Origin of the sequence: Pseudomonas sp. BF-B-15 (assembly GCF_019946675.1) — a bacterium.
GTDB classification, from domain to species: domain Bacteria; phylum Pseudomonadota; class Gammaproteobacteria; order Pseudomonadales; family Pseudomonadaceae; genus Aquipseudomonas; species Aquipseudomonas migulae.
The window spans coordinates 1-56,577 of record NZ_JAGYFZ010000029.1 but is presented as its reverse complement, the minus strand read 5'-3'; the positions used below and the strand labels follow the sequence as shown (position 1 = coordinate 56,577).

General features: G+C 59.8%; 52 protein-coding genes and 1 pseudogene (1 of these 53 only partly in view). 26 read left to right on the top strand and 27 right to left on the bottom strand.

Going from position 1 to position 56,577, the window contains the following annotated elements:
• On the bottom strand, positions 1 to 95 hold the 5' portion of the coding sequence (locus tag KGA97_RS12150) for a PaaI family thioesterase (RefSeq protein ID WP_008038201.1). 307 nt of this gene lie to the left of the window's left edge; 95 of the gene's 402 nt are visible here — the first part of the coding sequence; its start codon is at positions 93 to 95; its stop codon lies off the left edge, out of view.
• Positions 96 to 353: 258 nt separating this feature from the next.
• Here KGA97_RS12150 and KGA97_RS12145 point away from each other — a divergent pair, with 258 nt between their 5' ends.
• From KGA97_RS12145 to KGA97_RS12135, 3 genes are all read left to right on the top strand, one after another.
• The gene (locus KGA97_RS12145) at positions 354 to 1,238 is read left to right on the top strand and encodes a LysR substrate-binding domain-containing protein (RefSeq protein ID WP_008038204.1); all 885 of its coding nucleotides are present in this window, start codon (positions 354 to 356) and stop codon (positions 1,236 to 1,238) included.
• Positions 1,239 to 1,338: 100 nt separating this feature from the next.
• Complete coding sequence (aguA, locus tag KGA97_RS12140) at positions 1,339 to 2,448, top strand: agmatine deiminase (protein WP_008038209.1); 1,110 nt, start codon at positions 1,339 to 1,341, stop codon at positions 2,446 to 2,448.
• A gap of 2 nt (positions 2,449 to 2,450) precedes the next feature.
• A complete protein-coding gene (locus KGA97_RS12135) occupies positions 2,451 to 3,548 on the top strand; it encodes an extracellular solute-binding protein (protein WP_223480839.1) in 1,098 nt (365 codons plus the stop codon).
• 130 nt (positions 3,549 to 3,678) lie between these two features.
• Here the strand turns inward: KGA97_RS12135 and KGA97_RS12130 are convergent, their stop codons facing one another.
• From KGA97_RS12130 to KGA97_RS12100, 7 genes are all read right to left on the bottom strand, one after another.
• Positions 3,679 to 4,296, bottom strand: coding sequence for a DNA-3-methyladenine glycosylase family protein (locus KGA97_RS12130; protein ID WP_223480838.1), 618 nt, complete (start codon positions 4,294 to 4,296; stop codon positions 3,679 to 3,681).
• 5 nt (positions 4,297 to 4,301) lie between these two features.
• Positions 4,302 to 5,114: an isocitrate lyase/phosphoenolpyruvate mutase family protein gene (locus KGA97_RS12125; RefSeq protein WP_223480837.1), complete on the bottom strand. Its 813-nt coding sequence runs from the start codon at positions 5,112 to 5,114 to the stop codon at positions 4,302 to 4,304.
• A gap of 31 nt (positions 5,115 to 5,145) precedes the next feature.
• Positions 5,146 to 6,228 (bottom strand): bifunctional transcriptional activator/DNA repair enzyme AdaA, encoded by a 1,083-nt coding sequence (locus KGA97_RS12120; RefSeq protein ID WP_032832426.1) that lies wholly within the window; start codon positions 6,226 to 6,228, stop codon positions 5,146 to 5,148.
• 74 nt (positions 6,229 to 6,302) lie between these two features.
• Positions 6,303 to 7,946 carry an O-antigen ligase family protein gene (locus tag KGA97_RS12115; RefSeq protein ID WP_223480836.1) on the bottom strand — a complete coding sequence of 548 codons (1,644 nt, stop codon included), beginning with the start codon at positions 7,944 to 7,946 and terminating at the stop codon, positions 6,303 to 6,305.
• A gap of 550 nt (positions 7,947 to 8,496) precedes the next feature.
• Positions 8,497 to 9,999, bottom strand: a complete 1,503-nt coding sequence (locus tag KGA97_RS12110; protein WP_207285662.1) for an O-antigen ligase family protein — start codon at positions 9,997 to 9,999, stop codon at positions 8,497 to 8,499.
• Positions 10,000 to 10,502: 503 nt separating this feature from the next.
• The gene (locus KGA97_RS12105) at positions 10,503 to 11,123 is read right to left on the bottom strand and encodes a LysE family translocator (protein WP_192227379.1); all 621 of its coding nucleotides are present in this window, start codon (positions 11,121 to 11,123) and stop codon (positions 10,503 to 10,505) included.
• A 91-nt stretch (positions 11,124 to 11,214) separates the two neighbouring features.
• Positions 11,215 to 12,111, bottom strand: coding sequence for a DMT family transporter (locus tag KGA97_RS12100; RefSeq protein ID WP_008038222.1), 897 nt, complete (start codon positions 12,109 to 12,111; stop codon positions 11,215 to 11,217).
• A gap of 101 nt (positions 12,112 to 12,212) precedes the next feature.
• Here KGA97_RS12100 and KGA97_RS12095 point away from each other — a divergent pair, with 101 nt between their 5' ends.
• Together KGA97_RS12095 and KGA97_RS12090 are read left to right on the top strand one after the other, a co-directional pair.
• Entirely contained in the window at positions 12,213 to 13,544 is a 1,332-nt protein-coding gene (locus tag KGA97_RS12095; RefSeq protein WP_223480842.1) for a PLP-dependent aminotransferase family protein, read from the top strand.
• An 85-nt stretch (positions 13,545 to 13,629) separates the two neighbouring features.
• The gene (locus KGA97_RS12090) at positions 13,630 to 14,217 is read left to right on the top strand and encodes a LysE family translocator (protein WP_223480835.1); all 588 of its coding nucleotides are present in this window, start codon (positions 13,630 to 13,632) and stop codon (positions 14,215 to 14,217) included.
• 8 nt (positions 14,218 to 14,225) lie between these two features.
• Here KGA97_RS12090 and KGA97_RS12085 read toward each other — a convergent pair whose 3' ends face one another.
• The 5 genes and pseudogenes from KGA97_RS12085 to KGA97_RS12065 form a co-directional block, all read right to left on the bottom strand.
• Positions 14,226 to 15,059 carry an AraC family transcriptional regulator gene (locus KGA97_RS12085; RefSeq protein ID WP_223480834.1) on the bottom strand — a complete coding sequence of 278 codons (834 nt, stop codon included), beginning with the start codon at positions 15,057 to 15,059 and terminating at the stop codon, positions 14,226 to 14,228.
• 35 nt (positions 15,060 to 15,094) lie between these two features.
• The gene (locus KGA97_RS12080; protein ID WP_223480833.1) at positions 15,095 to 15,598 is read right to left on the bottom strand and encodes a VOC family protein; all 504 of its coding nucleotides are present in this window, start codon (positions 15,596 to 15,598) and stop codon (positions 15,095 to 15,097) included.
• A gap of 93 nt (positions 15,599 to 15,691) precedes the next feature.
• On the bottom strand, positions 15,692 to 18,178 hold the full coding sequence (locus KGA97_RS12075; protein ID WP_223480832.1) for a TonB-dependent siderophore receptor: 2,487 nt from the start codon (positions 18,176 to 18,178) through the stop codon (positions 15,692 to 15,694).
• A 103-nt stretch (positions 18,179 to 18,281) separates the two neighbouring features.
• A pseudogene (locus tag KGA97_RS12070) lies at positions 18,282 to 19,265 on the bottom strand (FecR domain-containing protein).
• 4 nt (positions 19,266 to 19,269) lie between these two features.
• Complete coding sequence (locus KGA97_RS12065) at positions 19,270 to 19,794, bottom strand: sigma-70 family RNA polymerase sigma factor (protein WP_192227371.1); 525 nt, start codon at positions 19,792 to 19,794, stop codon at positions 19,270 to 19,272.
• Between the two features lie 293 nt (positions 19,795 to 20,087).
• On the opposite strand from KGA97_RS12065, the gene KGA97_RS12060 reads away from it, so the two are divergent.
• On the top strand, positions 20,088 to 20,336 hold the full coding sequence (locus KGA97_RS12060; RefSeq protein WP_192227370.1) for a transmembrane sensor/regulator PpyR: 249 nt from the start codon (positions 20,088 to 20,090) through the stop codon (positions 20,334 to 20,336).
• A gap of 34 nt (positions 20,337 to 20,370) precedes the next feature.
• Here KGA97_RS12060 and KGA97_RS12055 read toward each other — a convergent pair whose 3' ends face one another.
• Positions 20,371 to 21,291: a LysR family transcriptional regulator gene (locus KGA97_RS12055; RefSeq protein ID WP_223480831.1), complete on the bottom strand. Its 921-nt coding sequence runs from the start codon at positions 21,289 to 21,291 to the stop codon at positions 20,371 to 20,373.
• 113 nt (positions 21,292 to 21,404) lie between these two features.
• On the opposite strand from KGA97_RS12055, the gene KGA97_RS12050 reads away from it, so the two are divergent.
• The 5 genes from KGA97_RS12050 (at position 21,405) to KGA97_RS12030 (ending at position 26,422) form a co-directional block, all read left to right on the top strand.
• On the top strand, positions 21,405 to 22,250 hold the full coding sequence (locus KGA97_RS12050) for an oxidoreductase (protein ID WP_223480830.1): 846 nt from the start codon (positions 21,405 to 21,407) through the stop codon (positions 22,248 to 22,250).
• Positions 22,251 to 22,546: 296 nt separating this feature from the next.
• A complete protein-coding gene (locus KGA97_RS12045) occupies positions 22,547 to 23,002 on the top strand; it encodes a (2Fe-2S)-binding protein (RefSeq protein WP_223434604.1) in 456 nt (151 codons plus the stop codon).
• A 15-nt stretch (positions 23,003 to 23,017) separates the two neighbouring features.
• Positions 23,018 to 25,186 (top strand): xanthine dehydrogenase family protein molybdopterin-binding subunit, encoded by a 2,169-nt coding sequence (locus tag KGA97_RS12040; protein WP_223480829.1) that lies wholly within the window; start codon positions 23,018 to 23,020, stop codon positions 25,184 to 25,186.
• 1 nt (position 25,187) lies between these two features.
• Complete coding sequence (locus KGA97_RS12035; protein WP_008038245.1) at positions 25,188 to 25,766, top strand: hypothetical protein; 579 nt, start codon at positions 25,188 to 25,190, stop codon at positions 25,764 to 25,766.
• Between the two features lie 74 nt (positions 25,767 to 25,840).
• A complete protein-coding gene (locus KGA97_RS12030) occupies positions 25,841 to 26,422 on the top strand; it encodes a GGDEF domain-containing protein (RefSeq protein ID WP_008038246.1) in 582 nt (193 codons plus the stop codon).
• Between the two features lie 154 nt (positions 26,423 to 26,576).
• Here the strand turns inward: KGA97_RS12030 and KGA97_RS12025 are convergent, their stop codons facing one another.
• Complete coding sequence (locus tag KGA97_RS12025; protein WP_192227364.1) at positions 26,577 to 27,002, bottom strand: VOC family protein; 426 nt, start codon at positions 27,000 to 27,002, stop codon at positions 26,577 to 26,579.
• A 114-nt stretch (positions 27,003 to 27,116) separates the two neighbouring features.
• Here KGA97_RS12025 and KGA97_RS12020 point away from each other — a divergent pair, with 114 nt between their 5' ends.
• Positions 27,117 to 27,998, top strand: coding sequence for a LysR family transcriptional regulator (locus KGA97_RS12020; RefSeq protein WP_223480828.1), 882 nt, complete (start codon positions 27,117 to 27,119; stop codon positions 27,996 to 27,998).
• A gap of 163 nt (positions 27,999 to 28,161) precedes the next feature.
• Here KGA97_RS12020 and fabI read toward each other — a convergent pair whose 3' ends face one another.
• The 8 genes from fabI to gloB form a co-directional block, all read right to left on the bottom strand.
• Entirely contained in the window at positions 28,162 to 28,956 is a 795-nt protein-coding gene (gene fabI / locus KGA97_RS12015; RefSeq protein ID WP_008028639.1) for an enoyl-ACP reductase FabI, read from the bottom strand.
• 21 nt (positions 28,957 to 28,977) lie between these two features.
• Complete coding sequence (locus KGA97_RS12010; RefSeq protein ID WP_207286645.1) at positions 28,978 to 30,588, bottom strand: ABC transporter ATP-binding protein; 1,611 nt, start codon at positions 30,586 to 30,588, stop codon at positions 28,978 to 28,980.
• A gap of 1 nt (position 30,589) precedes the next feature.
• Positions 30,590 to 31,609, bottom strand: coding sequence for an ABC transporter permease (locus tag KGA97_RS12005; protein ID WP_008028637.1), 1,020 nt, complete (start codon positions 31,607 to 31,609; stop codon positions 30,590 to 30,592).
• Between the two features lies 1 nt (position 31,610).
• Positions 31,611 to 32,684, bottom strand: a complete 1,074-nt coding sequence (locus KGA97_RS12000) for a microcin C ABC transporter permease YejB (protein ID WP_008028636.1) — start codon at positions 32,682 to 32,684, stop codon at positions 31,611 to 31,613.
• A 3-nt stretch (positions 32,685 to 32,687) separates the two neighbouring features.
• Entirely contained in the window at positions 32,688 to 34,529 is a 1,842-nt protein-coding gene (locus KGA97_RS11995) for an extracellular solute-binding protein (protein WP_192227362.1), read from the bottom strand.
• On the bottom strand, positions 34,526 to 36,340 hold the full coding sequence (locus KGA97_RS11990) for an extracellular solute-binding protein (RefSeq protein WP_411738681.1): 1,815 nt from the start codon (positions 36,338 to 36,340) through the stop codon (positions 34,526 to 34,528). The genes KGA97_RS11995 and KGA97_RS11990 overlap by 4 nt, the downstream gene beginning before the upstream one ends.
• A gap of 341 nt (positions 36,341 to 36,681) precedes the next feature.
• Positions 36,682 to 38,139: a transglycosylase SLT domain-containing protein gene (locus KGA97_RS11985; RefSeq protein ID WP_008028633.1), complete on the bottom strand. Its 1,458-nt coding sequence runs from the start codon at positions 38,137 to 38,139 to the stop codon at positions 36,682 to 36,684.
• Between the two features lie 99 nt (positions 38,140 to 38,238).
• Positions 38,239 to 39,006: a hydroxyacylglutathione hydrolase gene (gloB, locus tag KGA97_RS11980; RefSeq protein ID WP_223480826.1), complete on the bottom strand. Its 768-nt coding sequence runs from the start codon at positions 39,004 to 39,006 to the stop codon at positions 38,239 to 38,241.
• A gap of 65 nt (positions 39,007 to 39,071) precedes the next feature.
• Here gloB and KGA97_RS11975 point away from each other — a divergent pair, with 65 nt between their 5' ends.
• Positions 39,072 to 39,830 (top strand): methyltransferase domain-containing protein, encoded by a 759-nt coding sequence (locus KGA97_RS11975; protein ID WP_008038260.1) that lies wholly within the window; start codon positions 39,072 to 39,074, stop codon positions 39,828 to 39,830.
• 90 nt (positions 39,831 to 39,920) lie between these two features.
• A complete protein-coding gene (gene rnhA, locus KGA97_RS11970) occupies positions 39,921 to 40,373 on the top strand; it encodes a ribonuclease HI (RefSeq protein ID WP_008028618.1) in 453 nt (150 codons plus the stop codon).
• A 96-nt stretch (positions 40,374 to 40,469) separates the two neighbouring features.
• Here the strand turns inward: rnhA and KGA97_RS11965 are convergent, their stop codons facing one another.
• Positions 40,470 to 40,781 (bottom strand): DUF2388 domain-containing protein, encoded by a 312-nt coding sequence (locus tag KGA97_RS11965; RefSeq protein ID WP_008038263.1) that lies wholly within the window; start codon positions 40,779 to 40,781, stop codon positions 40,470 to 40,472.
• Positions 40,782 to 40,971: 190 nt separating this feature from the next.
• Here KGA97_RS11965 and dnaQ point away from each other — a divergent pair, with 190 nt between their 5' ends.
• The 3 genes from dnaQ to KGA97_RS11950 all read left to right on the top strand — a co-directional run bounded on the left by dnaQ (position 40,972) and on the right by KGA97_RS11950 (position 44,860).
• Positions 40,972 to 41,730 carry a DNA polymerase III subunit epsilon gene (gene dnaQ, locus KGA97_RS11960; protein WP_008038265.1) on the top strand — a complete coding sequence of 253 codons (759 nt, stop codon included), beginning with the start codon at positions 40,972 to 40,974 and terminating at the stop codon, positions 41,728 to 41,730.
• Positions 41,731 to 41,975: 245 nt separating this feature from the next.
• A complete protein-coding gene (locus tag KGA97_RS11955; protein WP_223480825.1) occupies positions 41,976 to 44,231 on the top strand; it encodes an Orn/Lys/Arg decarboxylase N-terminal domain-containing protein in 2,256 nt (751 codons plus the stop codon).
• Positions 44,232 to 44,245: 14 nt separating this feature from the next.
• Positions 44,246 to 44,860 carry a GNAT family N-acetyltransferase gene (locus tag KGA97_RS11950; RefSeq protein WP_223480824.1) on the top strand — a complete coding sequence of 205 codons (615 nt, stop codon included), beginning with the start codon at positions 44,246 to 44,248 and terminating at the stop codon, positions 44,858 to 44,860.
• Here the strand turns inward: KGA97_RS11950 and KGA97_RS11945 are convergent.
• Together KGA97_RS11945 and KGA97_RS11940 are read right to left on the bottom strand one after the other, a co-directional pair.
• Positions 44,826 to 45,719 carry a LysR family transcriptional regulator gene (locus tag KGA97_RS11945; RefSeq protein WP_008038270.1) on the bottom strand — a complete coding sequence of 298 codons (894 nt, stop codon included), beginning with the start codon at positions 45,717 to 45,719 and terminating at the stop codon, positions 44,826 to 44,828. The two genes, KGA97_RS11950 and KGA97_RS11945, sit on opposite strands and share 35 nt — an antisense overlap.
• An 88-nt stretch (positions 45,720 to 45,807) precedes the next feature.
• The gene (locus tag KGA97_RS11940; RefSeq protein ID WP_008028606.1) at positions 45,808 to 46,035 is read right to left on the bottom strand and encodes a hypothetical protein; all 228 of its coding nucleotides are present in this window, start codon (positions 46,033 to 46,035) and stop codon (positions 45,808 to 45,810) included.
• Between the two features lie 176 nt (positions 46,036 to 46,211).
• On the opposite strand from KGA97_RS11940, the gene KGA97_RS11935 reads away from it, so the two are divergent.
• From KGA97_RS11935 to KGA97_RS11925, 3 genes are all read left to right on the top strand, one after another.
• The gene (locus KGA97_RS11935) at positions 46,212 to 46,772 is read left to right on the top strand and encodes an NADPH-dependent FMN reductase (protein WP_223480823.1); all 561 of its coding nucleotides are present in this window, start codon (positions 46,212 to 46,214) and stop codon (positions 46,770 to 46,772) included.
• Positions 46,773 to 46,905: 133 nt separating this feature from the next.
• On the top strand, positions 46,906 to 47,253 hold the full coding sequence (locus KGA97_RS11930; protein ID WP_008028603.1) for a metalloregulator ArsR/SmtB family transcription factor: 348 nt from the start codon (positions 46,906 to 46,908) through the stop codon (positions 47,251 to 47,253).
• 29 nt (positions 47,254 to 47,282) lie between these two features.
• Positions 47,283 to 48,566 carry an arsenic transporter gene (locus KGA97_RS11925; RefSeq protein ID WP_008028602.1) on the top strand — a complete coding sequence of 428 codons (1,284 nt, stop codon included), beginning with the start codon at positions 47,283 to 47,285 and terminating at the stop codon, positions 48,564 to 48,566.
• 114 nt (positions 48,567 to 48,680) lie between these two features.
• On the opposite strand, the gene KGA97_RS11920 is transcribed toward KGA97_RS11925, so the two are convergent.
• Positions 48,681 to 49,631 carry a DUF1853 family protein gene (locus KGA97_RS11920; RefSeq protein ID WP_223414511.1) on the bottom strand — a complete coding sequence of 317 codons (951 nt, stop codon included), beginning with the start codon at positions 49,629 to 49,631 and terminating at the stop codon, positions 48,681 to 48,683.
• Positions 49,632 to 49,743: 112 nt separating this feature from the next.
• Here KGA97_RS11920 and KGA97_RS11915 point away from each other — a divergent pair, with 112 nt between their 5' ends.
• The 6 genes from KGA97_RS11915 to pepN are packed head-to-tail and all read left to right on the top strand — an operon-like array spanning position 49,744 to position 56,254.
• Entirely contained in the window at positions 49,744 to 50,634 is an 891-nt protein-coding gene (locus tag KGA97_RS11915; protein WP_008028599.1) for an NAD(+) kinase, read from the top strand.
• Positions 50,631 to 51,605 carry a metallophosphoesterase gene (locus tag KGA97_RS11910; RefSeq protein ID WP_223450454.1) on the top strand — a complete coding sequence of 325 codons (975 nt, stop codon included), beginning with the start codon at positions 50,631 to 50,633 and terminating at the stop codon, positions 51,603 to 51,605. The genes KGA97_RS11915 and KGA97_RS11910 overlap by 4 nt, the downstream gene beginning before the upstream one ends.
• Positions 51,602 to 52,471, top strand: coding sequence for a rhomboid family intramembrane serine protease (locus KGA97_RS11905; RefSeq protein WP_008038279.1), 870 nt, complete (start codon positions 51,602 to 51,604; stop codon positions 52,469 to 52,471). Before KGA97_RS11910 ends, KGA97_RS11905 begins: the two co-directional genes overlap by 4 nt.
• Before the next feature lie 27 nt (positions 52,472 to 52,498).
• Positions 52,499 to 52,759 carry a YeaC family protein gene (locus tag KGA97_RS11900; RefSeq protein ID WP_008028592.1) on the top strand — a complete coding sequence of 87 codons (261 nt, stop codon included), beginning with the start codon at positions 52,499 to 52,501 and terminating at the stop codon, positions 52,757 to 52,759.
• Positions 52,756 to 53,586: a DUF2797 domain-containing protein gene (locus tag KGA97_RS11895; protein WP_223480822.1), complete on the top strand. Its 831-nt coding sequence runs from the start codon at positions 52,756 to 52,758 to the stop codon at positions 53,584 to 53,586. Before KGA97_RS11900 ends, KGA97_RS11895 begins: the two co-directional genes overlap by 4 nt.
• Positions 53,587 to 53,596: 10 nt before the next feature.
• Entirely contained in the window at positions 53,597 to 56,254 is a 2,658-nt protein-coding gene (gene pepN, locus KGA97_RS11890; protein ID WP_223480821.1) for an aminopeptidase N, read from the top strand.
• Positions 56,255 to 56,577: the final 323 nt, after the last annotated feature.

Genomic DNA, 56,577 nt, shown 5'->3' with positions numbered 1-56,577 from the left:
AGTTCCACCTCGCCCGGCTCGGTGCGAGTGACCTCGAAACCGGCCCAGCGGTTGAAGGCGGACGTTGAGTTGATCTTTTTGAGTGCATCAAGCATGGCGAATCCCTCCGGTTGAGGCATCAACATGCGCCGGGTTCTGGGGGATGTCATGGTGGATAAAGAAGGGTGATGGGCGGGTGGCTTGGTGGTGAATATTCTGGCCTTATCGCTAGCAGGCTAGCTCCCACATTGGATCTCCAGTGTTCATGAGACCACTGTGGGAGCTAGCCTGCTGGCGATAAACGAAAACGCGGTCCCACTGGACGCCCACCGCCCGCCAAGTCAGCATGAGCACCTCGAATCGGGAACCGACCCATGCGACGACTACCTTCCCTTGCAGCCCTCAAAACCTTCGAATGCGCCGCCCGCCACGCCCACTTCGGCCGGGCCGCCGCAGAGCTGTGCGTCACCGACAGCGCCGTCAGCCATCAGATCCGCCAGCTCGAAGAGCAACTGGGCGTGTCGCTGTTCATCCGCGAAGGCCGGCAAATCCGTCCGACCATGGCCGCCGGGCGCCTGATGCAAAGCCTGCAGCAAGCCTTCGAACTGATTGGTGAAGCCTGCGATGAACTGCGCGATCCGTCGTCGCTGGCGGTGTTGCGCCTTGCGGTGACGGCCGAGCTGGCGCAAAAGTGGTTGATGCGTCGCCTCACGGATTTCTATGCGCGCTATCCGCATATAACCTTGCACCTCTACGAACAGCCCATCGACGCCACCGCGCCGGGGGAAGACATCGATCTGGCCATCACCTACGGCACCGGCCCGGTGGACAGCAGCGCGTACTTCGTTCGGCCGTTGCCGGCATTGCAGTTTTTCCCGGTGTGCAGCCCCGGCCTGTTCAACCAGGGCGCCCTGAAAACCCCGAAGGACCTGGCGCGCCACTGCCTGTTGCACGACGATCAGGACGGCAAGACCTGGACCGCGTGGCTCACCAGTCATGCCGGCGATCTACGCCCCGAACGACAGTTGTATTTCGCCCATGCCGGCCTGGCGCTGGAAGCCGCGGCCCAAGGACAGGGCGTGGCCATGGGCGATAACCTCACGGCGCAGGAAGACTTGCTCAGCGGTCGACTGGTCCGGCCGTTTACCTCAAGCATGACTGCGCTGGGCCAATACGCGCTGGTGTGTGAACGAGTGCGCCTGGAGCGTCCGGCTGTGGCGCAGATGCTTGAATGGTTCAACGATCAGCTGATCGATTGATGAGTTGAATTCAACTATTCCGAAATAATCATCGTTGGTGAGGAGGGCGCCGACGACCTTAGCCTGTGGTCATTCCAATCCCCGTCAACGAGGTTTGACCATGGCACGTTCGCTCGACACCACCCCAAAACAAGACGGCTTCCGCCTGCCCGGCGAATTCGAAACCAAGGCCGGTTGCTGGCTCGGCTGGCCGGAGCGCACCGATGTCTGGCGCAACGGGGCCAAGCCGGCGCAGAAAGTCTGGGTGCAGATCGTCACCGCCATCTCTCAAAGTGAACCGGTCACCGTGTGTGCCTCCGCCGCGCAATTCGCCACGGCGCGCCGTCAGTTGCCGCCGCAAGTCCGCGTGGTGGAAATGACCTGCAACGACACCTGGTTCCGGGACAGCGGTCCGTGCTTTGTGGTGAATGACGCCAGCGGCGAAGTACGCGGCGTCGACTTCGAATTCAACGCGTACGGCGGCCTCGATGGCGGCTTGTACTACCCGTGGGACAAGGACGACCAGATCGCCAGCAAGATCCTCGAAATCGAACGTTTCGACCGCTACCGCGCACCGCTGATCGCCGAACTCGGCGGCATCCAGAGTGACGGCCAGGGCAGCATCCTCACCACCGAACAATGCCTGCTCAACCGCAATCGCAACCAGCACCTGGGCAAGGAAGAAGTCACCCGGCGGCTGACGGACTACCTCGGCGCCGAGCAAGTCATCTGGCTGCCGCGCGGTTGCAAGTTCGACGAAACCGACGGTCACGTCGACGACCTCGCGTGCTTCGTGCGTCCCGGTGAAGTGGTGCTGCAATGGACCGACAACCGCGATGACCCGCAATGGGAAATCTATCAGGAAGCCTACGACGTCCTGCGCAGCACCCGTGACAGCCGTGGCCGCGAGTTGATCGTACACAAACTGCCACAACCCGACGTGCTGGAATGGACTGCAGAAGAAGCCGAAGGTCTGGACCAGCAAGACAGCACCCACACCCGTCAGGCCGGCACCAAAATCTGCGCGTCGTATATCAACTACTACGCCGGCAACACCTCGATCGTGGTGCCGCTGTTTGGTGATCGTAACGATCAGGTGGCACTGGCGACACTGGCTGAGCTGTTCCCGCAGCACAAGATCGTCGGCATCGAAAACTCCCGGGAAATCCTGCTCGGCGGCGGTAACGTCGCGTGCATCACCATGCCTCAATACGCTGGTAAAGGAGTGTGATCATGGGCCTGCACAAACTGACTCAAGCGTTATTGCTGGTGCTTGCACCCTTGTGTGTGCAGGCCGCCGACAGCGCCAGACCGGTGGTGAACCTGTACATCTGGGGCGAATACCTGGCCCCGGATACCCTGACCAATTTCGAGAAAAAGACCGGCATCCATGTGATCGCCGATCATTTCGATTCCCTGGAAACCGTCGAGACCAAACTGCTCACCGGTCGCAGTGGTTATGACCTGGTGCTGACGGCGGGGCAGCATTTGTCCAGGGCGATCCAGAGCGGTGCCATTCAAACCTTGAACCTGCAACGGTTGCCGCACTTTGCCGGCGTCGGTGAAGAGTTCCGCCAGCACATGGCGGTTTTCGATCCGGGCAATCGTTACGCCGGGATTTATGCCTGGGGCACGACCGGTGTGGGTCATCAGGAAGAGGCCGTCAAAAAGCGCCTGCCGGAGGCGCCAACGGACAGTTGGGCGATGCTGTTCGATCCGGCGGTGGTCTCGAAATTTTCCGATTGCGGCGTGAGTTTGCTCAACGATCCCAACGAGGTGTTCGCCGCGGTGATGAAGTACATGGGGCTGGACATCAACCGCCAGAACCTCGATGACCTGAAGCTGGCCGAGCAGCAACTGGCGAAGATCCGGCCGTACATTCGTTACTTCGACAATGACCTGAACATCAGCGACCTGGCCAATGGCAACACCTGCGTGGCGATGTCGTGGAATGGCAACGTGGCCATTGCGGCGGGCCAGGCAGAAGCCGCGAAAAAACCGTTCACGTTGACCTACCGGATACCGAAGGAGGGCACGTTGATCTGGTTCGACGCCATGGTCATTCCCAAGGATGCGCCGCATCCCGAGGCCGGGCTGGCGTTGATGGATTACCTCATGACGCCGCAAGTGATTGCGCCAATCACCGACACCATTCACTACGCCAATGCGATCACGGCAGCGGATGACTTGATCGCCCCGGCGATTCGTAATGATCCGGGGACGTATCCGTCGGCGCAGGTGCGGGCTTCGTTGTATAGCAAGAATGACAATGGCAAGGCGTTCAACCGGGCGTTGATTCGGGCGTTCAGTCGGTTGAAATCCGGGTTGTGACTGGCTTTGAGTGATGTGTTGAATGGGCTGGCGCCATCGCGAGCAGGCTCGCTCCCACAGGGGATCTCCAGCGTTCACAAAATCCCTGTAGGAGCGAGGCCGGCTTGGCGGCAAAGAACGATAATGCGGGCTATTTGGCTGGCACCCGCCACAAATACCAGGACGCTACCGTCCGGTAAGGGCTCCACTTCAAGCCGATCTCGACCATCTGTTTGCGCGTCGGCTGCACCTCCAGGCCCTTCAACCGCCGATAGCCCTCACGTACCCCAAAGTCATCCGCCGGTAGGATGTCCGGGCGCTCCAGGCTGTAGATCAGCAGCATCTCCACGGTCCAGCGCCCAACGCCGCGCAGGGTAATCAACTGCTCGATCAACGCCTCATCGTCCATGGCCAGCGCCGTTGCATAGTCCGGCACCACGCCGTCCAGCGCTGCTTGAGCGATGCCCTGAATGGTCGCGATTTTGCCGGCGGAAAAGCCGCAACTGCGCAATTGATCAAAACCGCTCGCCAGAATCTGTTCGGGCCGCGGAAACGAGGCCGAAGGAAACAACGCCAGCAGCCGCCCGACAATCGCATCACCGGCCCTGGCGTGCAGTTGCTGATAGGCAATAGCCCGCACCAGCGACTCATACGGGTCGCGAGCTGCATGAGGCTGATGCAGGCAAGGGCCGATGGTCGCGATATGGCGCGCCCAATCGTCGTCAATGGACGCCAGAAAACGGGTCGCGGGCTGATAGGGATCGAGCATGAGGATCAAGTGTTTCCGACGGATTTCAGCAGGGCGTTCACTTCCCCGTACGTGTAGGCCTTGAGCTGGCTGTTGTCGAGTTTGCCGGTCTCCAGAAACCCCTTGGCCAGGCCGGCCATGGCGCCGTACAGAAACTCGGCGATTGCGGAGCCCGCGCTCAAACGCCGTACACCCAGCGCTTTCAACGTCTCTGGGGCGGGTAACCCCGGCAACGCGAGTACGTTCACCGGCAGCGTGGTGCCACGGCACAGTGCGGCAATCTCGTACTCCGCCGAAACACCTGCCGCGAACAGTCCGTCCGCTCCGGCCGCTTGATAAAGCGCGGCGCGTTTGAGTGTTTCCGCGACGCGGTCTTCGGCCGGCACCAAGGCCTTGAGGTACACGTCGGTGCGGGCGTTGATGAACAACTTCACCTGACGGCGCTCCGCAACCTGGCGGGCGATGGCGATCTTGCGCGCCAGCAGCTCGGGCGGCGAAGCACCGTCCTCGATGTTGATCCCGACAGCGCCAGCGGCGAGCACCGCCTCAACCACTTCGGAGACCCGTGCCACGTCATCGGAATAGCCGGCTTCGATGTCCACGGTCAACGGCAGTGAAATCACGCGGGCGATGGCCTCGACGCTCGATACCAGGCGTTCGAGCGGCAGGGTGTTGCCGTCTGCGTAACCGTGCGCCCAGGCGACGGCCGCGCTGCTGGTGGCCACGGCTTTGCAGCCCAGTTGTTCAACGATGCGGGCCCCGGCGGCATCGGCAACGTTGGTGAGAATCAGCAGGCCGTCCTGATGCAGCCTGTGGAATGAGTGGTCGAGCGTATCCATCGATTTCCTTCCTTATGAAAACACCGAGTGATCAGAACGCGAGTTGATGGGTGATCTGCACCGCCGCTTTTTCCAGCCTGAGCAGAAACGCCTTGCGCGGTTGTCCTCCACCATAGCCCGTCAGCGAGCCATCTGCACCGATCACACGGTGGCAGGGCAAGACAATCGAAAGGCGGTTGTGCCCGTTGGCCAGGCCGACGGCGCGACTGGCACCGGGCTTGCCCAGCCGCGCGGCGATGGTGCCGTAGGTGCTGGTCTGGCCGTATGGGATTTTCGCCAGTTCGGCCCAGACTTGCCGGGAGAACTCGCTACCGGGCAGGTGCAGGGGCACCTTGAATTCGGTCAGTTTGCCGGCGAAATAGTGCGCCAGCTCGTCTTCGATTTGCTGCAAGTGAGCGTTGTGACCGGGCGCCACTGCGTAGCCGTAACGGTTCTGCAAGGCCTCGACTTCGCGGGTCAGCGCCGGCCGATCCAGAAACTCCAGCAGCACCAGCCCACGCCGTTCGGCCATGGCGATCATCGGCCCCAGCGGGGTGGTCAGGCGTGCGAACAACAGTGGCTCGCTGTGGGCCGCGCGGCCGGGCGTGATGTGAAAGGATTTTTGAAACGCATCGCGAAATCCACTCAGCGATTCGTATCCCGAATCGAACGCCGCGCTGTCAATGGAATCGCCTTGTCTGATCCCGCCCAGTGCCATGCCGAGGCGCCGGGTACGCAACCATGCATGAAAGGTCATGCCGAAATGCTGTTTGAACCATCGGCGCAGTTTCAGCGGCTCAATGCCCTCGGCCAGCAGTTGCACATCGGTCCAGCGCCGTTCGGGGTCGGCGTCCACCGACTTGAGCAGCCTTTGCACCCAGTCCGGGGCAATGGCGGCAGCGTCCAGCGGTTTGCATCGCAGGCAGGCTCGATAACCGGCGGACAGGCACTCATCCGCATGGGCAAAGAACTCGACATTCTCCGGTTTTGGCTTGCGCGCCGTGCAGCTGGGGCGGCAAAAGATCCCGGTGGTTTTGACCGCGGTAAAAAACACTCCCTCGTACGCGGTGTCGCGTTCGAGCATGGCGCGGACCATCTCGGCGTGGGGAGGGAGCAAAGTGTCTTGTAAGTTCATGGCATGAGCATAAGACGCGGCGCTCGGCACCTCCACCGGAAAATCGACAGGGAATTCCAGTGAGCAGTCGGGCTCTACGTGTTATCGATTTCGGATTTGTTCTTCTGACGGTCGATTAGCACCTGGGTAACGATGATTCCCCATATGACCGCTAATAAAAGATTGAACGTGATGAGCCTGAACACTGCAAAAAAAGCTCCGTATATCGCCATGGTCAGGATAGCCATACGTATGAGTGTCCAGTGAATGGGCTCTGATCTGATCGATGACAGTCTGAAAATGACAGGGCCAAAAAGTAAGGCCGAATACACTAACAAGCCGCTTAATCCCCCGACCATCAACATATAAAATGGCCAGTTGTGCACGTAGGCCACTTGTTTGGCTTCCGAAACGTTGTCAGAGGTCTCCCAGCGCATTTCGTGTTTGACTCCCAATCCATTGCCCATTATCGGGTGAGGCACAAACATTTCCCAGGCGATTTTATATTCATCCATGCGTGCAGAGATATTGAAGTCTTTTGTTATTTTATTGTCTGAAGTTACTTCTGGTTGAATGGAGCGATAGTTGTCGGGTGCGGGCGGTGCTTCAAATGTGCTGGTGTCGTTCGGTGTTGTCTCTGTCGATATGTTTTGTTCGAGGGTGGAAAGTGCTGTTGTCGAAATAAGTGCATCGGGCGAGACAATAGTGTCAACAGGCGTGGTGTTGAGTTCTGAGGTTGGCAGGACGATCAATTGGCTCATTCGGCCAATCCAGATATCCTGAATGCCCGTAGAGTAAATGAATATCAAGCCCGCCGCGCCGAGCGCCGTGAGGGTTGTAATAAATCTCGGCAGCACCTCTTTGCGGTAAACGATGAGGTAAACCAGGAATATAAACATCGCCAGTAATGAGCTCAGTAACATGCTTCTGGTAAACGTGATAAGTATTGCGATCATGCAGGACAGGGCCATCAGCAAACCTGTCGTCGCTGCGGCCTTTGGCTGCGCCAGCGAGGCCAGGGTTACACCGATGACGAGCCCGACAGGCAGGAGGGCGTCCGTGGCCTGTGCGATCGACATGGTTATTCTGTCGCGCATGGGGCCAATGGCGTCGGCGTATTCACTTGCAACGGTTTCCGGGATTCTGAGCGCCTGGTCATCGACCGAAAGAAGCCAATAAGGCCGCCATAAGTCGCTGTGAAAATAATAAAAAATAATAAAACCCGCGAGCATGAATATTGACGTTGCGATTGAAATTCCAATCCAGCGAATCCGGTTGCCGTCCTTGCCTATCAATACCGCGACAGGTAAAAAATTCAACATGAAAAGAAAAGGAATAATTCCTCTGGTCCAGTCCCTGAGCGGGATGTTGTTGTTCAGCGCAACTGTCAGATTTATCGTTATTGCAGTCGAGACTGCCAGTATTGTAAGTCCCCAAAGTTTCAAGTGAGGGCGAGCGGCGGGGGAGCGCAGGCACTCAATAAAAGTGCCTGTCGTAATGACAATCAAAAGAACTGCAAATGAAAATTCTTGTAAGCCAACTGTGGCGGGGGCCGGAGGTAACGCAAGTGCCAGCGGGAATAGTGTCAGCATTCCTAGCCATGGCGAAAAAACCGCTATGATGATAACGGAGGCCATGCCGGCAGTAGCCATAAAAAGAATAGTGTCGTTTTCTTGTGTCAGGCCAATAGCAGTCAGCGCTGCAATAATGATTGCAGCGCTATTTTTAATGCGGATCATAGTGTTCAATACCATGAGTCACTCTCCCTCAGGAGAGCGTCTTTAGGATGGCTTGAAGCGGTTGGATATGACCAAGTCGCTCCTGTCCATGATTCAACTTGCAACGAACCAGTCGATGCGATTAATTCAGCCGGTCAGCACAATTGAATTGCACATTCATGCGTGCTGTCAGCCCTGTGCTTATGAATCGGACATTGACCAACGACTGGGCAGGCGTCTCTGTTGTCCGGCACGCTGAATAAATCATGAGGTGTCCTTTCAGGCATTCTTGGGAGCCCGGGAATCAGGGCGCGGGCAGAAGAAGATACCGACACACTCAGTTGCTGAATGTAGGAAAGTTCCTGAAATGGGTACTCCGCTTTCCCTGTATCAAGCGCCAGCATCTGAAGCTGCGGAGCAGGCATCAAAACCCTGGGCAGGTGGTAAGCGGAGGAGGAGCGAGGCGAGGCGAGGGGGGAGACACTGCTATCGCGGCCCGGCGACGCCCAGGATTAAGGGCGTCGCGGTTTTCAATGCCGTGGACTCGAAAAACGGTGACCTGACCGCTTTTTTACAAAGCCACCTCTTCCTTGATAGAGGACTGGCTTTTGCGGCGATCGGCAAGTATCTGGGCAAATATGAGTCCCCAGATAACGGAAATCAAAAGATTGAAGGTGATGAGCCGGAAGACAGCGAAGAAAGCACCATAGACAGTCATGGTCAGTACGGCCGCACGGATAATGGTCCAGTGCGTCGACTCAGACTTGACCCAGGACAACCTGAAAAACAGCGGCCCGATCAGGACGACCGAATAAACAAGGAAGCCAGCGATGCCGCCGACCATCAAAATATAAAAAACCCAGTTGTGCACATAAGCAACCCATTTGGTTTGCCGCTCATTCTCAACGGTCTCCCACTGCATTTCGTGCTTGATACCCAGGCCGTTGCCTAATACGGGATGGCTGACAAACATGTTCCAGGCAATTTTGTACTCTACCAGCCTGGACGAAACGTTAAAGTCCAGTTTTTCTTTCAAGACAGGGTCTTTACTGTAGAACTCCTTCAGGTTGCCAGTTTTTATTTCTGTCAGTTGGTTCATTCGCCCAATCCATATGTCTTGCATGCCAGTGGCGAAGATGAAGACCACGCCAGCTACGCCTAACGCTGCTCCAATTTTCACGACTTTAAGCCGCATTTCCTTGCGGAACATGAATATAAAAGCGGTAAACACAAATGCGATGAGCAGCGAACTCATCAACATGCTTCGGGTGAAGGTGATCAGTACGGCGAACAGGCAGGTCAAGGCCATCAAAAAACCGATTGCGACGACACTTTTGCGGCGAGCCAGGGTCGCCAGGACGACGCCCAACACGACCCCGACGGGCAACAAGGCATCCGTTGCCTGCGCCACCACCATTGTCACCCTGTCGCGCATCGGGCCAAGGGCGTCGGAATATTGCAGGGCAGCAGTTTCGGACATTCTGACGACCTTGTCGTCTACCATCACAAGCCAGTAGGGCAGCCAGATGTCGTAGTAAAAATAGTAAAAAATAATATAACCGGAGAACAGAAATATGAGTGTGGCAATGGACCCGCCGAGCCAACGTATCCTGCTCTCATCGTTGCCTACGAGTATCGCGACAGACAAAAAGTTATAAATGAAGAGAAACGGAATTGCGCCGCGCACCCAGTCGACCAACGGCACGCCGTTTTTTACCGCGACGAACAGGTTGACTGCCAATACAAACAATCCGACAAGTAATGCCAGGCCGAAATACTTGAGTGCCGCCTTGTTCGCGGATCGTGAAAGTTTTACCAGTACACCCACAAAGATGACGCCCATTAGCAGGGCGAACGAAAGTTCGGTGATTCCGATGGTGGCAGGTGCCGGGGGCAGAGAGAACAGCAGGGGGAATAACGCGAGCATTCCCAGCCAGGGCGAAAACGCCGCCAGGATGATGAGTGAGCAAATACCGGCGACACCCAGATAAAAAACAAAACCGTGTTCTTGTATCAGACAAATAGCGGTAAGCGCTGCAAGTGCAATTGTTGCGCTATTTTTATTAAAAATCATGTTTATTACCTTGATTACTTCCGTGTTAGTAAGGGGGGGCACCTTGAGCGAGGGCCTCAGCAACTGACCTTTTCAGTTCGGCCTGGTTCCATCGACTCAAAGCGAGAGCCCGTCAAAACGATAATGCAGCTGGTTAACCTGGCATTGACAAAGTTCCGGAATTGCGCTGTTGGCGGCCAAGTTGCCGTTAAATCACCCGCCGACAGGCTAGACTCGGTGGGGGCTGGCGCTATGACCATAGGTCGGATCAATTCTGAAATATTTTGAAGTGAGCATTCTAGTCAGTGTGCTGATGTAACGCGAGGGGTGTCATGGCTATTCGGGACGGGAGGTCAGACTCGCAGTCCTTGTTCGGCTTTGGAAGTGCTCGGTTTGAAGCCGTGACGAAGGACGTTACCGGGAGCTTGAATGCCTGGATGCGCGATGGACCTGAAATGAATGAATCCGTTTTTCGAGTGTTCGCTGTCGGCCTGGAGCAGAAAAATCAGCAGGCGTGAAACACTTCAACCACGGCGTGCCATCAGCAACACCGAAGCCGCCGCCGACAGCAACCCCGCACAGCAGCGATTGAAAATCTGCTTGCCCCGAGGTTTCGCAAACCAGCGGCGCATGTGCAGGCCCATGTAGGCGTAGGCGCCGATGGCGATCCATTCCAGGATCAGGAACAGCGCACCCAGCACCGCAAATTGCGGCGTCACGGCCTGGTTCGGGTCGACAAACTGCGGTAGGAATGCAGTGAAAATCAGGATCGCCTTCGGGTTGCCGGCTGCCACCAGGAACTCCTGTCGCGCCAATGTCAGCATCCCCGCCGGCGCGCCAGTCACAACGTTTTCAGCCCCCGGATCCGCGCGCCACAATTGCCAGGCGAGGTAGAACAGGTACGCCGCGCCGACAATCTTGATCCCGTAGAACAACAATTCCGACGTTTGCAACACCACCGCCAGACCTGCCGAGGCAAGGGCGATCATCCCGGCGAATGCCAGCAGTCGACCGATCCCGGCCACACACGCGGTGCGGTAACCGTAACGCGTCGAATTGCTGACCGACAGCAGGTTGTTCGGACCCGGTGCCATGTTCAGGGCGAAGCAGGCCGGGAGAAAAAGGGACAAGGTGGCGAGGTCCATGATCGGCTCCAGAAGCGAGAGCGATATTTTTATCACAGGTGCCGTGCGGCCCAACCCATACAGTGGCGAACGGCACGTCCCGTACAATCGCTTACTTCGCGAACTTCTTCGCCCCCGCCACACATAGAATCACCGCCACGGTCACCGCCAGCATGCCGATGCTGACCTGCTCGTGAAGCAAGGTCGCCGCCAGCGCCAGGCCAAAAAACGGCTGCAAGAGTTGAAGCTGTCCGACCGCGGCAATCCCGCCCTGAGCCAGCCCGCGATACCAGAAAACGAAGCCGATCAGCATGCTGAACAGCGACACGTAACCCAGGCTGAACCAGGCCGGTGTGCTGATCCCGGAGAACGATGCGGGGGCGAGCCACCAGGTCAACAGCGCCATCACCGGCAGCGACAGCACCAGCGCCCAGCAAATCACCTGCCAGCCGCCCAGTGTTCTGGACAGTTTCGCCCCTTCGGCATAACCCAGACCGCACGCGAGGATGGCCAGCAGCATCAGGATGTCGCCTTCAGGTGAGGCGGTCAGGCCTTGTGAGGCAGCAAATCCCACCACCAGCAGGCTGCCCAGCACCGAGAAAAACCAGAATACCGGCCGCGGCCGCTCACCACCGCGGATCACGCCGAACACGGCGGTCGCGAGCGGCAGCAAGCCGACGAAGACGATGGAGTGCGCCGACGTCACGTATTGCAACGCCAGCGCCGTCAACAGTGGAAAGCCGACCACCACGCCCATGGCCACGATGAACAACGGCAGCAGTTGGCTCTTTGCAGGGCGCTTTTCCTTGAACAGCCACAGCATGCATAACGCCAGAACGCCGGCGATGGTTGCCCGGGCGACAGTCAGGAAAACCGGGTCGAACTCCAGCACTGCCACTCGCGTGGCCGGCAGCGAGCCGCTGAAGATCACTACGCCGATCAACCCATTGATCCACCCGCTGGTGGTCTTTTCCCGGGGCTCGATATGCAGGTTCGATACGCGTTCCATTGAGGTCACACTCGATGATTGTTTTCGCGGCGGGTTGCCTTGAGCGCATCGTATGGCTGACTATAAAGACAATCAAAAAATTGTCATGGATACATCTCGAGATGCCGCGCTCCCGATACAAGTCGCTGGTTGATTCCTTTGCCACTGATATCCGTTGCGGACGTTTGCCGCCGGGCACTCGCTTGCCCACGCACCGTCAGTTGGCCGAGTCAGAAGGGCTGGCCCTGGTCACGGCCAGCCGGGTGTATGCAGAGCTTGAGGCGATGGGGCTGGTGAGTGGGGAAACCGGGCGGGGCACGTTCGTTCGGGAGACGTCGCTGCCGCCTGGTCATGGCGTTGATCAACCCGAAGTGGCCGCGGGCGTGATGGACCTGAATTTTAACTACCCCTCATTACCCGGTCAGGCCGATCTGTTGCGCAACGCCTTGCGTCAGCTCGCGTTGTCCGGCGATCTGGAATCCCATCTGCGCTACCAGCCGCATGGCGGGCGCCTGCATGAGCGCGCGTCGGTCGCCAGTCATTTGTGCACGCGAGGGCTGAGCGTAGAGGCCGGGCAGGTATTGATCGTCAGCGGTGCCCAGCATGGTTTGGCGGTGACGATGATGGCGCTGCTGAAACCGGGCGATGTGATCGCGGCAGATGCGTTGACCTACTCGGGTTTCAAAGTGCTGGCGCAAGCGTTGCACTTGGAAATCGTGCCTATTCCCGTCACCGAGACCGGACCGGATCTCGATGCACTCGACACGCTCTGCCGGCGTCGTTCGGTGCGGGCCGTCTACACCATGCCGACCCTGCATAACCCGCTGGGCTGGGTGATGGATGCGGCGTGGCGGAACCAGCTCGTATCGATAGCGCGCGCCCACGACCTGTTGATCATCGAGGACGCCGCGTACGCGTTTCTCGCCACTGACCCGCCATCACCAGTGGCCCAATCGGCGCCGGAAAGGACGGTCTACGTTTCAGGGTTTTCGAAGAACGTCGCCACCGGCCTGCGTGTCGGCTTCGTTGCTGCGCCGGCTGAAAAGGTCCCGGCACTGGAGCGCGTGATCCGGGCGACCACCTGGAATACGCCAGGTGTGATGACCGCGATTGCCTGCGCATGGCTCGACGATGGAACTGTCAGCAAACTCGAGGAGCAAAAGCGCGCGGACGCACAAGCCCGGCAAGCCCTGGCTGCGGAGCTTCTGAAAGGGCTGCCCTGCATCACTCATCCTTCTTCCTACTTTTTATGGCTGCCTCTGGCGGAGGACGCCAGGGCGGACCAGATCGCCGTGGAGTTGATACAAGAGCAAGTGGCCGTTTCCACCGCCGAACCCTTTTCCGTCGCTGCCAATGCGCCCCATGCGATCCGATTGGCGCTGGGGTCGGTGGACATGGATTCTCTTCGGGCAGCGCTGATCAAGGTGAAGCGGGTGGTGGGCGCTTATTCCTAGAACGGTTGGGCAGTTTTCTTCAATACGCGGACCAGCCCGCGCCTTACCGTGAGGCCTGGTTCAACTGAATTGAAGAAGGTATGCAATGAGTCTGATTATTTCGATGGCGGCGTTTGCCCTGGTGGCCTCGATTACGCCGGGGCCGGTCAACATTGTGGCGTTGAGCTCCGGCGCGCAGTTCGGTTTTCGCGCCAGTCAGCGCCACGTGGCCGGCGCAACGCTGGGTTTTGTGTTGCTGCTGGTGTTGATGGGGTTGGGGCTGCATGAAGTGTTGCAGGCATGGCCGGCGCTGACGCGGGTGGTGCAACTGGCCGGCGTGGCGTTTCTGTTGTTCATGGCGTGGAAACTGGCGGCGGACAACGGGCAACTCGACGCGAAGGAGTCGGGGCGGGCGCCGTCGATGGTGTATGGCGCGGTCATGCAGTGGCTCAACCCGAAAGCCTGGCTGGCCTGCGTGGCCGGCATGGGCGCGTTTGTCGCCGATGGCGAGGCGCGGCTGGTCTGGCAGTTTGCCGCGGTGTATCTGGTGATCTGCTACCTGTCCGTCGGTTGCTGGGCGTACGCCGGTACTTTTCTGCGCGGCTATCTGAACAACCCGGTGGGGATGCGTGTGTTCAACCGGATCATGGCGCTGTTGCTGGCGATGAGTGCGATTTACCTGTTGTTGCCCTGATCGATCATTCAGCCGCGATACTGCCCCGGTGTCGCCGCCAGATGCTGTTTGAACGCCCGCTGAAAATGCGCCTGATCGGCAAACCCGGCTTCCAGCGCCACGTCGGCGATCAGCTTGCCGCTGCGCAGTCGATCCTGGGCAAACTGGATGCGTCGGTTGACCAGAAACGCGTGGGGCGTCATGCCGAAATGCTGTTTGAAGGCGCGGATAAGGTAGGACGGCGACAGTTGCGCAGCGTCGCAAATGTCTTCGAGCTTGAGCATTTTCGTGCAGTTGTCGCGAATGTAGTCAGCCGCGCGCTCCAGTTTGAAATTGGGCTCGCGCAGCGGTTGATCGCCGGGGTTGAGGCGTTGCTGCACGTCGGTAAAAAACTCGACCGCTGCGCTGTGTTTGCTCAGCACGTCCTGCTCGCTGTCGACCAGTGTTTCGAACAGCGTCTTCAGGCCGGCAAACAGGCTGGCGTCAGACGTATGGGTGATGGAAAACCGCCGAAATGCCAAGTCGCTGCCGAACCCGAGCTGATGCTGCAAGTCGGTGAGCCACGGCGTATCGACGTACAACATCAAGTACGACCACGGCTGGTCGTCGATTGGATTACAGGCGTGGACGTCGCCGGGATTCATCAGCACTACGGTGCCGGCGCTGACCTCAAACTCCGATTGTTCATGGATATAGGTACTGCGCCCGGCGGTAATCGCACCGATGGAAAAGTGCTCGTGGGCATGCCGGGTGTAACAGACCTCGCGCCCATCGGCGATGGAGCGGGCTTCAATGAAGGGCAGGGCATCGTCGCGCCAGAAGCGGGGGGCCTTGTCAGCGTCTTTGCCAGCGGTGGGCTTCATCGTCGGTGTCCTCGGCAGGTCAGCACCGGAGTGTATTAGCTCTCGCCGTCAAAGGCTCGTTGCAGTGCAGCGATATCGAGTTTTTTCATTTGCAGCATCGCCTCCATGGCGCGCTGTGATTTTGCCGTGTCGGGGTCTTTCATCATGTTCATCAGGGCGATTGGCACGATCTGCCACGACAGGCCGAATTTGTCCTTGAGCCAGCCGCATTGCTGGGCCTGAGGGACACCCCCCGCGCTCAGGGCGCCCCAGAAGTGATCGACTTCCTCCTGGGTCTGGCAATTGACCTGAAACGAGATTGCCTCGCTGAACTTGAACATTGGGCCACCGTTGAGGCCGGTGAAACTCTGTCCGTCGAGCTCGAAGCTGACCGTCATGACCGAGCCTTCAGGGCGGCCATGGAAATCGAAACCGGCGTGGCCATAGTAGGTCGTGGCGGTGATTTTGGAATGATCGAACACCGAGCAGTAAAACTTCGCGGCTTCCTCCGCCTGATCGTCGAACCACAGGCAGGGCGTGAGCTTCTGAACGCGTTGCATGGCGGTAATCCTCTCCACGGTTCACTCGTGCTGAACTTTCAGCGTAGTCAGCCGGGAGGGGCTCGGAAGTACCGCAGATCGACAAGTTACCGATCAGAAATCCCAGCGGGTGGTCAGTTGCACGTTGCGAGGTTCACCGTAGAACCCGGTGCCAAAGTTGCCGAGCCCGGTGTAATAGGTCTGGTCGAAGAGGTTCTTCACGTTCAGCGTGGTGCTCAGGTGATCGTTGAAGCGGTAACGCGCCATGACGTCCACCAGGGCATAGCTTTGCTGGGTGATTGTCGAAGACTGGCCGAAGTTGACCGGGTCGTCGGGGTTGGGCTGGAACACATTGCCGAAGAATTCGCTCTGCCAGTTCACCCCGCCGCCGACGGTGAGTTTTTCCAGTGCCCCTGACAGCCGGTAGGTGCTGAACACCCGAACCACTTGTTCCGGCGCGGTGGTTTGCAGGATCGAGCCGTAGACGTAATCGCCCTTGGCATCGCGGGTGTGGTTGTAGCTGTAGCCGGCCGACAGATTCCAGCCTTCCATCACTTCACCCGCCACTTCGACTTCAAAGCCTTTGGTCGTGGCGCCTTGCACCGGGCGGTACACCGATTCGGTGTCGACACCGCTGACGTACTCGGCAACGTTGTCCTGCTCGATGCGGAACACCGCGAAGCTGGCGTTCAAGCGCCCGTCAAGGAATTCGGCCTTGAGCCCGGCCTCGTAGCTGTCGCCTTCCACCGGGTCGAGCAGTTTGCGCTCGGCATCCTTGCTCATCTGCGGCTGATAAATGCTGGTGTAGCTGGTGTACACCGACCAGGTGTCGTCGAGGTCGTAGACCAGCCCGGCATAGGGGGTGACCACGCCGGTCTGGCGATAGCTGTCGCGCACATCCTTGGTGGTCGGGTCGCTGTAGTCCAGCTCATCGCTGGCAGTGAAGCGGCTGACCCGGGCGCCGAGGATCACCGCCAGGTCGTCGGTTGGCTTGAGGCGGGTGGCCAGGTAGGCGCCGGTCTGACGCTGGTCGATGTCGTTGTCGCCGACCCTGGCAATGTCCGGTTTCGCGAACTCGCCGCGCCAGTCGAAGATGCTGCCGTCGAGGGGCGGGTAGACCGAACCGTGCACCGGAATGTCCTGGCGCGTGTGCATCGACATGAAACCGGCGATCAGCTCATGCTCACGACCCAGCAGGCTGAACGGGCCGGTGAAATTGACGTCGAGGTTGTCCTGCAACTGGTCGCCCTTGAACCGGCCCATGTACATGAACATGCCGTTGCCGGTGAGCGGGTCCGGATTGCCGCCGCTGGCAGAGGCGAGGAAGGTGTCGTGCTGGCGATGCTTGCGGTCGTAGCTGACCTTCAGCTTCCAGTCATTCACCAGTTGCTGTTCCACCGAGGCGAAGATCGTCTGGTTGGTGAAATCGCGCCGGCTCCAGTCGGTGGCCGGGTTGAACGAACGGGAAAAACGGGTGCGCGAACCGTCGCTGTTGTACATCGGGAAACCGGTCCAGCTGGCGCCACGGGAGCGGGTATTTTGCTGGTCGATACCGAAGGTCACGAGAGTGCCCTGCGTCAGGTCGGCTTCGAGGATGCCGTAGGCGATGTCGCGGGTGTTGCGGTAGTTGTCCAGGTACGCGCTGCGGTCTTGATACGCCCCGACGAAACGCCCGCGCACGTTGCCGCTCTCCGTCAGTGGGCCAGCAATGTCGCCAGTGCTGCGATAGTTGTCCCAGGAGCCGACGGCGCCGGTGATCGAGGCCTTGAATGCTTTGGTCGGGCGCTTGCGGATCAGGTTGACGGTGGCCGATGGGTCCCCAGAACCGGTCATCAGCCCGGTGGCGCCCTTGATGATCTCGACGCGATCGAAGGTCGCCATGTCGGTGCTGGTGGTGCCGTAATCGTAAACGCCGTCGTAGTCGGTGTTGACACCGTCGTACTGGAAGTTGGTGATCGGCAGGCCACGGCTGGAAAACTCCCAACGCTCGCTGTCGTAGTTCTGCACACTGACGCCGGGTACGCGGCGCAGGGCGTCGGCGATGCTGGTGGAGCCCTGATCGTCGAGTTGCTGGCGGGTGATGACCGACACCGACTGCGGGGTTTCACGCAAGGACAGCGACAGCCCGGTGGCTGAAGAGGTCGATCCGAGGGTGTAGGCGTGGCTGTCTTCGGTGATGGCGCCGAGTGCCCGGCCGGAAACGTTGGTGGTGCCCAGTTCCAGCGGCCCATTCGTTGCGGGTGCAACCTGCAGGACATAGCCGCGGTCGCCCTGCGGCTGGGCTTGCAAGCCACTGCCTTGCAACAGTCGCTGCAAGCCCTGTTGCACGGTGAATTCGCCTTCAAGCCCCGGGCTGTATTTATCACTCGCCAGATCGTTGCGGCCGGCGAGGAATATCCCCGCCTGTTCGGCGAAACGGTTGAGTGCGCTGACCAACGAGCCGGCAGCGACCGTGTAATAACGCTTCTGGCGGGTGGACTGTTCACTGGTGCCGGCTGTTCCGGCGTGGGCGAGGGCCGGGGCAAGACTCAGCAGCGCGACCGGAAGGGCCAGTGCCAACGGACGCAAGGCAAAACGAGTGCGAGCGAAGGAGTCGCGCAAAAGGGTGTTCCCTGGAATCAGATCGAGCGGCAATTGAAGTGCTTCACAGGGTTAACCGAACGAAAAACCAAAAAGGGAACTGTGGCGTTGAAATGTTTTTGGTTCACGCTTTTGGCGCGACGTTGACCCACCAGTCCATGGTTTTTTCGACGCGTATTGGTAGCGCCGCTTCCAGCAGGCGCAAGGCTTGATCGGTGTCCTTGAGCGGAAACGACCCCATCACCGGCAAACCGGCGATGGCCGGGTCGCACGCCAGATGCCCCGGTCGGTAGCGGCTCAATTCCTCGATCAACTGCCCCAGCGGCAGGTTGTCCGCCAGCAACAGACCACGGCGCCAGGCTTCGCGGCCCGCCGCTGCTTCGGTGGAAGGTGGCGTGTGGTTTTGCGTGAACGCCAATTGTCGTCCGGCCTCGACCACCTGCACCTGGCCCGCCGTGGTTCGAACTTCGACCGCGCCTTCGTAGACGTTCAGCAACGTCCGCTGTTGTTCCTGGCGCACGCTGAAACGAGTGCCGAGCGCGCGCATCCGGCCTTCGGCGGTTTGCACCAGAAACGCTCGGCTGCTGTCCTTGGCGGTATCAATCAACACTTCCCCGGCATTCAACAGCAGCAGGCGTTGCGTGGTGTCGAAACGCACATTCAGCGCGCTGAGGGCGTTGAGCCAGATGCGGCTGCCATCGCTCAGGAGGCTTTCCCGGGTTTCGCCGGTGCCCGTAGAAAGATCGGCGGTCCATCGGCCCAGAACGTCCGGCAGCGAAGATTCCCGCCAGGCGTTCCAGCCCAGTAGCCCGCCCGATGCGAGAATGAGCAGGCTCTTGACTGTCTGCCGACGGCTGATCGGCGAGCGCGCGGTATTACGCAGCACAAGTCCGGCGGCCTGCGGGTGATCATCCTGTAGCGCGGCAAAGCGCTGGCCAACACGCTCGACATAGCGCCAGGCCGCCTGATGATCGCCACTTTGCGCCAGCTAGGCTTGCCAGCGCTGACGTTCCTGATCGCCGACGTGCTGATCGTTGAGTTGCACATACCATTGCGCCGCTTGTTCGAGGCTGGCATGGCTGATCGAGTTGGAAGAGACGGCGGGCATGGCGCTACTCGATCAACAGGCCATCGAGTTCGGCCTCAAGCATCGCGCAGTGCATCAGCGCCTGTGCCAGGTACTTTTTCACCATGCGTTCGCACACGCCGATTTCTTCGGCGATGGCGCGGTAGGGCAGGCCATGCAACTGGGCCAGGATGAACGCGTCGCGCACATTCTTTGGCAGGCGCAGCAGCATGGCGTCCACTTCATACAAGGTCTCGACGATGATTGCCCGTTGCTCCGGCGACGGTTGAACCGCCTGCGGGCGTGCAGCCAGCGTTTCCAGCCACGCCTGTTCCAGCTGTCGACGGCGCCAGTGATCGATGCACAAGCCACGGGCAATGGTCGCCAGGTAGGAGCGCTCGCGACTTTCGCAGTCGAACACTTGAGGGCGCTTGAGCACGCGGATAAAGGTGTCATGGGCCAGGTCGGCAGCATCGAACGCATTGCTCAAGCGTCGGCGCAGCAGCTCATGCAGCCAGCGGTGATGCGTGACGTAGAGGTTCTGAACGCTGGAAGAATCGGCGACCATCATCGTGAACAGATATCCATGGGCGACAGGCGCCGTTGGTGCAAATAAGAATTGGTCGCGATTAAAACAAAAGGTTCAGCTGCGTGCAAATGATATTGGTTTGCTTTTAGGGTGTGTAGACAGGCAGAGGGCCTTGGTGAAGTCAAATTGACTCTTGCCGTAGTCGTATTGACTGTTCTGGCGTCAGGTCAAATTGACTGCCTTCGTCGCAGCGTGTTGATTTTTATAGCTTAAAAAACTGGCACGAAACCTGAAGTAACAAACGTACAACTGGTCTGATTCGGGAGTACGGAAATATGTTCGCTTACTTCAGCAATCCTCAGAATGTCTTGCACCTGTCGAGCAACATGTTGGGCGCGGGCCTGGCGCTGTTGCTGGCAGGCATCTACGGCGCTTATCTCTACGCCGGACACCTGCCGATCGTGGTGTTGGTCGCGATGCATGCCATGACCATCATCGGGCCGACCCTGATCAAGATCGGCTATGTCATGCGCCTGCTGGCCCAGCATCGGATGGGCAAAGGTTTGGTCACCGCAGCGGTTTGAGGCATCAGACCGGCATTTTGTTTGTACCGAGACGCTAGCCTCGTCCCAGACCACCCTGTTCGGCGATCCAGCGGGTGGCCAGGTCGATAAAGGCGCGCAACTTCGGTTGAGTCTGGGTTCTGCCGGGGAAATACAGGTACAGCGCCGAACTCAGTGGCACGAACGGTTGCAGCACCCGCACCAGTCGGCCGTCCGCCAACTCATCGGCGATTTCCAGATCGCAGGCATACGCCAGGCCCGAACCGCTACGGGCGGCAGCCACCAGCAACCTTCGGTCATTGACGATCACGCCGCCCTCGACACCCACCGTAAAATCGCGCCCCTCGCGGCGAAACTCCCAGCGGTGTGCGCTCCCCGAGGTCGAAAAGCGAAAGCCGATGCATTGATGGCGGGTCAGGTCTTCAGGGCTGGCCGGTTTGCCTGCCTTGGCGAAGTACTCCGGCGCACCCACCACCGACCATTGCAGATCCGGCGTGAGGCGCACCGCGACCATGTCTTTTTCGATGGACTCGCCCAGGCGGATCCCGGCATCGAAACCGCCAGCCATCAGGTCCACCGTGGCGTCATCAAGAGAGATGTCGAGGGTGACTTGCGGATAAGCCTCGCGAAACAGCGGAATCAGCGGCTCCATCAACAAGGCCCCGGACAGCCTCGGTGCAGTGAGGCGCAGCGTGCCCATGGGCTGGTCGCGAAAGCCGCTGAGTACCGCCAGCGCCTCATCGATTTCACTGGCCGCAGGCCGCAACCGCGCAAACAGGCTGGCCCCGGCTTCAGTCAACGCCACCCGGCGTGTGGTGCGCTGGAACAGCAACACGCCCGTACGGCGCTCGAGCAATTTGATCGCATGGCTGACAGCCGTGGGGGTGACCGCCAATCGGGTCGCGGCGAGGGTGAAACTCTTGTGCTCGGCCACCGCCAGAAATTCGGTCAAGCCATCGAAAGGATCGTGATTCATCGCGGTGCCATTATGAAAGAGCGTTTCATAGTGCTTGTAACACGAGGGCATTTTTCCGGGCAATCTTCCTGCGTACCTTGTGCCTACCCCCACTGCACACAAGGAACACGCTCATGACCACCTCCAATAACTTCAAGCGTATCTGGCTCATCACAGGCGCTTCTCGCGGTATCGGCGCAAAAATCGCCGCCGCCGCGCTGGGCAACGGTGACGCGGTGGTTGCCACCGCCCGCGATGCCAACAGCATCACTCAGCGTTTTGGCGATCAACCCGGTTTGCTGGCCGTCACCCTCGACGTCACTGACGAAGCGCAAAGCGTTGCGGTCGCAAAAGCCGCCATCGAGCACTTCGGACGCATCGACGTGCTGGTCAACAACGCCGGTTTCGGTTTGCTCGGCGCAGTAGAAGAAGCCACTGCCGATGAAGTACGCCGCGTGTACGAAACCAATGTCTTCGGTTTGATGAACGTCACTCGCGCCGTCCTGCCTTACATGCGCGCCGCTCGCAGCGGGCATGTGATCAACCTGTCATCGGTGGGAGGTTACAGATCCGGGGCGGGATTCGGTGTTTACTGCTCGACCAAATTCGCCGTCGAAGGCTTGAGTGAAGCGCTGCATGCCGAGCTGGAGCCGCTGGGCGTCAAGGTCACCATCGTTGAACCGGGCTATTTCCGCACGGAGTTTCTCGAAGGCAATTCGCTGGTCGAATCGCCGTCCTCGATTGCCGACTACGACGGCACTGCGGGCGAAGTACGCAAGATTGCCAAGGCCGTGACCCTGAATCAGCCTGGTGATCCGGACAAACTGGCCCAGGTCATGATCACCCTGGTGGAAGCGCAAAAAGCACCGCTGCGCCTGCCGCTGGGCAGTGACTGCGTCGCGGCGATCGAAGCCAAGAACGCCTATGTCGCCGGTGAGTTGCAGGCCTGGCGCGAAGTGTCGGTGTCCACCGATTTCTAAGCCCCGACGCAACCTGTAGGAGCCAGCTTGCTGGCGAAGCGGCAGCGGCCATAAAACCGCTTCGCCAGCAAGCTGGCTCCTACAGGTTTGGGGTGGTTTTGAGAGTACCGGTGGTCGATGAACCGGTCTCGCCCGGCAATTTGCGCTTAGCTATAGGGATAACCCAAACAGCGCTACCTGTAGGAGCGAAGCTTGCTCGCGAAGGGGCCGTGTCATTTGACATGGAAGTCGTCTGATACACCGCCTTCGCGAGCAAGCTTCGCTCCTACATGGGCCGTGAGTCTGAGGAATTCGCCATGCTGACCCTCAACATCAATGGCAAGGATCAGGCACTGGATGTCCCTGCGGACATGCCGCTGCTTTGGGTCCTGCGCGATGTCACGCACCTGACCGGTACCAAATTCGGTTGCGGCATGGCCCAGTGCGGTGCCTGCACCGTGCATGTCGACGGGGCGCCGCTGCGCTCCTGCATCACGCCCGCCACGGCGGTGGCCCATGGGCAAAAAATTCTCACCATTGAAGGCCTGTCCACCGACGGTTCGCACCCGGTGCAACAAGCCTGGGCCGAACTCGATGTGGTCCAGTGTGGCTACTGCCAGTCCGGGCAGATCATGTCGGCGGCGGCGCTGCTGGCGAAGATCCCCAAGCCCACCGACAGCGACATCGACCAGGCGCTCTCCGGCAACATCTGCCGCTGCGGCACCTACCCGAGGATTCGTGCCGCGGTCAAACGCGCCGCCGACATCGGTTGACGGGAGTCATGCGCCATGAACAGCATCAATCCGTTATCGCGCCGTGGTTTTCTCAAGGGCAGCGCAGTGCTGGGCGGTGGGCTGGTGATCGCCTTTGTCATCCCCGGCACCCACCGTTTTGCCATGGGCGCCGAGAATCAGGGCAACGTCTTCGCGCCCAATGCATTTTTACGAATCGGTAACGACAACAGCGTCACCGTGCTGCTCGGCCATTCTGAAATGGGCCAGGGCATCTGGACCGGCCTGACCATGCTGATCGCCGAAGAGCTGGACGCCGACTGGTCGAAAATCCGCGTCGAACACGCCCCGGCGTCGGCCGCCGACTATGGTCTGCCCGGGTTTGGCGGGATGCAAATCACTGGCGGTTCGACCTCGACCTGGATGGAGTTCGATCGTTACCGTCAGGCGGGCGCGGCGGCGCGGTTGATGCTGATCGAAGCCGCCGCCAAGCGCTTCAATGTCGCGCCTTCGGAAATTCGCACCGAGTCGGGTGTGGTCATTGCCGGCGACCACCGCGCCACGTACGGCGAACTGGCCGATGACGCGGGCAAGCTGCTGGCACCGGACCCGGCGTCGATCAAGTTCAAGGAGGCGAAAGACTGGAAGGTCATCGGCAAACCGACCAAACGCCTGGACACACCGGAGAAAATCACCGGGCGAGCCAAATTCGGGATGGACGTGCAGTTCGACGGACTCATGACCGCGATGGTTGCCCGCGCGCCGGTGTTCGGTGGCAGCGTCAAATCCTTTGAAGGCGCGCAAGCGCTGGAGATCCCGGGCGTGCACAAAGTGGTGCAGGTGCCGACGGGCGTCGCGGTGATTGCCGATCATTACTGGGCGGCGAAACTGGGGCGCGATGCGCTGAAGGTCGATTGGGATCTGGGACCGAACATCGGGCTAGACAGCCAACATCTGCTGGAGAGCTTTCGCAAACTCGCCGCCACGCCGGGCACTTCGGCCAGCAAGGCCGGGGATGCACAGGGCGCTTTGCGCAAGGCAGCGAAGGCGATTGACGTCGAGTACAGCGTGCCGTACCTGGCTCATGCGCCAATGGAACCGCTCAATTGCACGGTGAAAATCACCCAGGACAAATGCGAAATCTGGACCGGTACGCAGTTCCAGACGCTGGAGCAGATGATCGCGGGAAAAATAACCGGGCTCAAACCCGAGCAGGTCGAGATTCATACCGAGTTTCTGGGCGGCGGTTTCGGCCGGCGGGCCAACCCGACTTCGGACTTTGTCGCTGAGGCGGTGGAGGTCGCGAAGGCGGCGGGCGGCCCGGTGAAAACGGTGTGGTCGCGTGAGGACGACATTCGTGGCGGCTATTACCGCTCGGCGTTCCTGCATCAGGCGCGTATCGGCCTGGATGCCAGTGGAATGCCGATGGCGTGGAAGCACGTGATGGTCGGGCAGTCGATCATGGACGGCACAGCGTTTGCGGCCACCATGGTCAAGGACGGTATCGACAAAACGTCGGTCGAAGGCGTTGTCGACAGCCCTTACATCGAGGGCTTGGCCGATCATCAAGTGGAACTGCATTCGCCGAAAACCGGCATCACCGTGTTGTGGTTGCGTTCGGTCGGACACACCCACACGGCGTTCGTGATGGAGTCGCTGATCGATGAGCTGGCCGAAGCGGCAGGCAAGGACCCGGTGGAGTACCGGCGAACCTTGCTCAAGGACCATGCGCGGCATCTTGGTGTGTTGAACCTGGCGGTCGAGAAGGCCAATTGGACAGCGCCATTACCGGATGGGCATGCACTGGGTGTCGCGGTGCATGAGTCGTTCGGCAGCTACGTTGCGCAGGTTGCGGAGGTATCCCAGGACAACCTGAAGATCCGCGTGCACCGGGTGGTGTGCGCGGTGGACTGCGGAATTGCGGTCAACCCGATGAGCATCGCGGCGCAAATGGAGTCGGCCATCACCTTCGGCCTCGGCTTTACCCTGCACAGCAAACTGACCTTCGAGAATGGGCAGGTGGTGCAGTCCAATTACCACGACTATCAGGTGCTGCGCCTGAACGAAATGCCAGTGGTTGAAGTGCATATCGTGCCCAGCACCGACAAACCCGGCGGCATCGGTGAGGCTGGCGTGCCGCCCACGGCGCCAGCGGTGGCCAACGCAGTGTTTGCCCTGACCGGGCAACGGTTGCGCGAACTGCCCTTGCAACTGTCGGGGGTGTGAGATGAGGCGACATCTGATTCTGGGCGCAGTGGTGCTGATCCTCCTGACGATCTACGCCACGGACCTGTTCTCAGAGGATAGAGAAGCGTTGAAGGCTTTCGATACCGTGCAGAAAGTGTTTCAGAGCCCGCGCTGCCAGAACTGCCATATTCCCGGTGATTCACCGTTGCAGTTCGATGCCGGAACGCCCCACGCGATGAACGTCGTACGCGGCATGGACGGCAAGGGCGCGGCCGGTTTGCCGTGCGCCACCTGCCACGCCGACAGCAATCCGCCGGCCAGTTACGGCCCGCATGCTCCGCCGGGTGCGCCGCACTGGAGCCTGCCGCCTGCGGCGCACAAAATGGCCTGGATCGGGCTGCCGGCCGACAAATTGTGCGCAATGATCAAGGACCGCTCCAGTAATGGCGACCGGGATTTCGCCGCGCTGATCAAGCATGTAAGCGACGACAAACTGGTGCTGTGGGGCTGGAATCCGGGTGAAGGGCGAGCGCCGGTGCCGGTGCCGCACGATATCTTCGTCACTCAATTCAAGCGCTGGGCCGAGGCCGGTGGGCCTTGTCCGGTGGTGGGCAGTTGACCGACGGTCCGTTAACCGGGAGTCAAACCGGGTATGGACCACTCTAAAGAACATACCCGCCAATGGAGTGAGTCATGCTGAACCCAGGCAAACCGGTAAAACACGGCGCTAACGCAGACCCGTTGCTGTCGCCCCAGCAAGCGCGTCAATTGCTGCGTGATCAGGCCCGTAAAGCCGAGCAGGAAGTGATTGGTGTGCAGATGGCGAGCATGGATGAGTTGACGCTGCTGTCCAACCGTCACGGCTTCACGACACTGGCCCAACTGGGGCTGGACGCCTGTCAGCAACTGGAAAAGCCGGCCACGCTGCTGTTTTTCGACCTCGATAATTTCAAGCACATCAACTATTTGTACGGTCGCGCCGAGGGTGATGACGCGCTGAAAACCTTTGCCGACGTGCTGCGCATCGCCTTCCGCGAAAACGATGTGATTGGCCGGCTCGGCGACGACGAGTTTGTGGCCTTGTTGACCGGTTCAAGCGCCGTGGACATTGGCGCCATCAAGTCGCGGCTCGAAGAAATCCTCGACGAGCGCAATGCCACGATGCGTCGCGGTTATGACATTCGCTTCAGCATTGGCCAGGTTGAGTACGACATTAATCTGCATCACTCGATCGATGAACTGCTGATTGAGGCGGAGAGGGCGTTGCATCGGTAGGCTGGAATTTCGGTGGTATATGAGCGGGCCTCATCGCGAGCGGGCTCGCTCCCACAGTGGATCTTCGCAGAATACAAAACCTGCATCCGGCACAAATCCTTGTGGGAGCGAGACCGGCTTGCCGGCGATGAGGCCCTCAAAATCACCCATATCTTCACTTGGCAAACAGCTGCCCGATATCCTTGAACGCTTTGAACTCCAGCGCGTTACCGCAAGGATCAAACAAAAACATCGTCGCCTGTTCGCCAACCAACCCCTGAAACCGAATACCCGGTTCAATCACGAATCGGGTGTCGCGCGCCTTCAGCCGTTCAGCCAAACCCTCCCACTCATCCATCCCCAGCACCACGCCAAAATGCGGCACCGGTACGTCATGCCCGTCCACGGCGTTTGTATGCGCCGCTTCCTGTGAGGCGTTTTTGGGCGCCAGGTGAATCACCAACTGGTGGCCGAAAAAATTGAAGTCGACCCAATGGTCGCTGGACCGGCCTTCCTCCAGGCCGAAGACGTCACGGTAAAAAGTCCGGGCTGCCGCGAGGTCATATACCGGGATTGCCAAGTGAAAAGGGGAGAGTTGCATCGCTGTGCCTCGCAGATTGACGGTGGTTGAGGTGGAGTTTAGCGCTGTGCTTTTCGATTAAAAGACGATAGTTTTTGCATCGAGCTCAAATTATTTCGATCAATCGAGACCGTCATGCTGCGTGAACTGAAAACCTTCATCGCTGTTACACGCTACGGCACATTCGCCGCCGCCGGCATGCACATCGGCCTGACGCAGTCGGCAGTCAGCGCGCAGATGCGCAATCTGGAACAGGCGTTGGGCATTCGTTTATTCGATCGCACCGGGCGTCAGGCGATTCTCAATGCGGCAGGGCAACGGGCGTTGCCGATGGCCCGGGAGATGCTGGAAACCTTCAGTCGCATGGCGGTCAGCGATGACGTCAGCGAATACCGCGGCGAGCTGAAGATTGGCGCAGTGGCCACGGCCCAGACCGGGTTGCTGCCCCAGGCGTTGTTGCGGCTGCGTCAGCAAGCGCCGTTGCTGGAGCCGAAACTGGTGCCGGGCGTTTCGCTCAATTTGCTGAGCCAGGTCGATACCGGGGAGGTTGATCTGGCCATCCTGATCAAGCCGCCGTTCGAGTTGCCCAAGGAGTTGTCGGCGCAGGTCATTCGCAAGGAACCGTTTGTGCTGATCGTGCCGCGGGAGCTTGAAGGTGATGACCCGTTGCAGATCCTCGCGGACCATCCCCATGTGCGCTACGACCGCAATTCCTTCGGTGGGCGCCTGGTGACGCGGTTCCTGCGTGAGCAGCAGATTGATGTGCAGGTGGCTTTGGAGCTGGATGAACTGGAAGCCATCGTCAAAATGGTTGAATGCGGATTGGGTGTTTCGTTGCTTCCTGAGGCTGGGTTGTGGCTTGAGTATGGCGCGAAGGTGCGGATCATCCGGTTGGGCGAACTGACGTTCTACCGCGAGATTGTGCTGTTGCAGCGCTACAGCCAACGTTTGCAGCCAATCCAGCAATTATTTGCCAACTGCCTGACCTCAATCGACCTGAACACACAATCCCTGTAGGAGCCGGCTTGCTGGCGATGGCGGTGTGTCAGCCGATATATTGATTGTCTGAACGGACGCTATCGCCAGCAAGCCGGCTCCTACAGGGGATTGCGTTGAGTCTGAAATCGCAGGCACAAAAAAACCCGCCTACAGAGGCGGGTTTTTTCGTTACCGTCGAAGATTACTCTTCGAGGCTGCCCATGGCCGTGGTGTTGAAACCACCGTCCACGTACATGATTTCACCGCTGATGCCGGACGCCAGGTCCGAGCACAGGAAGGCGCCGGCGTTGCCGACTTCTTCGATGGTGACGTTGCGACGCAGCGGGGTTTGCGCTTCGTTGGCGGCCAGCATCTTGCGGAAGTTCTTGATGCCGGAAGCGGCGAGGGTGCGGATCGGGCCAGCCGATACGCAGTTGACGCGAGTGCCGTCCGGGCCCAGGGAGCCGGCCAGGTAACGTACGCCAGCTTCCAGCGAAGCCTTGGCCATGCCCATTACGTTGTAGTTAGGCATGGTGCGCTCGGCACCCAGGTACGACAGGGTCAGCAGGCTGCCGTTGCGGCCTTTCATCATTTCGCGGCCAGCTTTGGCCAAAGCCACGAAGCTGTAGGCGCTGATGTCGTGAGCAATGCGGAAACCTTCACGGGTGGTGGCTTCGGTGAAGTCGCCGTCCAGTTGGTCGCCCGGGGCGAAGCCGACGGAGTGCACGATGCAATCCAGGCCATCCCACTTCTTGCCCAGCTCAACGAAGACCTTGGCGATTTCTTCATCGCTGGCCACGTCGCACGGGAAGCACAGGTCCGGGTTGGAACCCCAGCTTTGTGCGAACTCTTCGACACGACCCTTGAGTTTGTCGTTCTGATAAGTGAAGGCAAGCTCAGCGCCCTCGCGATGCATGGCGGCAGCGATGCCGGATGCGATGGACAGCTTGCTGGCGACACCGACGATCAGTACGCGCTTACCGGCGAGAAAACCCATGTGTTGCTCCTCTCTTTCAGGTTATTGCGCAGTGGCTGGTGCCAGAAAAGCGGCTTCCAGCAACTGCTGTGTATACGGATGTTGGGGGGCGGCAAAGATACTTTGCGCGTCTCCCTGTTCGACCACTTGGCCATGCTTGACCACCATCAGCTGGTGGCTCAGCGCTTTGACGACAGCCAGGTCATGGCTGATAAACAGATACGTCAGGTTGTACTTGGTTTGCAGTGAACGCAAAAGCTCCACCACTTGGCGCTGCACTGTCCGGTCGAGGGCCGAAGTCGGCTCGTCCAGCAGAATCAGCGCCGGTTTTAGCACTAATGCCCGGGCAATGGCGATTCTCTGCCGCTGCCCGCCGGAAAATTCGTGGGGGTAGCGGTGCCGGGTTTCCGGATCCAGACCTACCTCCTTGAGTGCCGCAATAATCGCTTGTTCCTGTTCTGCCTCGGTGCCCATCTTGTGAATCCGCAGGCCTTCGCCAACGATCTGGCTCACGCACATCCGCGGGCTCAGGCTGCCGAACGGGTCCTGAAACACCACCTGCATCTCCCGACGCAGCGGCCGAACCTGTTGTTGCGTCAGGCAGTCTAGCTGCTTGCCTTCAAAACGGATCGCACCTTTGCTGCCAATCAGCCGCAAAATCGCCAAACCGAGTGTCGACTTGCCGGAACCGCTTTCTCCCACGATCCCCAGGGTCTGTCCCTGAGGCAGGCTGAAATTGATCCCGTCCACTGCTTTGATGTGATCGACGGTCTTTTTCAGCAAGCCTTTCTTGATCGGGAACCAGACTTTCAAGTCCTCGACCTGCAGCAGCGGCGGGCCAATCACATTGGTCGCCGGCTTGCCGCTGGGCTCCGCTGCCAGCAGTTCCCGAGTGTACGGATGCTGCGGCGCGCGGAACAACTCTTCGCACGATGCCTGTTCGACGATGCAACCGCGCTGCATGACACATACGCGATGCGCAATTCTTCGCACAAGGTTCAAATCGTGACTGATCAGTAACAATGCCATGCCCAGACGGGTCTGCAATTCCTTGAGCAATTCGAGGATTTTCAGCTGGACGGTCACGTCCAGCGCGGTGGTCGGTTCGTCTGCGATCAGCAGCTCCGGCTCGTTGGCCAGGGCCATGGCGATCATCACCCGCTGGCGCTGGCCGCCGGACAATTCATGGGGCAGGGCTTTCAGGCGCTTCTCGGGTTCCGGAATGCCGACCATTTCCAGCAGTTCCAGCGTACGTTTGGTCGCGACTTTGCCGATCAAACCTTTGTGGATGCTGAGAACTTCGTTGATCTGCTTCTCGATCGAGTGCAGCGGATTGAGCGAAGTCATCGGCTCCTGAAAGATCATCGCGATCCGGTTGCCACGGATGTGGCGGATGGTTTTTTCTTTCAGGCTCAGCAAGTCTTGCCCGGAGTACTCGATGGTGCCGGACGGATGCCGGGCGAGCGGGTAGGGCAGCAGGCGCAGGATCGAGTGCGCGGTGACCGATTTGCCGGAACCGCTTTCACCCACCAACGCCAGGGTTTCGCCGCGCTTGATGTCGAAGCTGACACCTTCGACCACCCGCTGGCAGCGCTCGCCAACGACGAATTCGACGGCCAGGTCGCGCACTTCGATCAGATTGTCCTGATTCATTTCACTTCCTCGGGTCGAAGGCATCGCGAGCGGACTCGCCGATGAACACCAGCAGACTCAACATCAACGCCAGCACCGCAAACGCGCTCATGCCCAGCCACGGCGCTTGCAGGTTGGATTTGCCCTGGGCCACCAGCTCACCGAGCGACGGCGCGCCCGGCGGCAGGCCGAAACCCAGGAAGTCCAGCGCCGTCAGCGTGCCGATGGCGCCGGTGAGGATGAACGGCATGAACGTCATGGTCGAAACCATCGCGTTGGGCAAGATGTGGCGGAACATGATCGCACCATTCTGCATCCCCAGCGCCCGGGCCGCGCGCACGTATTCGAGGTTGCGTCCGCGCAGGAACTCGGCACGCACCACGTCCACCAGGCTCATCCACGAAAACAGCAGCATGATCCCCAGCAGCCACCAGAAGTTCGGCTGGACGAAGCTGGCGAGAATGATCAGCAGATACAGCACCGGCAACCCGGACCAGATCTCCAGGAACCGTTGCCCGGCCAGGTCGACCCAGCCGCCATAGAAACCCTGCAAGGCACCGGCAATCACGCCGATGATCGAGCTGAGAATGGTCAATGTCAGCGCGAACAGCACCGAAATCCGGAAGCCGTAAATCACCCGCGCCAACACATCGCGCCCCTGATCGTCCGTGCCCAGCAGGTTGTCGGTCGACGGCGGCGCCGGTGCCGGGACTTTCAGGTCGTAGTTGATGCTTTGGTAGCTGTAGGGAATCGGCGCCCATAGCACCCACGCATCCTTGGCCTTGAGCAGTTCGCGGATATACGGGCTCTTGTAGTTGGCTTCCAGCGGGAATTCGCCGCCGAACGTAGTCTCCGGGTAACGCTTGAGCGCCGGGAAGTACCAGCTGTTGTCGTAATGCACCACCAAGGGTTTGTCGTTGGCGATCAGCTCGGCACCGAGGCTCAGGCCGAACAACACGAGAAACAGCCACAGCGACCACCAGCCGCGCTTGTTGGCCTTGAACAGTTCGAAACGCCGGCGATTGAGAGGGGACAGGTTCATCTCAATGCTCCCGGCTTTCGAAGTCGATACGCGGATCGACAAAGGTGTACGTCAGATCGCCGATCAGTTTCACCACCAATCCCAGCAGGGTGAAGATGAACAACGTGCCGAAGACCACCGGGTAATCACGGTTGATCGCCGCTTCGAAACTCATCAGCCCCAGTCCGTCGAGGGAGAAAATCACCTCCACCAGCAACGAACCGGTGAAGAAAATCCCGATGAACGCCGACGGGAAACCGGCAATCACCAGCAGCATGGCGTTGCGGAACACGTGGCCGTAGAGCACACGGTGATTGGTCAGGCCCTTGGCCTTGGCGGTGACCACGTACTGCTTGTTGATTTCATCGAGGAAGCTGTTTTTGGTCAGCAGGGTCATGGTGGCGAAGTTACCGATCACCAGCGCCGTCACCGGCAATGCCAGGTGCCAGAAGTAATCGAGAATCTTGCCGCCCATGCTCAGTTCATCGAAGTTGTTCGAGGTCAGTCCCCGAAGCGGGAACCAGTCGAAATAGCTGCCGCCGGCGAACACCACAATCAACAGAATGGCGAACAGGAACGCCGGGATCGCGTAACCGACGATGATCGCCGAACTGGTCCAGACGTCGAAGTGACTGCCATGTCGCGTGGCCTTGGCGATCCCCAGCGGGATCGACACCAGGTACATGATCAGCGTGCTCCACAGACCGAGGGAGATCGACACCGGCATCTTTTCCTTGATCAGGTCGATGACCTTGGCGTCGCGAAAGAAACTGTCGCCGAAATCCAGGGTGGCGTAGTTCTTGACCATGATCCACAAACGTTCCGGCGCCGATTTGTCGAAGCCATACATGTGCTCGATTTCTTTCACCAGCGCGGGGTCCAGACCCTGGGCGCCACGATAGGCCGAGCCGGCCACCGACACCTCTGCACCACCGCCGGCAATGCGGCTGGTGGCGCCTTCGAAACCTTCGAGCTTGGCGATCATCTGCTCCACCGGCCCGCCGGGGGCGGCCTGGATGATCACGAAGTTGATCAGCAAAATGCCGAGCAGCGTCGGGATGATCAGCAGCAGTCGCCGAAAAATATACGCCAGCATCTATTACTCCGTGCCCGCAGGGTCGGCTTGCAGTTTGGTTTCGACTTCTATCGCCGGTGTCACGTTGGGCTTGATCCACCAGGTGGCCGTACCGATGTCGTACTTGGGTGAGATTTTCGGGTGGCCGATATGGTTCCAGTAAGCCACGCGCCAGGTCTTGATGTGCCAGTTGGGGATCACGTAATAACCCCATTGCAGCACGCGGTCCAGTGCACGGGCGTGAGCTACAAGGCTTTTGCGCGAATCGGCGTTGATCAGTTGCTCGACCAGTTGGTCCACCACCGGGTCTTTCAGGCCCATGGAGTTGCGGCTGCCGGGTTTGTCGGCGGCGGCAGACATCCAGAATTCGCGCTGTTCGTTACCCGGCGAGTTGGATTGCGGGAAGCTGCCGACAATCATGTCGAAGTCCCGTGAACGCACACGATTGATGTACTGCGAGACGTCGACCCGGCGAATCACCAGGTCGATCCCCAGGTCGCTGAGATTGCGCTTGAACGGCAGTAGCACCCGTTCGAACTCGGTCTGGGCCAGCAGGAACTCGATGTTCACCGGTTTGCCGTTGGCGTCGACCATCTTGTCGTCGACGATCCGCCAGCCGGCTTCCTGCAACAGCTGATAAGCCTTGCGCTGCTGCGTGCGGATCATGCCGCTGGCGTCGGTCACCGGGTTCTGGAAGGCCTCGGTGAATACCTGTTCGGGGATCTTGCCACGGAACGGGTCGAGAATGGCCAACTGATCGGCATCCGGTAAACCGGTGGCGGCCATTTCCGAGTTTTCAAAGAAACTGCGGGTGCGCACGTAGGCGCCGTTGAACAGCTGCTTGTTGGTCCATTCAAAGTCCAGCAACAACGTCAGCGCCTGGCGCACGCGCACGTCCTGGAACACCGGGCGGCGCAGGTTGAACACAAAGCCCTGCATACCGGTCGGGTTGCCGTTGGGGATCTGTTCCTTGTTCAACCGACCTTCGGCAACCGCCGGAATGTTGTAGGCGTTGGCCCAGTTCTTCGCGCTCATTTCCAGCCAGTAATCGAACTGTCCGGCCTTGAGTGCTTCCAGGGCCACGGTGTTGTCGCGGTAGTAATCGGTGGTCATCACGTCGAAGTTGTAGAAACCTCGGTTGGCCGGCAGGTCCTTGCCCCAGTAATCCTTGACCCGCTCGTAGCGAATCGAGCGCCCGGCCTTCACCTCGCTGACCTTGTACGGGCCGCTGCCCAACGGCATTTCCAGGTTGCCCTTGTTGAAATCCCGGGTCGCCCACCAGTGTTTGGGCAGTACCGGCAACTGGCCGAGGATCAACGGCAGTTCGCGGTTGTTGGTGTGCTTGAACTTGAACAGCACGGTCAGCGGGTCTTCGGCGACTGCTTCAGCGACGTCGCTGTAGTAACCGCGGTACATCGGTGCGCCGTCCTTGATCAGCGTTTCGAAGCTGAACACCACGTCTTCGGCACGAATCGGATGACCGTCGTGGAAGCGCGCTTCAGGGCGCAGGTAGAAACGCACCCAGCTGTTGTCCGGGGCTTTCTCGATCTTGCCGGCAACCAATCCATATTCGGTGAACGGTTCATCGAGTCCCTGTTTGGCCAGGGTGTCGTAGATCAGCTCGATGTCGCCGGCCGACACGCCTTTGCTGATGAACGGGTTGAGGCTGTCGAAGCCGCCGAAGCCGGCCTGACGGAAGACCCCGCCCTTGGGCGCGTCCGGATTCACGTAGTCGAAATGCTTGAAGTCGGCCGGGTATTTCGGTGGCTCGTTGTACAAGGTCAGGGCGTGTTGCGGCGCGGCGCAGGCCAGCCCGGCGAACAACAGGCCGCTGGCCTGCAAGAGCAGGGCGCGTACGGGTTTCATCGATCTTTCTCCGAAGATTTCAGCCACCACGCGCTCAGGCCCAGCGTATAGGGCGGCGTGGTGACAAAGGCGAACCGGTTGCGGTAGGCCAGGCGGTGATAATTGAGGTACCAGTTGGGAATGATGTAGTGCTGCCATAACAACACGCGGTCCAGGGCTTTGCCGGCGGCAACCTGTTCATCGCGGGTCTGGGCGGCGAGCAATTGCTCGAGTAAATGGTCAACCACCGGGTTGGCGATGCCCGCGTAATTTTTGCTGCCCTTGACCCCGACCTGGCTGGAATGGAAGTACTGCCATTGCTCCAGACCGGGGCTGAGGGTCTGGTTCAGGGTCATCAGAATCATGTCGAAATCGAACTGGTCGAGGCGCTGTTTGTACTGGGCGCGGTCCACCGTGCGCAACCGGGCATCGATGCCGATACTGGCGAGGTTCTCGACATAAGGCTGGAGGATGCGTTCCAGATTCGGGTTGACCAGCAGGATCTCAAGCGAGAGCGGCTGGCCCTTGGCGTTTTCGACTCGTTGACCGTTGAGCTTCCAGCCGGCCTCGGCGAGCAGGCTCAGGGCCTGGCGCATGGTGTCCCGCGGAATGCCGCGCCCTTGGGTCTGCGGCAGGCTGAACGGCTCGGTGAGCAGTTTGGCGGGCAATTGCTCGCGGTACGGCTTGAGCATCAACCACTCATGACCGACCGGCAGACCGGTGGCCGAGAATTCGCTGTTGGGGTAGTAACTCATGGCGCGTTTGTAAGCACCGCTGAACAGCGTGCGATTGGTCCACTCGAAATCGAACATCAGCCCCAGCGCTTCGCGCACCTTTGCGTCGGAGAAGGCCGGACGCCGGGTGTTCATGAACAGGCCCTGGCTCTGGGTCGGGATCTGGTGCGGGATCTGCGCCTTTATGACATCGCCTCGTCGCACGGCCGGGAAGTTGTAACCGTTAGCCCAGTTTTTCGCCTGATGCTCGATGTAGATGTCGAACTCGCCGGCCTTGAAGGCTTCGAACGCGACGTCGCTGTCGCGGTAGAACTCGACTTCCATGCGGTCGACGTTGTACTTGCCGCGATTGACCGGCAGATCTTTGCCCCAGTAATCCTTGACCCGTTCAAACACAATCTGGCGCCCGGGCGTGACCGAGGTCATGCGATAAGGGCCACTGCCCAGCGGCGGCTCGAAGGTGGTGGCCTTGAAGTCGCGATCTTTCCAGTAATGCTGCGGCAGCACCGGCAACTCGCCCAGGCGCAAGATCAGCAGTGGATTGCCAGCGCGCTTGAAGACGAAGCGGATGCGCTGTGGGTTGAGCACGTCGACCCGCAACACTTCCTGGAGATTGGTGCGGTATTGCGGATGGCCTTCCTTGAGCAGCAATCGATAAGAGAACGCGACGTCATACGCGGTGATCGGCGTGCCATCGTGAAAGCGGGCTTCGGGGCGCAGGTTGAACACCACCCAGCTGCGGTCTTCGCTGTATTCCACCGATTGGGCGATCAGGCCATAACTGGAGGTGGGTTCGTCGCCGGACGGCGCGTATTGGCCGGTGCCGACCATCAGCGGCTCGTTGAGCTCGTTGATGCCGTACTGCAGGAAATTCGCGGTGGAAACCGGGCTTGAGCCCTTGAAGGTGTACGGGTTGAGCGTATCGAAGGTGCCAAACGCCATCACCCGCAACGTACCGCCCTTGGGCGCTTGCGGGTTGACCCAGTCGAAATGGGTAAATCTGGCCGGGTACTTGAGCGTGCCGAACTGCGCATAACCATGGCTTTCGCTGATCGTCGCACTTGCGGAGGAGCTCAAGGCCAGGCTGATGAGGAGCAGGAGGAGGGGACGCTTCAAGTCAGAGATCCGATCCAGGCGGCTTGGGCTTTGTGGGCCGTACAGTAACAGCTTGTATGGACAGGAAAAAGACGGGGATTTAACGACCCCTTAATTGCCGGGGCAGATCCCTTGTGGAGGCTTGGAAACCTATTTGATCGCTCGTCGCACACAAACCCTGTAGGAGCCGGCTTGCTGGCGATGGTCGTTAACGATAACGCGTGAAATCTGGTCAAACGCGGCGCACTTGAGCCCATCGCCAGCAAGCTGGCTCCTACAGGGGTTGTGTGAACCTGTTTTATGGTGTTTGGGCAAAAAAAAGCCCCTGAAGTCAGGGGCTTTTTTTAGTGCGGCGAAGCAACCGTCAACATCTGGCCCGGCTTCAGCGCCTGGCCGACACGCGGGTTCCAGCGCTTGAGGTGCTGCATTTCAACGTTGAAACGCTTGGCCACGATGTACAGCGAGTCACCTTGCTGGACCTTGTATTGGGTCTGCGGTTTCTTGGTGTCCGTCTTGCTATTCGTCTTGGTGTTGGCGGCCACTACGGTGTTGACGCGTCCGGAGCTGCGCTTGGTCTTGTCCTGCATCACCAGCGTCTGGCCAACCTTGAGGTCCTTGCCTGTCAGCTTGTTCCAGCGTTGCAGGTCTTTTACGTCGACCTTGTTGGCCTTGGCGATGGTGCCGAGGTTGTCGCCACGTTTCACGCGGTAGGCGCGTTTGAGGCTGGCGATCTGGGTATCGTCTGCGCCTTCGAACACCGGTTTGAGCGACTTCTTGCTGATCAGCTCTTCAGGACGCATGGTCGACAGGCTGGCGGTCAGCAGTTGCGCCTTGGACGTCGGCACCAGCAAATGCTGAGGGCCGTCCAGAGTGGTGGTGCGCTGCTTGAAGGCCGGGTTGAGCTGGAACAGCTCGTCTTCGTCGATATTGGCCACCGCTGCAACCTTGGACAGGTCCATGCGCTGGTTGATTTCGACGGCCTGGAAATACGGCTCGTTGGCGATCGGGTTGAGGTTCACGCCGTAGGCTTCGGGCGCCAGGACCACTTGCGACAGGGCCAGCAACTTCGGCACATAGGCCTGGGTTTCCGACGGCAGTGGCAGGTTCCAGTAATCGGTGGGCAGGCCAAGTCTTTCGTTACGTTCGATGGCCCGGCTGACCGTACCTTCACCCGCGTTGTAAGCCGCGAGGGCCAGCAGCCAGTCGCCGTTGAACATGTCGTGCAGACGGGTCAGGTAATCCATCGCGGCGGTGGTCGACGCGGTAATGTCGCGACGGCCATCGTAGAAACGGGTCTGGCGCAGGTTGAAGTAACGCCCGGTGGAAGGAATGAATTGCCACAGGCCAACCGCGTCGGCCCGGGAATAGGCCATAGGGTTGTAGGCGCTTTCAATCACTGGCAGGAGTGCCAGTTCCAGCGGCATGTTGCGTTCTTCAAGGCGTTCGACGATGTAGTGAATGTAGAGACTGCCGCGTTCGCCGGCGTTTTCGAGGAAGGAAGGGTTGCTGGCGAACCACAGGCGCTGTTGCTCGATGCGCGGGTTGACGCCCAGGCCTTCCTGCAACTGGAAGCCCTGGCGCATGCGCTCCCAGACGTCCTGTGGAATTTGCGGGCTAGGCTTTTCGCTGAGCCAGATGGGCTTCTGTTTGGCTCGCGCTGCGATGTTCGGGGTATGTGCCGCGTCGGTCTGCGGCACATGGCTGGAACAGCCCGCCAGAGTGGCGGACACAGCCACCGCTATGGCTTGAGCCAAGCGGGTCAATGCGTCTGAATTGATGGCTTTACGAATAGATGACGACATTGGCTGGAAGTAAGTTCCGGGCAAAAATGTCGGGCGATTCTAGAAAGTGCACCCCTTGCGGTCAACCATTCAGATTTTTCGCACCAACGGCAAGCCCTCTCAGAACTTATCCTTCCAAGCGCGCAGAGCAGCAAAAACCGCACTCGGAGCCCGGTTATAGGTGCCATTCCGTTCGTCCACTTTTTCTTTAACAGATGTTTCGTCGACACGTAAAAACGGGTTTGTCAGCTTTTCCAAAGCGATCGACGAAGGCAGCGTGATGATGCCCGCTGCACGTTGTTCGGTGACTTTTGCCAGCCGTTCGACGGTATGTGGGTTGCCGGGCTCGACCGCTACGGCGAAACGCAGGTTGCTCAGGGTGTATTCATGCGTGCAATACACCTGCGTATCCTCGGGAAGCGACGCGAGGCGTGTCAGCGAGGTGTGCATTTGCTCGGGCGTGCCTTCGAACAACCGCCCGCAACCGGCGGCGAACAGGGTGTCGCCACAAAAAAGCAGGCCCTGATGATAAAAAGCGATGTGTCCCAGGGTGTGACCGGGTACTTCGATGACTTCAAAGTCGCAGCCGAGCACGTTGATACGGTCGTTGTCCTTGAGCGCGACGTCCCGCGCCGGGATGGTTTCACTGGCCGGGCCGTAGACCTTCGCGTCCGTCGCTTTTTTCAACTGTTCGACGCCGCCGACATGGTCGTGATGATGGTGAGTGATCAAAATATCACTCAGTGCGCAACCCGGATTCGCCGCGAGCCAGGCCTGGACCGGCGCGGCATCGCCGGGATCGACCACCGCACAGCGTCGCGTGTCGGGGTCTTGCAACAACCAGATGTAGTTGTCGGTGAAGGCGGGCAGGGCACTGATCTGTATCATCGTCGGATTCGCCAAGCGGAAAACAATGGCGCATCTTAGAACTTCCTGGCGCGTTGGAGAATGCAATGACTGATAAAGCGTTCGCTCAGGCTGATCCTGACTGGCTGGCCCTGATCAGCGCGGCCCGTGAATGGCTGTCCGGCCCCATCGGGCAGTTTCTGCTGGACGAAGAACGACGCATGCTCGAAGACGAGCTGGGGCGCTTCTTCGGTGGCTATCTGGTGCATTACGGTCCTTCGGCCGAGACACCGCCGTCGGCGCCGCAGGTCCAGCGCAATGTGCGGCTGGGTGCGCCATTGCCGGGCGTCGAGATTGTGTGTGAAGAGCAGGCCTGGCCGTTGAGCGAGCATGCTGCCGATGTGGTGGTGTTGCAGCACGGCCTGGATTTCTGCCTGTCGCCCCATGGTTTGCTGCGCGAAGCGGCCAGCAGCGTGCGCCCCGGCGGGCATTTGCTGATCATCGGGATCAACCCCTGGAGCAGCTGGGGCTTGCGCCACGTGTTCGCCCATGACGCCTTGCGCAAGGCGCGGTGCATTTCGCCGTCGCGGGTCGCCGACTGGCTGAACCTGCTGGGCTTCGCGCTGGAGAAACGCCGCTTCGGGTGCTATCGTCCGCCGCTTGCGTCCCCGGCCTGGCAAGCCCGTTTGGCCGGTTGGGAGCGCAAGGCCGGTGATTGGCAACTGTCGGGTGGCGGCTTCTATTTATTGGTCGCGCGCAAGATCGTGGTCGGCCTGCGGCCGGTTCGTCAGGAACGTCGCGAGCCGATGGGCAAGTTGATTCCATTGCCGATGGCCAAGGTCAACCGCCGCAACATCGAGCCGTAACACTTTTTATATTCCCGGCCGGGCGCGTCCCGGCCTCGGGCATCGTCGATCAACGGTCGGCGGGCCACCGCATTTTCTGGATAGATTGGCATGAGCGATAGCGTAGAACTCTTCACCGACGGCGCCTGCAAGGGCAATCCTGGCCCAGGCGGCTGGGGCGCATTGCTGGTGTGCAAGGGCGTTGAAAAAGAACTCTGGGGTGGCGAAGCCAACACCACCAACAACCGTATGGAGCTGATGGGCGCGATTCGCGGGCTGGAAGAACTGAAGCGTTCCTGCGACGTGCTGCTGGTGACAGACTCGCAGTATGTGATGAAAGGCATCAACGAATGGATGGACAACTGGAAGAAACGCGGCTGGAAAACGGCAGCGAAAGAACCGGTAAAAAATGCTGACCTGTGGAAATTGCTGGACGAGCAAGTCAACCGCCACAACGTCACCTGGAAGTGGGTGCGCGGGCACATCGGGCATCACGGCAACGAGCGGGCCGACCAGTTGGCTAACCGTGGCGTGGATGAAGTGCGCGGTTACAAACAAGCCTGACCTTTGTAGGAGCCGGCTTGCCGGCGATAGCGTTCCTGAGATCAATACAAGGCTCAGGACCTATCGCCGGCAAGCCGGCTCCTACAAGATCGGTGTTCACAGCATCAAAATGGCGTTGGCCAGTTGTTGGTCTGAATACTGATCGCTCAGCCCGCCACGAATCCTCTCGAATGCCGCTTCAATCCGCGCCCCGCGAATCTCCCCGTCACTCGCCACAAACGCTGCCGCATCATCCTTGGCCGCCAGCACAATCTTGTCGTCCTTGAATGATCCGCTCGTGCCCTTGGACGAACTCAAGGTCAGGCTCAACGTGATATCGGTGCTGATTACAAAACTGGTGGCCTGGGCGGTGGTTGCGATCAGGCAGCCGCCCAGGACCAGCAGGCGTAGCGATTGTGTGGTGGTCATGACGAGCTCAAATCCATCGGAAACAAGCCGCGCACGCTATCAAGCCGTTCTTTGCCAAACTTTATGAACATTGCTAATGATTGTTAAAAACTGCATGAGCTTCAGTCATTTGCCTGTGCGCACGCCTGATCCCGTGGGCGTGTTAACATCGCCGTTTTTGCACGATTGACCCGTTGAGAGCTGAGCACTGATGGCCACCAGATCCGTTGTACTCGATACCGAAACCACCGGCATGCCGGTGACCGACGGCCACCGGATTATCGAAATCGGTTGTGTCGAGTTGATCGGTCGGCGCCTGACCGGCCGGCATTTTCACGTTTACCTGCAACCGGACCGCGAGAGTGATGAAGGCGCCATCGGCGTTCACGGCATCACCAACGAATTCCTGGTGGGCAAGCCGCGCTTCACTGAAGTGGCTGATGAGTTTTTCGAATTCATCAAGGGCGCGCAGCTGATCATCCATAACGCGGCGTTCGACGTTGGCTTCATCAACAACGAATTCGCCCTGATGGGCCAGCACGATCGTGCGGACATCACGCAACACTGCTCGATCCTCGACACCCTGATGATGGCCCGGGAACGTCACCCGGGGCAGCGCAACAGCCTCGACGCCTTGTGCAAACGTTATGGCGTCGACAACTCCGGCCGTGAGCTTCACGGCGCCTTGCTCGACTCCGAGATTCTCGCCGACGTTTACCTGACCATGACCGGCGGCCAGACCAGCCTGTCGCTGGCCGGCAATGCGTCCGACGGCAACGGGTCCGGCGAAGGTGCGGACAACTCGGCCACGGAGATCCGCCGTTTGCCGGCCGATCGCCAGCCAACCCGCATCATCCGCGCCAGTGAAGATGATTTGGCGCAGCACATGGCCCGTCTGGAAGTCATCGCCAAATCCGCCGGTGCACCATCGCTGTGGCAGCAACTGCTTGAGGCTGAAGCTCAGGCTTGAATCTCGCGGATAGACATCGAATCTGTAGGAGCCAGCTTGCTGGCGATTGCGGCGGGGCAGTCGACACGTTCATTGCCTGAACGGACGCGATCGCCGGAACGCCGCCCGCAGCAAGCCGGCTCCTACAGGGTTATGCGATCCACTCGTGACCCATTTCGGGGCATTGCACTCGCCACAAGCGCCTCAACCCTCTACCCTGAGGTTATTGGCAGGCTACGGACTGCCGCCTCAGGACACTGAGCCCCATGTATAAAGATTTGAGATTCCCGGTCTTGATCGTCCATCGCGACATCAAGGCCGACACGGTTGCCGGTGATCGGGTGCGTGGCATCGCCCGGGAGCTGGAGCAGGAAGGTTTCAGCATTGTCTCGGCAGTGGATTACACCGAAGGGCGGTTGGTCGCGTCGACCCATCATGGCCTCTCGTGCATGTTGATCGCCGCCGAAGACCCCAGCGCCAACTCCCATCTGTTGCAGAACATGGCCGAACTGATCGGTCTGGCGCGGGTGCGTGCGCCGGATTTGCCGATTTTCGCGCTGGGCGAGCAGGTGACGCTGGAAAACGCCCCGGCCGATGCGATGGACGAGCTCAATCAGCTGCGCGGTATTCTCTATTTGTTCGAAGACACCGTGCCGTTTCTGGCACGGCAGGTCGCACGAGCCGCACGCAAATACCTGGATGGCCTGCTGCCACCGTTCTTCAAGGCGTTGGTGCAACACACCGCCGACTCCAATTATTCCTGGCACACGCCCGGCCATGGTGGCGGCGTGGCCTATCACAAGAGCCCGGTGGGGCAGGCGTTTCACCAGTTTTTCGGGGAAAACACCCTGCGTTCGGACTTGTCGGTGTCGGTGCCGGAACTCGGTTCGCTGCTCGACCACACCGGCCCTCTGGCCGAGGCGGAAGCGCGAGCGGCGCGCAACTTTGGCGCCGATCACACCTTTTTCGTGATCAATGGCACCTCGACGGCCAACAAGATCGTCTGGCATTCGATGGTCGCCCGCGATGACCTGGTGCTGGTAGACCGCAACTGCCACAAGTCGGTGCTGCACTCGATCATCATGACCGGCGCGATTCCGTTGTACCTGTGCCCGGAACGCAACGAGCTGGGAATCATCGGCCCGATTCCGCTGAGTGAATTCAGCCGCGAATCGATTCAGGCCAAGATCGACGCCAGCCCGTTGACCAAGGGCCGTGCGGCCAAGGTCAAACTGGCAGTGGTGACCAATTCGACCTACGACGGCCTCTGTTACAACGCCGAACTGATCAAGCAAAGCCTGGGCAACAGCGTCGAGGTGCTGCATTTCGATGAGGCCTGGTATGCCTATGCGGCGTTTCACGAGTTTTTTGCCGGACGTTACGGCATGGGCACTGCGCGCAGTGCGGACAGCCCGCTGGTGTTCACCACCCATTCCACCCACAAACTGTTGGCGGCGTTCAGTCAGGCCTCGATGATTCACGTCCAGGACGGCGGTGCGCGGCAACTGGATCGCGACCGCTTCAACGAAGCGTTCATGATGCACATCTCCACGTCGCCGCAGTACAGCATCATCGCCTCTCTGGATGTGGCGTCGGCGATGATGGAAGGCCCGGCGGGTCGTTCGCTGTTGCAGGAAATGTTCGACGAAGCCCTGAGTTTCCGTCGGGCACTGGCGAATTTGCGTCAGCACATTGCCGCTGATGATTGGTGGTTCTCCATCTGGCAGCCGCCGTCGGTGGAAGGCATCGAGCGCGTGGTGACGGAAGACTGGCTGCTGCAACCCGATGCCGACTGGCACGGCTTTGGCGGCGTGACCGATGACTACGTGCTGCTCGATCCGGTCAAGGTCACGCTGGTGATGCCGGGCCTTACCGCCGGCGGTGCGTTGAGCGAGCGCGGGATTCCGGCGGCGGTGGTCAGCAAATTCCTCTGGGAGCGTGGGCTGGTGGTCGAGAAGACCGGGCTCTATTCGTTTCTGGTGCTGTTCTCCATGGGCATCACCAAGGGTAAATGGAGCACGCTGCTGACCGAGTTGCTGGAGTTCAAGCGCAGTTATGACGCCAACGTCAGCCTCGTGACCTGCCTGCCCTGCGTGGCGCAGCAGGAAGGCGCGCGTTACAAGGGTATGGGGCTGCGCGATTTGTGCGATCAACTGCACGCCTGTTACCGCAGCAATGCCACGGCCAAACATCTCAAGCGCATGTACACCGTGTTGCCGGAAATCGCCATGAAGCCGGCTGACGCTTATGATCATCTGGTGCGTGGCGAGGTGGAAGCCGTGTCCATCGATGCACTGGACGGCCGCATCGCCGCGGTGATGCTGGTGCCGTATCCGCCGGGGATCCCGTTGATCATGCCCGGCGAACGTTTCACCGAGTCGACCCGCTCGATCATCGATTACCTGGCGTTTGCCCGCACGTTCGATAGCAGTTTCCCGGGGTTTGTCGTCGATGTGCACGGCTTGCAACACGAAGACGAGGGCAATGGGCGGCAATACACCGTCGATTGCATCAAGGAGTGAGGACCTTTCCCAGTATGCAACCGGTCATGAATCCGAAATACCCAGGGCTGTCGGTTCGCGTTGCCGACGACGGCTTTGCGGCTTACATCTGGGGCAGTGATTTCAGTTTTGAAGTCACGGCCTATGTCGCCGCCGAAATCGGCAAACCGATGGAGCAATGGGCTGTCACGCCAATCACCCCTTACCGCAAGTGCTATGGCATCGATCCCGAGGAATTCAGCAGTTTCCGCGACGCCGCCGACAGCGCGATTTTCATGGCCTATCTCGATGATGAGCCAGTGGGCCACCTGGTGGTCAGCACCAACTGGAACGGCTTTGCCCATATTGACGAGTTGGCGGTCCACGCGCCCGCCCGCCGGCATGGCGTGGCCAAGGCGCTGCTGGATGTCGCGCAGTTCTGGAGCCGCAAGAAAAAACTGCCGGGCATCATGCTCGAAACCCAGAACAACAATCTGGGCGCGTGTCGGCTGTATGAGCGCTGCGGTTATGTGATGGGGGGTGTCGATCATCTGCGCTATCGCGGCATCGACCCGAACACCGCCGAAATCGCATTGTTCTGGTATCGATTATTCGACAATCCGCTGGAAAGCCCGATCAGCTCGCCAACATCGCCACGGCTTGTTCCGTGACGATGTCCAGCAGTGCCTGAAGGGCGGGGGAAGGCTCGCCGTTCTTCAGGGTCAGGGCGTAGACGCTGATCGGCACGGCGGGCGCCAGCGGGCAAGCATCCAGGCCGGCGGATTTGGCCCCGAGCGCGGTGAACGGGTCGACAATTGCCAGGCCTTCACCGGCTTCGACCATGCTGCGCATCATCTGGTGAGTCTGAACCCGAGTGTGAATCACCGGGGCAGGGCGCAGGGCGTGCAGTTTGTTGTCGAGCGCCGGGCTCAGTGGATCATGACCTTCCAGGCCAACCATCGACTGCCCCGCCAGGTCTTGCAGCGAAATGTACTTCTGCTTCGGTTGCAGCCAGCCATGGGGGGCCAGTAGCTGGAGTTTGCCCTGGGCAATCACCTGGCAATGAATGTCGGCATGGTCGGGATCATGCAGGCTCAGGCCCAGATCGCTTTCGCGCAGCAGCAGGCTTCTGACGATGTCGCGGGTGGGTTGGCTCAGGAGGCTGCAAGGCACGTCGGGGAGACGCCGGCGCAACGCCGCGATGCTCTGTGGCAACAACTGTTGTGCCAGGGGCGGCGTGCAAATAATGCGAAGGGGTGGGGCCTGATATTGCTTGAGGCTGCTGGCGAGTCGCAGGACCGGCTCGAGCGCATCGTAGACGTGGGCGATTTCGACCTGGAGCTCCCGCGCCTCGCGCGTGGCTTGCAAGCGTCCACGCACGCTGGAAAACAGCATGAAACCCAACTGACTCTCAGCGTCACGCAGAATGCCTTCGACCTCGGCCACTGGCAGCTGCAGCCATTCGGCGGCGGTGCCAAGGTGACCGGTCTGCAGGAGCGCCTGGATCACTTCGATATGACGTAAACGCATGCGTGAAGTCCATGTTCAGCAGGTGAGGGAGTCAGTGGCTGAATCCTAACCCAAGTCCGCGCATAAGACTTCTGCTCATAACGCGAGGTTATGAGGCGACGCTGGCTTCGGGTTCACGAATGAGGGTGACGCCCGATTGCACCAGCAGAAACTCGTTTTCATCAAGCTTGTTGACGCGATCGCCAATGGCCAGCTTGTAAGTGGTGACAGCGGTGAGGCCGTCTGCCGAAGGGGTGGATTCCTGGAACTCATGCACGGAATAGACACGGCCTTCCGCGTCTCTTGCATGGAACTGACTGACGAGTACTGCTGCCATCTGCTTAGAACCTCTGGAGATAAATCACTCAATTTGCGGTTCTGTAGACCGTGGTTGGGCGAGGTAAGTTTTCCTACAGGAAAAAAATAGTCAGGGGCGGCGTTTTTCAGTCGCCCACTGCTTGAATCGTCATCTATAACTACAAGCTCTTTCCATCGGACAGTCGAGAATCTTCCATGAGCAATGTCTACACGATCGCCGTTCTGGTCGGCAGCTTGAGAAAGGAATCGATCAACCGCAAGGTGGCGTTGGCCCTGGCCGATCTGGCACCTGCAAATCTCAAGCTCAACATCGTCGAAATTGGCGACTTGCCGCTCTACAACGAAGACATCGATGGCGAATCACCGCCGGCAGCCTACAGCACTTTCCGGCAACAAGTGCGTTCATCCGACGCGTTGCTGTTCGTCACCCCGGAATACAACCGTTCGGTTCCAGCGCCGTTGAAGAACGCAATCGACGTCGGTTCGCGGCCATATGGCAAGAGCGCCTGGGGTGGCAAGCCGGGTGCGGTGATCAGCTGTTCACCGGGGGCTATTGGCGGGTTTGGCGCCAACCATCATTTGCGCCAGTCGATGGTGTTTCTCAATGTGCCTTGCATGCAACAACCGGAAGCCTACTTGAGCGGTGCCGGTTCGGCCTTCGATGAAGCGGGCAGATTGTCCGAGACGGTGAAGCCGTTTTTGCAGAGTTTCATCAATGCTTACGGGCAGTGGGTCGAGCAGCATAAGAAAGTCTGAATACCACTTTGATAGCCGCTGCCGAATTCAGGCTCGGCAGCGGCTGCACAAACAATCGTTTCCAGACTTTGCTTTACTGGATATTCGAAATTCCATATATTCACGCCTCGTTTGTCCGGAGGCGTTTCCCTGTATGTCCGACTCTTACAGTCCCGTCGATGTTTTCAAGGCCCTGGCCGATGACACGCGCAGCCGTATCGCGCTGTTGATCGCCCGCGAAGGCGAGTTGTGCGTGTGCGAGTTGACCGCCGGGCTGGATTTGAGTCAGCCGAAAATTTCCCGTCACCTGGCGCTCTTGCGTAGCAATGGGCTGTTGGCGGACCGCCGTCAGGGGCAATGGGTGTTCTATCGCCTGCACCCGGACCTGGCGCCTTGGGTCGTCACTCTGCTGCACGGCGCGCTGGCTGAACATCAAGGCTGGCTGGCTGCCGATGTCGCACGCCTTCAAGCCATGACCGATCGACCTGTACGTTGCTGTTAATCCCTGATTTCTGTTGAAGGCTGCTTTGCATGCTCATTGCGTCGTTGATTTTCCTGCTGACCATCACCCTGGTGATCTGGCAACCCAAAGGCCTCGGTGTCGGTTGGAGTGCGGTGTTCGGCGCCGTGCTGGCGCTGATTTTCGGTGTGGTGCACCTCAGTGATATTCCGCTGGTGTGGCAGATCATCTGGAACGCCACTGGCACTTTTGTAGCGCTGATCATCATCAGCCTGTTGCTGGATGAGGCGGGGTTCTTTGCCTGGGCTGCACTGCATGTCGCAAGGTGGGGGCGGGGCAGTGGGCGCAAGTTGTTTGCCTACATGGTGCTGCTCGGCGCGCTGGTGTCGGCCTTGTTTGCCAACGACGGGGCGGCGCTGATCCTCACGCCCATCGTGATTTCCATGCTGCTGGCGTTGCGCTTTTCCCCCGCGGCGACCCTGGCGTTCGTGATGGGTGCCGGGTTTATTGCCGACACTGCCAGCCTGCCGCTGGTGGTGTCGAACCTGGTGAACATCGTTTCCGCCGACTTCTTCCACATCGGCTTCAATCGCTACGCGGCGGTGATGGTTCCGGTCAACCTGGTGAGCGTTGCGGCGACACTGGCGGTGTTGATGTGGTTTTTCCGGCGCGACATTCCCAAGGATTACGACCCTGAGCAACTGGAACATCCGTCCAGTGCGATCCACGACAAGGCGACGTTTTATGCCGGTTGGGCGGTGTTGCTGATCCTGCTGATCGGGTGCTTTGCGCTGGAACCGCTGGGTATTCCCATCAGCGCCATTTCGGCGGTGTGCGCGGCGTTGCTGCTGGCCATTGCTGCCCGAGGCCACAAGATTTCCACGCGCAAGGTGCTGAAAGAAGCGCCGTGGCAGATCGTGATTTTCTCGCTGGGCATGTATCTGGTGGTCTACGGCCTGCGCAACGCCGGGCTCACCGGGTATCTGGCGGGTTGGCTGGACGGTTTTGCCGGTTACGGCGTCTGGGGCGCGGCCATGGGCACGGGTGTGTTGACGGCGCTGTTGTCGTCGATCATGAATAACCTGCCGACGGTGCTGATTGGTCTGCTGTCGATTGACGCGAGTCAGGCGAGCGGAGTGGTGAAGGAGGCGATGATCTACGCCAACGTGATCGGCAGTGACCTGGGACCGAAGATTACGCCGATTGGCAGCCTGGCGACGTTGTTGTGGCTGCATGTGCTGGAGCGCAAGAGCATTCGGATCGGCTGGGGGTATTACTTCAAGGTCGGGATTGTGTTGACGGTGCCGGTGTTGTTGGTGACGTTGGCGGCGTTGGCTGTGCGGTTGTCCGTTTAGACCGCGTCGGCCCCATCGCGAGCAGGCTCGCTCCCACAGGGATTTTGTGAACGCCGCAAATCCAATGTGGGAGCGAGCCTGCTCGCGATGGGGCCAGTCTAGTCACTACAAAAACTAACCACTGCCCGGCACATTCGGCCAAAGATCCGCCACCAGAAACAAGCGCTCCGCTTCCTCCCACTCCCCATTCGCATTCTCGATCAACCGCACCAGCAACTGCGCCGGCGCCAGCGGTTCCAGATCGCTCAGCCACGCTTGCAGCTGTTGCGTGCTCCAGGTCTGCTCGGCCGGGTAGTGCGCCGGCGCCAGCCAGGCATGGCGGGGCAGGGGTTGCCAGCGACCGAACGGGCGCTGCGTGACAAAATCATTCCAATCCTTTTGATGCAGCCAGCTACCGCGCAAATGCTGCGGGTGCGCACCGCTTGGGGCTTCGGATTGCCCCGGCCACGGATAAAGCAGATAGCCGCCCAGCCACAAATGCGCACTGAACTGCTGGATGTCCAGCGCCGCCAGGACCTCGCGGCTCTCCGGTCGCGCGGAAATCGGCAGCTGATGTTGGCTCAGGTGCGCCAGTTTGCGGTCCAGCCGATCATGGCAGCCCGGCCCCAGCCATTGCGCGGTGTTATGTCCCGCGCCATTTTGCGGGCCGAGGTAAAGCTTGATCGCCAGTTCCAGGTGATGCACACCGTCGCGATCGCGCAGCAGCATGTCCAGTTCGCCCAACGTGTGGCCTTCGCGACGGATTGGCATGTTCGCGGCAATCAGATCGATGCCCGGTGCATGGCGCACCGCGTATTGCCACAGCCGTTCGTAATACAGACCCAGGCGCCGGGTCCGGGCCTGGGCCAGCCAGTGCAGCAAGTCGTAGCTGTCGTGATCCAGTTGCCGTAACCAGAGTTCCAGCCGTTCCGGTGCCTGCACCCAGTCACTGCCGGCCAGTGGATGGCGTTGCGGCCACGGCGTGACCTCCAGCATCGGCGGCGCGAGGATGACCCAGGCCAGGTCGCGGACCTCGGGGTGGCGCAACTGGTGGGGTAACTGCAGCAAATCGGGAAATAGGATCATCTTGCGAGCATAGCCCTAAACCTGAGTGCGCCCTTGTGGCTGAAAGGATTTTGTCTATCCCGCGCTTTCGCCCATAATCGTGGTTTTCGCCGTCGCAAACCGTAGGGGCACCATGGAGCAATTTCGTAATATCGGCATCATCGGTCGCCTGGGCAGTTCGCAGGTGCTGGATACCGTCCGCCGACTGAAACGGTTTCTGCTCGATCGTCACCTGCACGTGATCCTCGAAGACACCATCGCTGAAGTCCTGCCGGGTCATGGCCTGCAAACTTCGTCGCGCAAGATGCTCGGTGAAGTCTGTGACATGGTGATTGTGGTCGGCGGTGACGGCAGCCTGCTTGGCGCCGCTCGCGCACTGGCCCGACATAATATTCCGGTGCTCGGCATCAACCGTGGCAGCCTCGGTTTCCTGACCGATATTCGCCCCGATGAACTGGAAGTCAAAGTCGCCGAAGTGCTCGACGGCCACTATCTGGTGGAAAACCGCTTCCTGCTGCAAGCCGAAGTCCGCCGCCACGCCGAGGCCATTGGCCAGGGCGATGCGCTGAACGACGTGGTGCTGCACCCCGGCAAATCGACGCGCATGATCGAGTTCGAGCTGTACATCGACGGCCAGTTTGTCTGCAGCCAGAAGGCCGACGGCCTGATCGTCTCCACGCCGACCGGCTCGACCGCGTACGCGCTGTCGGCGGGCGGCCCGATCATGCACCCCAAACTTGACGCTATTGTGATTGTGCCGATGTACCCCCATACCTTGTCGGGTAGACCGATTGTGGTCGATGGCAACAGTGAGCTGAAAATCGTCGTGTCCAAGGATATGCAGATCTACCCGCAAGTCTCCTGTGACGGGCAGAACCACTTCACCTGCGCGCCGGGTGACACCATCACCGTGAGCAAGAAAGCGCAGAAGCTGCGGCTGATTCATCCGCTCGACCACAACTACTACGAAGTCTGCCGGACCAAACTTGGCTGGGGCAGCAAGTTGGGGGGTGGAGGCGACTGATGCTCGATCCCGCGCGAAGTTATGACCTTATCGGTGACGTGCACGGTTGCGCCCTGACCCTTGAGCACTTGCTCGACCTGCTCGGTTATCACAAACAGGGCGGCGTCTGGCGGCATCCGTCGCGCATGGCGGTGTTTGTCGGTGACATCATCGACCGCGGCCCGCGGATTCGCGAGGCGCTGCACATCGTCCACGACATGGTCGAGGCTGGCCAGGCGTTGTGCATCATGGGCAACCATGAATTCAACGCACTCGGCTGGAGCACGCCAGCGCCGCCGGGCAGCGGCAAGCAATTCGTCCGTGAACACACGCCACGTCATGCGCGCCTGCTGGGTGAAACCCTGACCCAGTTTGAAGACCATCCCGCCGACTGGCATGACTTCCAGCAATGGTTCTACGAACTGCCGCTGTTTGTGGATGCCGGGCGTTTCCGTGTGGTTCACGCCTGCTGGGATGCGGGCTTGATCGAGCCGCTACGCGCTCTGTTTTCCGATGGCTGCGTCGATGAACATTTCCTCCAGGCCTCGGCCGTGCCGGGCAGTTTTGCCTGCACCGTGTTCGACCGTTTGTTGCGCGGCACCGACATGCGCTTGCCTGACGGGTTGACCATGACCAGCGGCGATGGCCTGACGCGCTCGTTCTTCCGCACCAAATTCTGGGAGGACGACCCGCAAACCTACGGAGACATCGTGTTCCAGCCTGACGCTTTACCGGAACCCGTGGCCCGGACGCCGCTGTCGTCCACCGAGAAAAACACCTTGCTGCGCTATGGCGTTGACGAGCCCTTGTTGTTCGTCGGCCACTACTGGCGCAGCGGCAAACCGGCGCCGATCCGCCCGAACCTGGCCTGCCTGGATTACAGCGCGGTGCTTTACGGCAAGCTGGTCGCCTATCGACTGGATCAGGAAACCCGGCTCGATCCGCACAAATTCGTCTGGGTCGACGTCGAACGGCCGGAGGCACTTCGATGAGCGCCGTGGCCGTTTTACGCCTGCCGCTGGCGGTGGATCTGAGCGGGTTCGTCAAACTGCTGCAACGCATGCAGGTGCCGCATCGGGTCAGCGAAGAGCAGGGCGAGCAGGTGTTGTGGGTGCCCGCCAATATCAGTGAAGACGTGCGTGCGTTGTACGAGCGTTTTCCGACGGGTGATCCCGATCAGCAACTGGACATCCCGGTGGCGATAACCGCGAAGCGTCCTGGTTTCGTCGAGCAATTGCGCCACGCCAAAGCGACGGCGGCGGTGCTGCTGCTGAGCCTGATCGTCGGTGCGGTGACGCTGCTGGGCGAAAACCTCGACACGATGCGCTGGTTGACCTTCCTCGATTTCCGGGTGGTCGGCGAATACATCCATTTCACGCCATTGGCCGACAGCCTGGCAGCGGGGCAGTGGTGGCGTCTGGTGACGCCGATGCTGATCCACTTCGGCATCCTCCACCTGGCCATGAACGGCATGTGGTATTGGGAACTGGGGCGACGCATTGAGTCGCGTCAAGGCGGCATCAACCTGATTGGCCTGACCCTGCTGTTCGCCCTGGTGTCGAACTACGCGCAGTTTTATTTCAGCGGCCCGACCTTGTTTGGCGGGTTGTCCGGCGTGCTGTATGGCCTGCTAGGGCATTGCTGGATCTTTCAGATCCTGTCGCCGAACCGCGCTTATCGCCTGCCTCGCGGGGTGCTGGTGATGATGCTGGTGTGGCTGCTGCTGTGCCTGTCCGGGCTGGTCTCGATGATCGGCTTCGGTGAAATTGCGAACGCCGCCCACGTCGGCGGGTTACTCATCGGATGCTTCACCGGTTTGTTGGGTGGTTTGTACAACCGCCGTAAACTGGCCGCCTAAAAAAGTTATGTAAGTTCGGAGACCTTGATGTCCTCTTTTAACGAAATGATCAAAAACATCACCCCCGATATCTACCAGAGCCTGAAACTGGCGGTGGAAATCGGCAAATGGTCCGACGGTGGCAAACTCACCGCCGAGCAACGCGAGCTGTCGCTGCAAGCGATGATCGCCTGGGAAATCCAGAACCTGCCCGAAGACCAGCGCACCGGTTACATGGGCGTGCAGGAATGCGGCTCGAAGTCGATTGAAGTGCCGAATATCCTGTTCAAGTCGGATGCCATCCATTGATCGAGATTGGCCGCGGTGCAATCAGTAAAATGTCGGCCCGCCTGGACGGGGCCGACGTGCAGTACGCGTTTCGTCTGGGCGATGTCGAAGTGCCGGTCAACCCGTTGATCGGCACCACGGTACGCCTGGAATACCTGGGGGCGATCCACTGCTGCCATTGCGGACGCAAGACCAAAACCAGTTTCAGCCAGGGTTACTGCTACCCGTGCATGACCAAACTGGCGCAGTGCGATATCTGCATCATGAGCCCGGAGCGCTGCCACTACGACGCCGGCACCTGCCGTGAGCCGGAGTGGGGCGAGAAGTTCTGCATGACCGATCACATCGTGTACCTGTCGAACTCGTCCGGGGTCAAAGTCGGGATAACCCGCGCGACCCAACTGCCGACGCGCTGGATCGACCAGGGCGCTCGTCAGGCGTTGCCGATCATGCGTGTTGCGACCCGTCAGCAGTCAGGCTTCGTCGAAGACCTGTTCCGCAGTCAGGTGGCGGACAAGACCAACTGGCGTGCTTTACTCAAGGGCGAAGCGGTTTCGGTGGACCTTGCCGAAGTTCGCGATCAGCTGTTTGAAAGCTGCGCCGAAGGCCTGCAAACCTTGCAGGAACGATTTGGTCTGCAGGCGATCCAGACTATTAGCGATGCCGAGCCGCTGGAAATCCGTTATCCGGTGGAGCAATACCCGGCCAAAATCGTCAGCTTCAACCTGGACAAGAACCCGATTGCCGAAGGCACGCTGCTGGGGATCAAGGGCCAGTACCTGATCTTCGACACCGGCGTGATCAATATTCGTAAATACACGGCTTATCAGCTCGCCGTGCATCAGTAAGGACTCCAGCATGCGCACCGAACAACCGAAGATGATCTATTTGAAAGACTATCAGGCGCCTGAGTACCTGATCGACGAGACGCACCTGACCTTCGAGTTGTTCGAGGACCACAGCCTGGTCCATGCGCAACTGGTGATGCGCCGCAACCCTGAGCGTGGCCCGGGCCTGCCGCCGCTGGTGCTGGACGGCCAGCAACTCGATCTGCTGTCGGTGACCCTGGCCGACCGCGAATTGACAGCTGCCGACTATCAGTTGACCGAGAACCACCTGACGCTGCATCCGACCAGCACCAGCTTCACGGTCGACACCAGCGTACGCATTCACCCGGAAACCAACACCGCGCTGGAAGGCCTGTACAAGTCCGGCACGATGTTCTGCACCCAGTGCGAGGCCGAAGGCTTCCGCAAGATCACCTATTACCTCGACCGCCCGGACGTGATGAGCACGTTCACCACCACGGTCGTCGCGGAACAGCACAGCTACCCGGTGTTGCTGTCCAACGGCAACCCGATTGCCAGCGGTCCTGGCGAAGACGGCCGCCATTGGGCGACCTGGGAAGACCCGTTCAAGAAACCGGCCTACCTGTTCGCATTGGTGGCCGGTGATTTGTGGTGCGTCGAAGACACCTTCACCACCATGACCGAGCGCAACGTGGCGCTGCGCATCTACGTCGAACCGGAAAACATCGACAAGTGCCAGCACGCCATGAACAGCCTGAAGAAATCCATGCGCTGGGACGAAGAGGTCTACGGTCGTGAATACGACCTGGACATCTTCATGATCGTTGCGGTCAACGACTTCAACATGGGCGCCATGGAGAACAAGGGCCTCAACATCTTCAACTCCAGCGCCGTGCTGGCCCGCGCTGAAACCGCGACCGACGCCGCGCACCAGCGTGTCGAAGCGATCGTCGCCCACGAATACTTCCACAACTGGTCGGGCAACCGCGTGACCTGCCGCGACTGGTTCCAGTTGTCGCTGAAGGAAGGCTTCACGGTGTTCCGCGATTCCGGTTTCTCCGCCGACATGAACTCGGCCACCGTGAAGCGCATCCAGGACGTGGCTTACCTGCGCACTCATCAGTTCGCCGAAGACGCAGGTCCCATGGCCCACGCCGTGCGCCCGGACAGCTTCATCGAGATTTCCAACTTCTACACCCTGACCGTGTACGAAAAGGGCTCGGAAGTGGTCGGCATGATCCACACCTTGCTCGGCGCCGACGGGTTCCGTAAAGGCAGCGACCTGTATTTCGAGCGCCATGACGGCCAGGCCGTGACCTGCGATGACTTCATCAAGGCCATGGAAGATGCCAACGGTGTCGACCTGACCCAGTTCAAACGCTGGTACAGCCAGGCTGGCACGCCGCGTCTGGCGGTGAGCGAGTCCTACGACGCTGCAGCGAAAACCTACAGCCTGACGTTCCGTCAAAGCTGCCCGGCGACCCCGGACAAGGTTGAAAAACTGCCGTTCGTGATCCCGGTTGAATTGGGCCTGCTGGATTCCAAAGGCGCGCCTGTTGCCTTGCGCCTGTCCGGCGAAGCCAGCGCCCAGGGCACCTCGCGCGTCATTTCGGTGACCGAAGCCGAACAGACCTTCACCTTCGTCGATATCGCTGAGCAACCGCTGCCTTCGTTGCTGCGCGGCTTCTCGGCGCCGGTGAAACTGAGCTTCCCGTACAACCGCGACCAACTGATGTTCCTGATGCAGCACGACAGCGACGGTTTCAACCGCTGGGATGCCGGTCAGCAATTGTCGGTGCAAGTGCTGCAAGAGCTGATCGCCCAGCAGCAGAAGGGCGAGAAACTGGTGCTGGATCAGCGATTGATTTCGGCCTTGCGTACCGTGCTGTCGGACGAGTCGCTGGATCAGGCGATGGTCGCCGAAATGCTCTCGCTGCCGGGTGAGGCGTATCTGACCGAGATCAGCGAAGTGGCTGATGTTGACGCCATCCACATCGCTCGCGAGTTTGCCCGCAAGGCGTTGGCAGACGGTTTGTTCGAGGCGTTGTGGTCGCGTTACCAGGCCAACCGCGCTCTGTCGAAACAAACCCCGTACATTGCCGAAGCCGAGCACTTTGCCCGACGCGCCTTGCAGAACATTGCGCTGTCGTACCTGATGCTCAGTGGTCAATCGCAAGTAATGGCGGCGACGCTTGAGCAGTTCGAGACCAGCGACAACATGACCGAGCGCCTGACGGCATTGGCGGTGTTGGTGAATTCGCCGTTCGAAGAAGAAAAAAACCTGGCGCTGGCCGGTTTTGCCGAGCACTTCAAGGACAATCCGCTGGTCATGGATCAATGGTTCAGCGTTCAGGCAGGCAGTACGTTGCCGGGCGGACTGGAGCGTGTGCGTCAGTTGATGCAGCATCCGGCGTTCAACATCAAGAACCCGAACAAGGTGCGGGCGCTGGTCGGTGCGTTTGCCGGGCAGAACCTGATCAACTTCCATGCGGCGGATGGTTCGGGGTATCGCTTCCTGGCGGATCTGGTCATCGAACTGAACGGGTTCAACCCGCAGATTGCCTCTCGCCAACTGGCGCCGCTGACGCGCTGGCGCAAATACGACGATGCTCGTCAGGCGTTGATGAAAGGGGAGCTGGAGCGGATTCGTGCTTCGGGTCAACTGTCCAGTGATGTGTTTGAAGTGGTCAGCAAAAGCCTGGCCTGAGTCTGGCTTTGGATCCTGTAGGAGCGAGGCTTGCCCGCGAAGGTTGTGTGTCGGGCGCGTTTTTTGATGGTGTGCATATCCATTGCTGCGGTAACGGCGGCTGGCGGTTTCGCCCTTACGGCGAGTCCCTTTTCCAAACGCCGAAAAGGAACCAAAAGGCTTTGCCCCTGACGTACGGTGGCTCGCTAATGCTCGCCATGCCCTCGCTCCGGTCCTGCTCCGTGGGCCCGCCGCCATCGGCCATCCATGGCCGGGGGCGGCTAACCCGGCATCCATGCCGGGTTGCCCACTGCGCAGAACCTCCACTCGGCCTCTCGAGGGGG

Excerpts from the sequence above, each read along its gene's own strand:
- KGA97_RS12145 (WP_008038204.1), top strand. The coding sequence starts at position 354 with ATGCGACGACTACCTTCCCTTGCAGCCCTCAAAACCTTCGAATGCGCC.
- aguA (WP_008038209.1), top strand. The coding sequence starts at position 1,339 with ATGGCACGTTCGCTCGACACCACCCCAAAACAAGACGGCTTCCGCCTG.
- KGA97_RS12135 (WP_223480839.1), top strand. The coding sequence starts at position 2,451 with ATGGGCCTGCACAAACTGACTCAAGCGTTATTGCTGGTGCTTGCACCC.
- KGA97_RS12130 (WP_223480838.1), bottom strand. The coding sequence starts at position 4,296 with ATGCTCGATCCCTATCAGCCCGCGACCCGTTTTCTGGCGTCCATTGAC.
- KGA97_RS12125 (WP_223480837.1), bottom strand. The coding sequence starts at position 5,114 with ATGGATACGCTCGACCACTCATTCCACAGGCTGCATCAGGACGGCCTG.
- KGA97_RS12120 (WP_032832426.1), bottom strand. The coding sequence starts at position 6,228 with ATGAACTTACAAGACACTTTGCTCCCTCCCCACGCCGAGATGGTCCGC.
- KGA97_RS12115 (WP_223480836.1), bottom strand. The coding sequence starts at position 7,946 with ATGATCCGCATTAAAAATAGCGCTGCAATCATTATTGCAGCGCTGACT.
- KGA97_RS12110 (WP_207285662.1), bottom strand. The coding sequence starts at position 9,999 with ATGATTTTTAATAAAAATAGCGCAACAATTGCACTTGCAGCGCTTACC.
- KGA97_RS12105 (WP_192227379.1), bottom strand. The coding sequence starts at position 11,123 with ATGGACCTCGCCACCTTGTCCCTTTTTCTCCCGGCCTGCTTCGCCCTG.
- KGA97_RS12100 (WP_008038222.1), bottom strand. The coding sequence starts at position 12,111 with ATGGAACGCGTATCGAACCTGCATATCGAGCCCCGGGAAAAGACCACC.
- KGA97_RS12095 (WP_223480842.1), top strand. The coding sequence starts at position 12,213 with ATGCCGCGCTCCCGATACAAGTCGCTGGTTGATTCCTTTGCCACTGAT.
- KGA97_RS12090 (WP_223480835.1), top strand. The coding sequence starts at position 13,630 with ATGAGTCTGATTATTTCGATGGCGGCGTTTGCCCTGGTGGCCTCGATT.
- KGA97_RS12085 (WP_223480834.1), bottom strand. The coding sequence starts at position 15,059 with ATGAAGCCCACCGCTGGCAAAGACGCTGACAAGGCCCCCCGCTTCTGG.
- KGA97_RS12080 (WP_223480833.1), bottom strand. The coding sequence starts at position 15,598 with ATGCAACGCGTTCAGAAGCTCACGCCCTGCCTGTGGTTCGACGATCAG.
- KGA97_RS12065 (WP_192227371.1), bottom strand. The coding sequence starts at position 19,794 with ATGATGGTCGCCGATTCTTCCAGCGTTCAGAACCTCTACGTCACGCAT.
- KGA97_RS12060 (WP_192227370.1), top strand. The coding sequence starts at position 20,088 with ATGTTCGCTTACTTCAGCAATCCTCAGAATGTCTTGCACCTGTCGAGC.
- KGA97_RS12055 (WP_223480831.1), bottom strand. The coding sequence starts at position 21,291 with ATGAATCACGATCCTTTCGATGGCTTGACCGAATTTCTGGCGGTGGCC.
- KGA97_RS12050 (WP_223480830.1), top strand. The coding sequence starts at position 21,405 with ATGACCACCTCCAATAACTTCAAGCGTATCTGGCTCATCACAGGCGCT.
- KGA97_RS12045 (WP_223434604.1), top strand. The coding sequence starts at position 22,547 with ATGCTGACCCTCAACATCAATGGCAAGGATCAGGCACTGGATGTCCCT.
- KGA97_RS12040 (WP_223480829.1), top strand. The coding sequence starts at position 23,018 with ATGAACAGCATCAATCCGTTATCGCGCCGTGGTTTTCTCAAGGGCAGC.
- KGA97_RS12035 (WP_008038245.1), top strand. The coding sequence starts at position 25,188 with ATGAGGCGACATCTGATTCTGGGCGCAGTGGTGCTGATCCTCCTGACG.
- KGA97_RS12030 (WP_008038246.1), top strand. The coding sequence starts at position 25,841 with ATGCTGAACCCAGGCAAACCGGTAAAACACGGCGCTAACGCAGACCCG.
- KGA97_RS12025 (WP_192227364.1), bottom strand. The coding sequence starts at position 27,002 with ATGCAACTCTCCCCTTTTCACTTGGCAATCCCGGTATATGACCTCGCG.
- KGA97_RS12020 (WP_223480828.1), top strand. The coding sequence starts at position 27,117 with ATGCTGCGTGAACTGAAAACCTTCATCGCTGTTACACGCTACGGCACA.
- fabI (WP_008028639.1), bottom strand. The coding sequence starts at position 28,956 with ATGGGTTTTCTCGCCGGTAAGCGCGTACTGATCGTCGGTGTCGCCAGC.
- KGA97_RS12010 (WP_207286645.1), bottom strand. The coding sequence starts at position 30,588 with ATGAATCAGGACAATCTGATCGAAGTGCGCGACCTGGCCGTCGAATTC.
- KGA97_RS12005 (WP_008028637.1), bottom strand. The coding sequence starts at position 31,609 with ATGAACCTGTCCCCTCTCAATCGCCGGCGTTTCGAACTGTTCAAGGCC.
- KGA97_RS12000 (WP_008028636.1), bottom strand. The coding sequence starts at position 32,684 with ATGCTGGCGTATATTTTTCGGCGACTGCTGCTGATCATCCCGACGCTG.
- KGA97_RS11995 (WP_192227362.1), bottom strand. The coding sequence starts at position 34,529 with ATGAAACCCGTACGCGCCCTGCTCTTGCAGGCCAGCGGCCTGTTGTTC.
- KGA97_RS11985 (WP_008028633.1), bottom strand. The coding sequence starts at position 38,139 with ATGTCGTCATCTATTCGTAAAGCCATCAATTCAGACGCATTGACCCGC.
- gloB (WP_223480826.1), bottom strand. The coding sequence starts at position 39,006 with ATGATACAGATCAGTGCCCTGCCCGCCTTCACCGACAACTACATCTGG.
- KGA97_RS11975 (WP_008038260.1), top strand. The coding sequence starts at position 39,072 with ATGACTGATAAAGCGTTCGCTCAGGCTGATCCTGACTGGCTGGCCCTG.
- rnhA (WP_008028618.1), top strand. The coding sequence starts at position 39,921 with ATGAGCGATAGCGTAGAACTCTTCACCGACGGCGCCTGCAAGGGCAAT.
- KGA97_RS11965 (WP_008038263.1), bottom strand. The coding sequence starts at position 40,781 with ATGACCACCACACAATCGCTACGCCTGCTGGTCCTGGGCGGCTGCCTG.
- dnaQ (WP_008038265.1), top strand. The coding sequence starts at position 40,972 with ATGGCCACCAGATCCGTTGTACTCGATACCGAAACCACCGGCATGCCG.
- KGA97_RS11955 (WP_223480825.1), top strand. The coding sequence starts at position 41,976 with ATGTATAAAGATTTGAGATTCCCGGTCTTGATCGTCCATCGCGACATC.
- KGA97_RS11950 (WP_223480824.1), top strand. The coding sequence starts at position 44,246 with ATGCAACCGGTCATGAATCCGAAATACCCAGGGCTGTCGGTTCGCGTT.
- KGA97_RS11945 (WP_008038270.1), bottom strand. The coding sequence starts at position 45,719 with ATGCGTTTACGTCATATCGAAGTGATCCAGGCGCTCCTGCAGACCGGT.
- KGA97_RS11940 (WP_008028606.1), bottom strand. The coding sequence starts at position 46,035 with ATGGCAGCAGTACTCGTCAGTCAGTTCCATGCAAGAGACGCGGAAGGC.
- KGA97_RS11935 (WP_223480823.1), top strand. The coding sequence starts at position 46,212 with ATGAGCAATGTCTACACGATCGCCGTTCTGGTCGGCAGCTTGAGAAAG.
- KGA97_RS11930 (WP_008028603.1), top strand. The coding sequence starts at position 46,906 with ATGTCCGACTCTTACAGTCCCGTCGATGTTTTCAAGGCCCTGGCCGAT.
- KGA97_RS11925 (WP_008028602.1), top strand. The coding sequence starts at position 47,283 with ATGCTCATTGCGTCGTTGATTTTCCTGCTGACCATCACCCTGGTGATC.
- KGA97_RS11920 (WP_223414511.1), bottom strand. The coding sequence starts at position 49,631 with ATGATCCTATTTCCCGATTTGCTGCAGTTACCCCACCAGTTGCGCCAC.
- KGA97_RS11915 (WP_008028599.1), top strand. The coding sequence starts at position 49,744 with ATGGAGCAATTTCGTAATATCGGCATCATCGGTCGCCTGGGCAGTTCG.
- KGA97_RS11905 (WP_008038279.1), top strand. The coding sequence starts at position 51,602 with ATGAGCGCCGTGGCCGTTTTACGCCTGCCGCTGGCGGTGGATCTGAGC.
- KGA97_RS11900 (WP_008028592.1), top strand. The coding sequence starts at position 52,499 with ATGTCCTCTTTTAACGAAATGATCAAAAACATCACCCCCGATATCTAC.
- pepN (WP_223480821.1), top strand. The coding sequence starts at position 53,597 with ATGCGCACCGAACAACCGAAGATGATCTATTTGAAAGACTATCAGGCG.